The 57,671-nt window shown below is 40.1% G+C and carries 41 protein-coding genes and 4 pseudogenes (1 of these 45 only partly in view); 20 read left to right on the plus strand and 25 right to left on the minus strand.

Annotation, left to right across the window (positions count from 1 at the left end; translation table 11 throughout):
• The first annotated feature begins 232 nt into the window (after positions 1-232).
• From N824_RS00465 to moaCB, 10 genes are all read left to right on the plus strand, one after another.
• Positions 233-706, plus strand: coding sequence for a (2Fe-2S)-binding protein (locus tag N824_RS00465; RefSeq protein ID WP_048903171.1), 474 nt, complete (start codon positions 233-235; stop codon positions 704-706).
• Positions 703-1,317: a hypothetical protein gene (locus N824_RS00470; RefSeq protein ID WP_048903172.1), complete on the plus strand. Its 615-nt coding sequence runs from the start codon at positions 703-705 to the stop codon at positions 1,315-1,317. The genes N824_RS00465 and N824_RS00470 overlap by 4 nt, the downstream gene beginning before the upstream one ends.
• A 15-nt stretch (positions 1,318-1,332) precedes the next feature.
• Positions 1,333-3,489, plus strand: a complete 2,157-nt coding sequence (locus N824_RS00475; RefSeq protein ID WP_048903173.1) for a molybdopterin cofactor-binding domain-containing protein — start codon at positions 1,333-1,335, stop codon at positions 3,487-3,489.
• A 13-nt stretch (positions 3,490-3,502) separates the two neighbouring features.
• Positions 3,503-4,612, plus strand: a complete 1,110-nt coding sequence (locus N824_RS00480) for an XdhC family protein (protein ID WP_048903174.1) — start codon at positions 3,503-3,505, stop codon at positions 4,610-4,612.
• Positions 4,609-5,199: an NTP transferase domain-containing protein gene (locus N824_RS00485; RefSeq protein ID WP_048903175.1), complete on the plus strand. Its 591-nt coding sequence runs from the start codon at positions 4,609-4,611 to the stop codon at positions 5,197-5,199. Before N824_RS00480 ends, N824_RS00485 begins: the two co-directional genes overlap by 4 nt.
• Entirely contained in the window at positions 5,196-6,176 is a 981-nt protein-coding gene (gene moaA, locus N824_RS00490; RefSeq protein ID WP_048903176.1) for a GTP 3',8-cyclase MoaA, read from the plus strand. Before N824_RS00485 ends, moaA begins: the two co-directional genes overlap by 4 nt.
• 6 nt (positions 6,177-6,182) lie before the next feature.
• Positions 6,183-7,361, plus strand: a complete 1,179-nt coding sequence (glp, locus tag N824_RS00495) for a gephyrin-like molybdotransferase Glp (RefSeq protein WP_048903177.1) — start codon at positions 6,183-6,185, stop codon at positions 7,359-7,361.
• A gap of 67 nt (positions 7,362-7,428) precedes the next feature.
• Positions 7,429-7,662: a MoaD/ThiS family protein gene (locus N824_RS00500; protein WP_048903178.1), complete on the plus strand. Its 234-nt coding sequence runs from the start codon at positions 7,429-7,431 to the stop codon at positions 7,660-7,662.
• 10 nt (positions 7,663-7,672) lie between these two features.
• Positions 7,673-8,113, plus strand: coding sequence for a molybdenum cofactor biosynthesis protein MoaE (locus N824_RS00505; protein WP_200869780.1), 441 nt, complete (start codon positions 7,673-7,675; stop codon positions 8,111-8,113).
• Entirely contained in the window at positions 8,076-9,023 is a 948-nt protein-coding gene (moaCB, locus tag N824_RS00510; protein ID WP_235206947.1) for a bifunctional molybdenum cofactor biosynthesis protein MoaC/MoaB, read from the plus strand. The genes N824_RS00505 and moaCB overlap by 38 nt, the downstream gene beginning before the upstream one ends.
• 21 nt (positions 9,024-9,044) lie before the next feature.
• On the opposite strand, the gene ppsA is transcribed toward moaCB, so the two are convergent.
• The 6 genes from ppsA to N824_RS00540 form a co-directional block, all read right to left on the minus strand.
• The gene (gene ppsA / locus N824_RS00515; RefSeq protein WP_048903331.1) at positions 9,045-11,705 is read right to left on the minus strand and encodes a phosphoenolpyruvate synthase; all 2,661 of its coding nucleotides are present in this window, start codon (positions 11,703-11,705) and stop codon (positions 9,045-9,047) included.
• 173 nt (positions 11,706-11,878) lie between these two features.
• Positions 11,879-13,384 (minus strand): arylsulfatase, encoded by a 1,506-nt coding sequence (locus tag N824_RS00520; protein ID WP_235206948.1) that lies wholly within the window; start codon positions 13,382-13,384, stop codon positions 11,879-11,881.
• A gap of 122 nt (positions 13,385-13,506) precedes the next feature.
• Positions 13,507-14,484: a hypothetical protein gene (locus N824_RS00525; protein ID WP_048903181.1), complete on the minus strand. Its 978-nt coding sequence runs from the start codon at positions 14,482-14,484 to the stop codon at positions 13,507-13,509.
• A gap of 18 nt (positions 14,485-14,502) precedes the next feature.
• A complete protein-coding gene (locus N824_RS00530) occupies positions 14,503-15,198 on the minus strand; it encodes a hypothetical protein (protein ID WP_048903182.1) in 696 nt (231 codons plus the stop codon).
• A gap of 18 nt (positions 15,199-15,216) precedes the next feature.
• Positions 15,217-16,683: a RagB/SusD family nutrient uptake outer membrane protein gene (locus N824_RS00535; RefSeq protein WP_048903183.1), complete on the minus strand. Its 1,467-nt coding sequence runs from the start codon at positions 16,681-16,683 to the stop codon at positions 15,217-15,219.
• A gap of 29 nt (positions 16,684-16,712) precedes the next feature.
• On the minus strand, positions 16,713-19,961 hold the full coding sequence (locus tag N824_RS00540) for a SusC/RagA family TonB-linked outer membrane protein (protein WP_048903184.1): 3,249 nt from the start codon (positions 19,959-19,961) through the stop codon (positions 16,713-16,715).
• Between the two features lie 1,243 nt (positions 19,962-21,204).
• Here N824_RS00540 and N824_RS00545 point away from each other — a divergent pair.
• The 7 genes from N824_RS00545 (at position 21,205) to N824_RS00575 (ending at position 30,783) form a co-directional block, all read left to right on the plus strand.
• The gene (locus tag N824_RS00545) at positions 21,205-22,599 is read left to right on the plus strand and encodes a S41 family peptidase (protein WP_048903185.1); all 1,395 of its coding nucleotides are present in this window, start codon (positions 21,205-21,207) and stop codon (positions 22,597-22,599) included.
• A 71-nt stretch (positions 22,600-22,670) separates the two neighbouring features.
• Positions 22,671-23,228, plus strand: coding sequence for an RNA polymerase sigma factor (locus N824_RS00550; RefSeq protein ID WP_048903186.1), 558 nt, complete (start codon positions 22,671-22,673; stop codon positions 23,226-23,228).
• A 92-nt stretch (positions 23,229-23,320) separates the two neighbouring features.
• Entirely contained in the window at positions 23,321-24,310 is a 990-nt protein-coding gene (locus N824_RS00555; protein ID WP_048903187.1) for a FecR family protein, read from the plus strand.
• 123 nt (positions 24,311-24,433) lie between these two features.
• A complete protein-coding gene (locus N824_RS00560; RefSeq protein ID WP_048903188.1) occupies positions 24,434-27,763 on the plus strand; it encodes a TonB-dependent receptor in 3,330 nt (1,109 codons plus the stop codon).
• Between the two features lie 4 nt (positions 27,764-27,767).
• Positions 27,768-28,544, plus strand: coding sequence for a hypothetical protein (locus tag N824_RS00565; protein WP_048903189.1), 777 nt, complete (start codon positions 27,768-27,770; stop codon positions 28,542-28,544).
• A 140-nt stretch (positions 28,545-28,684) separates the two neighbouring features.
• Positions 28,685-30,124 carry a hypothetical protein gene (locus N824_RS00570; RefSeq protein WP_052334025.1) on the plus strand — a complete coding sequence of 480 codons (1,440 nt, stop codon included), beginning with the start codon at positions 28,685-28,687 and terminating at the stop codon, positions 30,122-30,124.
• A gap of 218 nt (positions 30,125-30,342) precedes the next feature.
• Positions 30,343-30,783 carry an SRPBCC domain-containing protein gene (locus N824_RS00575; RefSeq protein WP_048903190.1) on the plus strand — a complete coding sequence of 147 codons (441 nt, stop codon included), beginning with the start codon at positions 30,343-30,345 and terminating at the stop codon, positions 30,781-30,783.
• 3 nt (positions 30,784-30,786) lie between these two features.
• Here the strand turns inward: N824_RS00575 and N824_RS00580 are convergent, their stop codons facing one another.
• The 4 genes and pseudogenes from N824_RS00580 to hxlB form a co-directional block, all read right to left on the minus strand.
• Positions 30,787-32,193 carry a sulfatase-like hydrolase/transferase gene (locus N824_RS00580; protein ID WP_052334026.1) on the minus strand — a complete coding sequence of 469 codons (1,407 nt, stop codon included), beginning with the start codon at positions 32,191-32,193 and terminating at the stop codon, positions 30,787-30,789.
• An 11-nt stretch (positions 32,194-32,204) separates the two neighbouring features.
• Complete coding sequence (locus N824_RS00585) at positions 32,205-32,516, minus strand: antibiotic biosynthesis monooxygenase (RefSeq protein ID WP_048903191.1); 312 nt, start codon at positions 32,514-32,516, stop codon at positions 32,205-32,207.
• A gap of 256 nt (positions 32,517-32,772) precedes the next feature.
• Positions 32,773-33,288 (minus strand): annotated as a pseudogene (locus N824_RS00590) (orotidine 5'-phosphate decarboxylase / HUMPS family protein).
• A gap of 29 nt (positions 33,289-33,317) precedes the next feature.
• The gene (hxlB, locus tag N824_RS00595; RefSeq protein ID WP_048903335.1) at positions 33,318-33,908 is read right to left on the minus strand and encodes a 6-phospho-3-hexuloisomerase; all 591 of its coding nucleotides are present in this window, start codon (positions 33,906-33,908) and stop codon (positions 33,318-33,320) included.
• Between the two features lie 203 nt (positions 33,909-34,111).
• Here hxlB and N824_RS00600 point away from each other — a divergent pair, with 203 nt between their 5' ends.
• On the plus strand, positions 34,112-34,984 hold the full coding sequence (locus N824_RS00600; protein ID WP_048903192.1) for an AraC family transcriptional regulator: 873 nt from the start codon (positions 34,112-34,114) through the stop codon (positions 34,982-34,984).
• A gap of 12 nt (positions 34,985-34,996) precedes the next feature.
• Here N824_RS00600 and N824_RS00605 read toward each other — a convergent pair whose 3' ends face one another.
• The 10 genes and pseudogenes from N824_RS00605 to N824_RS00650 form a co-directional block, all read right to left on the minus strand.
• The gene (locus N824_RS00605; protein WP_084498134.1) at positions 34,997-36,259 is read right to left on the minus strand and encodes a polysaccharide pyruvyl transferase family protein; all 1,263 of its coding nucleotides are present in this window, start codon (positions 36,257-36,259) and stop codon (positions 34,997-34,999) included.
• Between the two features lie 22 nt (positions 36,260-36,281).
• Positions 36,282-37,664, minus strand: a complete 1,383-nt coding sequence (locus N824_RS00610) for an SGNH/GDSL hydrolase family protein (RefSeq protein ID WP_048903193.1) — start codon at positions 37,662-37,664, stop codon at positions 36,282-36,284.
• A gap of 6 nt (positions 37,665-37,670) precedes the next feature.
• Complete coding sequence (locus tag N824_RS00615; protein ID WP_152541954.1) at positions 37,671-39,605, minus strand: heparinase II/III family protein; 1,935 nt, start codon at positions 39,603-39,605, stop codon at positions 37,671-37,673.
• 11 nt (positions 39,606-39,616) lie between these two features.
• Positions 39,617-41,473 (minus strand): RagB/SusD family nutrient uptake outer membrane protein, encoded by a 1,857-nt coding sequence (locus N824_RS00620; protein WP_048903195.1) that lies wholly within the window; start codon positions 41,471-41,473, stop codon positions 39,617-39,619.
• A gap of 18 nt (positions 41,474-41,491) precedes the next feature.
• Positions 41,492-43,582, minus strand: a pseudogene (locus N824_RS00625) (SusC/RagA family TonB-linked outer membrane protein).
• Positions 43,533-44,654 (minus strand): annotated as a pseudogene (locus N824_RS00630) (TonB-dependent receptor plug domain-containing protein). The pseudogenes N824_RS00625 and N824_RS00630 overlap by 50 nt, the downstream one beginning before the upstream one ends.
• Positions 44,655-44,849: 195 nt before the next feature.
• Positions 44,850-45,602 (minus strand): SDR family NAD(P)-dependent oxidoreductase, encoded by a 753-nt coding sequence (locus N824_RS00635; RefSeq protein ID WP_048903197.1) that lies wholly within the window; start codon positions 45,600-45,602, stop codon positions 44,850-44,852.
• 17 nt (positions 45,603-45,619) lie between these two features.
• Entirely contained in the window at positions 45,620-46,882 is a 1,263-nt protein-coding gene (locus N824_RS00640) for an MFS transporter (RefSeq protein WP_048903198.1), read from the minus strand.
• A gap of 16 nt (positions 46,883-46,898) precedes the next feature.
• The gene (gene dgoD, locus N824_RS00645) at positions 46,899-48,065 is read right to left on the minus strand and encodes a galactonate dehydratase (RefSeq protein WP_048903338.1); all 1,167 of its coding nucleotides are present in this window, start codon (positions 48,063-48,065) and stop codon (positions 46,899-46,901) included.
• 163 nt (positions 48,066-48,228) lie between these two features.
• Positions 48,229-48,912 carry a GntR family transcriptional regulator gene (locus N824_RS00650; protein ID WP_048903199.1) on the minus strand — a complete coding sequence of 228 codons (684 nt, stop codon included), beginning with the start codon at positions 48,910-48,912 and terminating at the stop codon, positions 48,229-48,231.
• A gap of 243 nt (positions 48,913-49,155) precedes the next feature.
• Here N824_RS00650 and N824_RS00655 point away from each other — a divergent pair, with 243 nt between their 5' ends.
• A complete protein-coding gene (locus N824_RS00655) occupies positions 49,156-51,513 on the plus strand; it encodes a mechanosensitive ion channel family protein (protein ID WP_235206949.1) in 2,358 nt (785 codons plus the stop codon).
• Here the strand turns inward: N824_RS00655 and N824_RS38150 are convergent.
• Together N824_RS38150 and N824_RS00665 are read right to left on the minus strand one after the other, a co-directional pair.
• Positions 51,461-52,000, minus strand: a pseudogene (locus N824_RS38150) (cytochrome P460 family protein). The gene N824_RS00655 and the pseudogene N824_RS38150 overlap by 53 nt on opposite strands.
• A 6-nt stretch (positions 52,001-52,006) precedes the next feature.
• A complete protein-coding gene (locus N824_RS00665) occupies positions 52,007-52,957 on the minus strand; it encodes a cytochrome P460 family protein (protein WP_048903201.1) in 951 nt (316 codons plus the stop codon).
• 204 nt (positions 52,958-53,161) lie between these two features.
• On the opposite strand from N824_RS00665, the gene N824_RS00670 reads away from it, so the two are divergent.
• Entirely contained in the window at positions 53,162-54,277 is a 1,116-nt protein-coding gene (locus N824_RS00670; RefSeq protein ID WP_048903202.1) for a LytTR family transcriptional regulator DNA-binding domain-containing protein, read from the plus strand.
• A 76-nt stretch (positions 54,278-54,353) separates the two neighbouring features.
• On the opposite strand, the gene N824_RS00675 is transcribed toward N824_RS00670, so the two are convergent.
• The 3 genes from N824_RS00675 to N824_RS00685 form a co-directional block, all read right to left on the minus strand.
• Positions 54,354-55,658, minus strand: coding sequence for a DUF3863 domain-containing protein (locus tag N824_RS00675; protein WP_200869781.1), 1,305 nt, complete (start codon positions 55,656-55,658; stop codon positions 54,354-54,356).
• A gap of 128 nt (positions 55,659-55,786) precedes the next feature.
• Complete coding sequence (locus N824_RS00680; protein WP_048903204.1) at positions 55,787-57,478, minus strand: RagB/SusD family nutrient uptake outer membrane protein; 1,692 nt, start codon at positions 57,476-57,478, stop codon at positions 55,787-55,789.
• A gap of 11 nt (positions 57,479-57,489) precedes the next feature.
• On the minus strand, positions 57,490-57,671 hold the end of the coding sequence (locus N824_RS00685) for a TonB-dependent receptor (protein ID WP_161662235.1). 3,202 nt of this gene lie beyond the right edge of the window; the window shows 182 of its 3,384 coding nt (coding positions 3,203-3,384); its start codon lies off the right edge, out of view — the gene reads right to left on this strand; the stop codon is at positions 57,490-57,492.

Genomic DNA, 57,671 nt, shown 5'->3' on the forward strand with positions numbered 1-57,671 from the left:
TCGATTGTTATCAAATTATCTCAATCAGTAATATTGGTAGTAATACCCGTAATCCATCTACCATCAATGCCTTTAGTTATTTTGATCTTTGAATTAAAGAATTGAAAATGAAAAGTATCATAACCGTGTGGCAAGTTGTTAAGGATAAGGCAGATGATTTTACATTAATAGAAGAATATAAGTAGAAAAAACAGTATTTTAATAGAGAAATATCACCAAAAACCATTAGCATATGATTAACTTAAATATCAATCAAAAATCTTATGAGGTAGATGCAGATCCAGATATGCCCCTTTTGTGGGCCATTCGTGATCTTGTTGGTCTAACCGGAACCAAGTATGGATGCGGTGTTGCTCAATGTGGAGCCTGTGTAGTTCATTTAAATGGAGAAGCTGTGCGGTCATGTGTAACCAAAGTTAGCCGGGCGGAAGGTAAAAAAATCGTCACCATCGAAGGACTGTCAAAAAACAATGACCATCCGCTACAGTTGGCGTGGAATGAAGTTAATGTGCCGCAGTGCGGATATTGTCATTCTGGTCAATTGATGTCGGCAGCTGTACTATTGAGGGAAAATCCAAATCCTACAGATGAGGATATTGATAGTGCCATGTCCGGAAACATCTGTCGTTGCGGTACCTATCCCCGCATTCGAAAAGCTATTCACCTAGCAGCAGAACTGCATAAAAAGGAAGGCGGAACAAAATGAAAAGATCAATAATTATCATGGCAGTTATCCTCTCCATGATTGGAATCATGGCTTTCGGCTTGAGTACATTGAACAACCGTCCCAATGTTACTGGAGAGACTATACAGAAAATAAAAAAGGACAGCATAGCATCAGTAAGAGCCTTTGAACAGGTTTATCAAGTTTTAATGAGCCCACGCTGCATGAACTGTCACCCCTCGGGAGATATCCCTTTACAGGGAGACGACAGTCACCTGCATGAGATGCATCCAAAAAGAGGGCAGGACGGCAAAGGCGTATTTGCGATGAAATGTGCAAATTGCCATCAGCCAAACAACACACCTGGTTTACATACTCCACCGGGAAATCCAGACTGGCATTTGCCCCCTGCAGATATGAAAATGGTATTCCAGGGCAAAACAGCTCATGAACTGGCTAAACAACTGGTAAACCCTAAGCAAAATGGCAATAAGTCTATGAAACAATTATTGGAACATGCCGACGATGGGTTGGTTTTATCGGGATGGAATTCGGGAGAGGGACGCTCACAGCCACCAATGAGCCATGCAGCATTCAAAAAAGCATGGGAAACATGGATCAATACTGGGGCATATGCTCCTAAAAGCAAATAAATTAAATCTACAACTATGAGTACTAATCAAGTTTCCAGAAGAGATTTTCTCAGGGTTTCAGGTCTGGCTGGCACAGCATTATGCCTAGGTTTCTATTTCCCTTCAAGCGCCAAAGAAGCAGAAATCGTGAATACAAGTGGGGTACCAAAATCAGAAGTAGAACTGAACGCCTGGATCCACATAGATACAGATGGCAAAGTCACTATTTTTAACCATCGTGCCGAAATGGGTCAGGGCTCTTTTCAGTCCGTTCCACAAATTATTGCCGAAGAGCTCGAAGTTGACCTGAAAGAGGTAAATATTATTCTCGCCCAAGGTAACAGAGAAAAGTACGGCAGTCAGATTACCGGCGGAAGTTCAACCATACGCGGATCTTATAAGAATTTATTAAAGTTAAGCGCAACTGCCCGGATTATGCTGATCACCATCGCAGCAAAAAAGTGGAATGTGCCCATTACTGCCTGCTATGCCGAATCAGGCCATGTGCTACACAAAGCTTCAGGAAAGAAATTTCACTATGGCGAACTCGTTGTAGATGCTTCGAAACTAGAAGCACCGAAAGAAGTTGTCCTTAAAAAAATCTCCGAATATAAACTGATCCGCAAACCACTACACAGGCAGGATACCCCCCTAAAAACAAATGGTACCGCAATATTTGGTCTGGATAAGAAGTTACCAGGCATGCTTTATGCAACTGTTGAGCGTAATCCGAGGTTACGGGGAATAGTAAAAAGTTTTGATGCCAGTGCAGCTCTGAAAATACCAGGAGTTACAAAGGTTTTTAAAGTTCGCATGGGTGTTTTTAATACTTTTCGTGAGGGTGTAGCCGTTGTTGCAAATTCCACCTGGGCAGCGATGCAGGGGAAAAAAGCATTAAAGGTAGAATGGGATGATTCCGGATTCGAACACATCAACACCACTGAAATTTATAGACGCCAGCAAGAAGATCTCCAAACCAAGGAAGGTTTGTACCTAAAAAAACAAGGAAATCCAGATGATATCCTTAGACAGGAAGGAAAAACCATAGACGTAGTTTACCAGACTCCTTATCAGTCGCATAGCTGCATGGAACCTGTAAATTGTGTCGCTCATTATCAAGGCGACAAGGTGGAGATTTGGGGACCTATCCAAGCTCCGGAATGGGTACAGGATTACATCAGTGGCCAATTGGGCTTGCCTAAAGAAAAAGTCATCGTTAACATGACTTTCCTGGGTGGTGGATTTGGCAGAAAAGCATTTATGGATTATCCTCATGAGGCCACAATGATCTCCAAAGAAATCGGAGCTCCGGTTCAGGTGGTGTGGACAAGAGAGGATGATGCTACCCAAGGACCATATCGTCCGGGCATTTCGTACAGGTGCCAGGGTGCTATTCATAACGGAGAGGTAACTGCACTCAAATTCCGCATGTCAGGTCAGAATAATGACCATTGGAGAGGTGGAAAAACAGATCAGGCGAACCGAAGTACCTCCGAAGGATTTCTTAAACCCTACTTCGACAGCATCAAAAACATCAGCTTTGCCGAAGTACAATTTGAAACACCTGTTCCTACCATGTGGTGGCGGTCTGTATATGCCTCTACCAATGGATTTGCCTATGAAAGTTTTCTGGACGAGGTTGCATTAGCAGCAGGCAAAGATCCTCTGGATCTCAGGAGACAGTATTTACAGGATGAACGATGCCAGCGATTGATTGACAAAATGGAGGAAGTTTCGGGCTGGAAGAAAAGGAAGAAAAATGAAGGTTTTGGCGCTGCCATTACAGAATGCTTTTCCAGTACAGTGGGCCAAATTGTAAAAGTATCCAAAGATGCCAGTGGTAAAATTAAAATAGATCAGGTTTGGGCGGTGATGGACTGTGGATGGTACGTAAATCCTGATATCATCCGAGCCCAGGTAGAAGGAAGTATAATAATGGCATTAGGTGCGGCAACAATTCACGAAATCACATTTAAAGATGGGCTGGTAGAGCAAAGAAACTTCTATGATTATAAAATGCCAAGAATTACGGACATACCACCAATAGAAGTGCACATTATGGAAAATGACGCTGATGCAGGCGGAGTTGGTGAACCGGGTTTACCGGCCTTTGCCCCTGCCCTTACAAATGCCATATTTGATTTAACAGGGAAGCGGATAAGGAAACTTCCATTTGACTTAAGCGCTGTTTAATTACGAGATTCTGATGAAAGAAATTGCTGACATACTTAAGGCCTATCAAAAAGCTTTGAAGGCAAACAAAAAGACAGCACTGGCAACCGTAGTAAAGGTAGAAGGATCTTCCTATCGCAGACCAGGAGCCAGAATGCTGATTACGGAAGATGGGCAACTTACAGGCGCCATTAGTGGGGGCTGTTTGGAAGGTGATGCCTTGAGAAAAGCACTTTCGGCTATTGTGCAACAGGAAAACAAGCTCATCACTTATGATACAACCGATGAAGAGGATGCAAAGATTGGTGTACAACTAGGCTGCAACGGCATTGTCCATATCCTTTTTGAACCGATAGTTGAAGAGGAAGAATTCAATCCAGTTGCCATTTTAGCTGCCTTAAGCGAGAAACGTGAGGATGCGGTTTTGGTCACACTTTTCGCTCTAGATTCAAAAGTGCAACCTGGCACAAGTATGCTTTACCGAAAAGAGAACCTCCAATCTAATATCCCCGTAGAAATAAAACAATCAATAATGGATGATGTGGCTAAGGCATGGGATAATAAAACTTCGGTTTTCAGTAATTATCAAACGCCTGAAGAAAATATAGACGGGTTTTTAGAGTTTATCCGGCCATCCATTTCTTTGGTTATTGCTGGTGCCGGAAACGACGTACAACCGTTGGCAGAGGTAGCTTATCTTTTAGGATGGGAGGTAACGATTGCTGATGGCAGACCCACTCATGCCTCAACAATACGTTTTCCAAATGCAAACCAGGTGTTGGTCAGCAAACCGGAGCAACTTCTATCACAAGTCCACATAGATGAACAAACAGCATTCGTGCTGATGACCCACAACTACAATTATGATCTTGAGCTCCTGAATCTTCTTCTAGACACCAATGCGCCATACGTTGGTATTCTTGGACCTAAAAAGAAACTGATCAGGATGCTCGATGAACTGAACAGGAATACCCCGGAAAACGAATCCCGGGTACATGGACCGATTGGCCTTGATATCGGAGCAGAAACTGCAGAAGAAATCGCCATCTCTATTGTTGCAGAAATTAAATCTGTTTTTTCGGGTGCTTCGACAAATTCCCTGAAAGTAAAAAGGAGCCCAATCCATGTCTATTCTAATTTATGAACACGGGGATCATCATATTGGCAGCAGGGAATTCAAGCCGCCTGGGTCGGCCCAAACAACTCTTAAAGTATAAAGGCAAAACACTGTTGGATTTAGTAACCGAAGAAGCCTTAAAAATACCCTTTATACCAACTGTTGTGGTTCTTGGTGCCTATTCAAAAGAAATATTAAACCATCACACTTACCTGGGAATTGCGTATATTGTCAATCCTAACTGGCAAACAGGAATATCCTCGAGTATTGTTGCAGGGATGTCTGCGATAGGGAATCAATCAAAGGAAATAGAAAACGTAATCATTGCGGTCGCGGATCAGGTTTTCATTACTTCAAAAGTCTTTGAGAAACTCCTTGAAAAGCGTAAGCTGAGTAGTAAAGGCATCATTGCCAGTAGTTATGCTGAAACGGTAGGTACTCCTGTCCTATTCAGTAAAAAATACTTTGAAAAGCTTTTGTCTCTTACCGGCAATACAGGGGCAAAAAGCATTGTAGAATTAAACATGGAGGATACAGAAACTATCCCCTTTGAGTTAGGACATATAGATATAGATACAGAAACGGATTACAATAATTTAATTAAACACCAATGATAACAGATTCTTTTGGACGAGTGCACGATTACCTGCGGATATCACTTACTGATAACTGCAATTTCCGCTGCTTCTACTGTATGCCAGAGGAAGAATATGACTTTACCCCGGCTTCAAGACTAATGCAGACAGAAGAAATTGTGCAGCTTGCAAAAATATTTGTAAAGCAGGGTGTTAAAAAAATCCGGTTAACCGGTGGAGAGCCTTTGGTGCGTAAAGATGCGGCCGCGATCATAACTGCTTTAGGTAAACTTCCGGTGGAATTGGTGATCACGACTAATGGAACACGTATTGCAGAAATGCTCCCTGCACTAATTGCAGGCGGTATTAAAACGGTTAACATTAGTCTAGATACCCTTCAGCCAGAAAAATTCTTATTCATTACACGTAGAGACCTGTTCCATCAGGTACGCAGCAATATAGAACTGCTTTTACATCACAAAATTACTGTTAAAATAAATATCGTAGTGATGAAAGGGCTCAATGATAATGAAATTAAGGATTTTATAGATTGGACAAAGCACAATCCCATCCAAATCAGGTTCATTGAATTTATGCCATTCAGCGGAAACAAATGGACCAGCAATAAAATGTTCTCCCTTGACGAAATACTGGCTACCATAGCTAAAGACTTTACCATGCTTCCGGTTAAAGCCGCACCACATGATACGGCAAAGAGCTTTATGATTCCAGGACATGAAGGTTCTTTTGCCGTTATAAGCACCATGACGGCACCATTTTGCAGTACTTGTAACAGGATGCGGTTGACGGCTGATGGAAAGCTCAAAAATTGCCTCTTCTCTGATGGAGAGACAGACCTACTGGGTCCTTTAAGAAACAATCAAGACATTCTTCCATTGATCCAAGCTTCTATTAGGAGTAAGAAAAAAGAACTTGGCGGACAGCTTATTGAGCATTTCGAAAAACTGGATGCGGATTCCATCAAGAACAGAAGTATGATTACCATAGGAGGATAATTTAAAATGATAAGCGTTAACGAGGCAAAACAACTGATTTCAGATCATACTCAACCGTTGCAAGCCCTAAAATTAAGTCTAAAAAAGGCTTCAGGACACATTTTAGCTGCAGATATCTATGCGCACTATGATATTCCGGCTTTCAAACAATCATCTATGGATGGATATGCTTTGGTTTATCAGGATTCCTCATCGGAATTTGATATGATTGGAGAAATGGCCGCTGGCACCAGCCAATTGTTGTCTATTAACCCCAATCAAACCACCAGAATTTTTACCGGAGCTCCCCTGCCTGAAGGCGCGGACACAGTGGTAATGCAGGAAAAAATCAGCAGACAAGGAAATAAGATCATACTTCAGGATCCAAAGCTGTTGCCCGGAGCAAATGTTCGTCAAATAGGATCGGAGATTAAAGCCGGAGCCCTTGCCATGCAAAAAGGAACCCTTCTAGGCCCCGCTGCTGTAGGATTTCTGGCCGGAATTGGCATTCAGGATGTGGAGGCTTTTCCGATGCCTAAGGTAGCCATCATTTTAACAGGTAAAGAACTTCAGCAACCAGGGATGGAGCTTAATTTTGGTCAGGTGTATGAGTCTAACTCCTATTCTTTAACTGCCGCGATAAAAAATGAAGGAATTACCGAAATCAAAGTAACAGAGGCTGATGACAACCTGGACATACTAACAGATGTGCTTAGGTCAGCCCTGCAGGAACATGATGTTGTCTTGCTTACAGGTGGTGTGAGCGTAGGAGATTACGACTTTGTACTGGAAGCCTCAAAGAAATGCGGGATTGAGCAGATCTTCCATAAAGTAAAACAGAAGCCAGGTAAACCATTATTTTTTGGAAAAAAAAATCAAAAACTGATATTTGGTTTACCGGGAAACCCATCTTCGGTTCTTAACTGCTATTACAATTATGTATTGCCGGCTTTGAAAGCAATTTCGCACAAAGAAAATAGCATAAAAGAAATAAAGGCCGAACTGACGCATGACTATCAAAAACCGGTGGGCCTTACTCATTTCCTTAAAGGAAGTTACGAAAACGGCAAGGCAACACCATTAAATGCTCAGGAGTCGTTTCGGTTAAGCTCTTTTGCACTGGCAAACTGCCTGATATGCCTACCAGAAGAACAGCAGGATTTCAAACAGGGAGATGTTGTAACCATTATGCAATTACCTAACTAAGACCATAGCTGGGTGGTTATCTTGCAATTTATTAGCAAAATCAGCATTTTAAGGGTAAATTAGCATTATGGAAATTCAGATCATCAGTTTTGGAAAAATATCCGAATTTATAGCACATCAGAAGCTCGAAATCTCTGATATCAGCAATACCGATGAGTTAAAAGCTTATCTGGAAACATCATTTCCATTGCTTAGCAATATGAAATATAAGCTTTCCCTGAATAAGGATATTGTTCAGGAGAATACGGCGATTTCAAATCAAGATACAGTAGGCATCATGCCACCTTTTTCAGGAGGATAATACCATAGAAGTGGAAAGAAAAGTAAAAAACATATTCATTAACGGAAGGATCGAACCTACATTCATAGCTGATAGTATTTCCAAACACAGCGCAAAAACAACTATTGGCGGCCACAGTATATTTATGGGACAAGTGCGGAAAGATGAGATCGAAGGAAAGCTTGTGGCAGCAATTGAGTATACAGCTTATCAGGAGCTTGCACTAGAAAAAATGCATCAGATCAGGGAAGATATTTTTCAAAAATACCCACTTCATTGCATGCATGTTTACCACAGCCTGGGCACAATAAAAGCGGGTGAGATCTGTCTTTTTGTATTTACCTCATCTACACGCCGCAAACCGGCAATAGATGCCTGTGCAGAAATCGTGGAAAGATTAAAAGCAGAACTGCCAATTTGGGGTAAAGAAATATTTGAAGACGATACACATCAATGGAAAGAGAATAGCTAATATGGTAAACATTACAAAAAAATCAAGCACACTAAGAATAGCTATTGCAACTGCTACCGTAAAAGTCTCTAAACCGGAAACCATTGCAGCGGTTGAACAAAGAAAAATACCCAAAGGCGATGTTTTCGAATTTGCCCGTGCAGCCGGACTTTTAGGTGTAAAAAAAACGAGCGACCTGATACCCGATTGTCATCCCCTTCCAATAGAATACACCTCTATTACGTACGGAATTGATGGACTAAACATCCATATTACAGTTGAAGTACATACTATTTACAAAACAGGTGTAGAAGTTGAAGCTATGCATGGTGCCTCCATTACCGCCCTCACCATGTATGATATGCTCAAACCCATCGATAAGGGTGTAGAAATTCAAAACATCAGGCTGCTAAAAAAATCTGGTGGTAAATCTGACCTCAAGAATTTACAGTTTCCCGATATTAAGGCAGCTGTAGTAGTCTGCTCTGATTCTATATTTGCAGGTAAGGCTCAGGATGCGTCAGGGAAAACCATTATTGGATTACTGGAGCAGCTTGGCATCGAAACGCTCAAATATGAAATCCTGCCGGATGAAGTTAACAAGATCAAAGAAAAAGCTATTGAACTCTGCGGAGCTGAACATCAGCTCCTGATTTTCACAGGAGGCACCGGGCTTTCTCCCAGAGATGTTACGCCGGAAGCCATTACCCCATTAATTGAACGTAAAATTGATGGAATTATGGAAACCGCGCGAAGATACGGCCAGGAACGGATGCCTTACGCCATGTTATCTCGTAGCGTTGCCGGATTTATAGACGAAACACTTGTACTCACGTTTCCAGGTTCAAAAACTGGAGTAGAGGAATATATGTCTGCCTTGTTTCCACAATTACTGCACCTTTTTAAGATCAATAAGGGACAAAAACATTAGACCTTCTGTCCAAGTTTTTCCCTAAAGTATTTCTATATATCCGTCAGTTCCATTCAGTCTGATGCGCTGACCATCTTTGACCAGCTTTGTAGCATTGTCCACTCCAACAATTGCCGGCAACCCATATTCGCGTGCAATTACTGCTCCATGGGTCATCATTCCACCAACTTCGGTAATAAGACCCTTTATCGATACAAATAAGGGTGTCCAGCTTGGGTCGGTAAAGGTGGTTACCAATATATCGCCGTCTTCCAGGTTTGCATCTTCCATATTTAAGATTACACGTGCCCTACCCTCTATCACTCCTGAAGAAACCGCCAGACCTGCAATAGCATCGGCCGGAAGGTTTTCATGCTTGTATTTACCCGAAACAATTTCACCGTCTGATGTGATTACCCTTGGCGGGTTTAGCTTTTCATATGATTTGAACTCATCTTTTCGCTTGCTGATAAGCTGGTTGTCTGGTTTACGGGTACGTACCATTTCGCGAAATTCTTCAAAAGTGAGATAGTAGACATCTTCTTTATCGGGAATGATGTTGGCTTGTGCAAGTTGTTCGGCTTCTTTCAGCAAAGCCTGCTTATAAATGAAGAAGCGGTTAACTATACCGTATTTTGGATATTCACGATAACCTGCAAAATTACGGAGTAGACTGATCATTTGTTTTGTCTCTCTGATTTTTTGTTCACCATCTGGTAATAGCGCCAATCGGCCTACTAATTCCTCTTCTTTGTTTAAAGCTTCTTGTAGTCCTTGTTCAAATTTTCGCCTGCCGGCTCCAGCTTCAAAGTTTTTAATATTGCCCAGAATTATCGGGACAAGTATAGTGGGTTTTTCGCTCCAACGGGTTTTGGTAATATCGATCTCACCGGCACATCGCATACCATATTTACTGAGATAAGCATCAATAGCGTGCAGGGCGTCTTGTCCACCATTAAACTTAGCAAGTTCGTCAAGGTTATCATCTGCTTTTGCCTGTTGCAAGTATTCAATTATTCCTGGATAATGACGGATTGCATCCGCTACATCCAATAGTGCCAAACCCATCTCCGAAGTGATATTGTTTGATACGGATTGAGAAAGTATGTCTGCCACGTTCTTTTCACCTAACCATTCGCTCATCTTTTCATTGAGCCACGATGAAGCATTCATCGCAGCTATGATCACACCCATATGTTGTGCCTCAAATATTGTCTTCTTTGATTGCTGGATATCTTCCAGAATAAAATCAAACACATCCGTTCCTGATTTCGTTTGGATGTTTTGTTTTAGCGCTTCTACCGAACTCTCATTGTGCTTAATCAGTTCAGCAACAACTGCAGGGTCATTTCCCACTTGCGCCAAAATATCCGCGGATGATATACCTTTAGTACTTCTAACAGGTATTGGTGCTTTTTCATCATTTGGTAACGATTTTATAAAATCTCCCCGCTCTGTAATGGTCAGAAGTGCCTCTTTTATGAGCGGATCATGTTGTCCCATCGCCTCTAATAAATTTTCCCTTGCAGTAGACATAGCAAGGCTATCCGCAACATCTACAAACAACCTTCCACCAGCTTTAAACATAGGCCTGGCAGCTCTTAACTGCCATAGGGACAATCCCAGTGGTTTCATAGGGTCAGTCATCATTTGTTGATGACCAACAGATATATAAACATGGTTCTGCTGATCATTCGCTTCCGGGATCGGATACAAGGTCGTAATGGGCCGGCTCTGCACAATATAAAACGTATCGTCCACCAAACACCACTCGACGTCTTGTGGGTTACCGAAATGCGCTTCGATTTTTCTACCCATACGTTCCAGCTGTAGAATCTGTTCATCCGTCAGCGTCGGGGCATTCTGCTGATCTGGCCCGATTTCCTGCTCCTTCGTGCCTCCCTCTTTTGAGGCATAAATAGCCAGTTTCTTACTGGATATCTTCCTATCGATAATATTGCCCTCAGAAACTTTATAATTATCTGCATTCACAATTCCGGAAACCAATGCCTCGCCCAATCCAAAACTGGCATCAACAGATACTATTCTTCTGTTTGAGGTAACCGGATCTGCTGTGAACATAATTCCTGCCACATCTGGAAAAACCATTTTCTGGACGACAACAGACAGGTAAACCTTCCTGTGATCAAATCCATTCTGCAAACGATAAGTTACAGCCCTATCTGTAAACAGGGAAGCCCAGCACTTGCTGATGTATTTTAAGATTGCATCTTTACCAATAATGTTCAGATAAGTGTCCTGCTGCCCGGCAAATGATGCCGTGGGCAGATCTTCCGCCGTTGCACTGGATCGTACAGCAAAGGCATCCTTCTTATCAAACCTTGTGAGAAACCCAACAATCTCTTCCTCAAAATCTTCAGAAATGGATATTCCTTCGATAACCTTACGTATTTTGCTACTAAGTTTGCTGATTTTACCTCGCTCTTCTACCTTAATATCACTTAATTCATCCAGCAAACTGTTAAGATCCTGATTATTTTCAGTTATTCTTTTATAGGCTTCGGTGGTCACACAAAAACCTTCCGGCACCCTTATTTCTTTGATTCTGGTAAGTTCTCCCAGATTAGCGCCCTTACCTCCTACGGTCATAAGACTTGACCTATCGATGTACTGAAAACCGACTAAATATGTGTTCGTGTTTGCTGGCCTTTTTGCTGAGTTGAGTTTGTTATCTGGTATCATACTGATGGCTTTTTTAGGAATGTCCAAAGCCAAAAATATAAGTTATAACGCATCAAAATACCGTTTTTTAACTATATTTTTCCAAGCGCAATAATGAGAAACGTATCAACGTTATTTATACAAACAGAGCATAATAGCAACCCTGCGCGGTTCTACTTTAAATCGACCCCGGCTTACTTTTTCCCAGATTTATTTTCCAAAAATTCCCATTCCAGCAAATGAGAAACTTGATGTTCTTTCTTAACGATCTCGTCAAAGCGCTTGGTTAATTCAGGATGTTCGGAAGCAATATCTGTTGTTTCGTTACGATCTGTTTTCAGATTAAAGATCTGCCATGGATTATTTAAGTTCTTGCGAAGATTTACTTTTACACCCTTCCAATCCCCCATCCTTATTGCCAGCTGCCCACCCTTTTCAGGGTATTCCCAATAGATATAGTCACGCTGCTTCTGATCTTTATTTTTCCCCAACAAGGTTGGCAGTAAAGATATACCATCTGTGTTATTCGGTTTTGTACCCGTTATCGCGGCAAAAGTAGCCATCATATCGAACTGTACAGATACAAAATCGCTGGTGGTGTTTGCAGGTATCTTTCCAGGCCATCTCGCAATAAATGGTTCTCTGATCCCTCCTTCATATACATCCATCTTTAACCCACGCAAGCCATCAACACTATTAAAAAACTTAGCATTTACACCACCATTGAATGTGGCACCGTTATCGCTTGAAAACATAATGATCGTATTGTCATCTAACCCCAGCTTTTTAATTTCGGCCATAATAATCCCAACCTGATCATCCAGATAAGTGATCATAGCAGCATAGGTTGAATACGGGTACTTAGTTGGCGCATATCCCTGTTGTCCGTAATAAGGATGCTCATTGAACTGTCCAATGTACTTTTTAACATACTCATCAGGCGCCTGCAATGAAACATGCGGAATAGTATAAGGCATGTATAAGAAAAAAGGTTTCGATTTTTGCTCATTAATAAAACTAACAGCCTTTTTAGTCATCATGTCTGGCGAATACACTTTGCCTTTGTAATAATCAAAATCCTTATCGGTCGCTTTTGTAGAATCGAGTGTTTTATGAACGTACATATAAGGATTATCAAGCATAACCTTCTCATCATTTTCCCAAAGGTGAGAGGGATAAAAATTATGGGATTGCTTTTGGTCCAGGTATCCATAATAATAATCAAATCCTTGCTTTAAGGGTGACCCTGTTGTGTTGTTCATTCCTAAACCCCACTTGCCGGTTAGAGCTGTAACATAACCAGCTTCTTTTAACATTTTTGGAATCGTAAATGTTCCTTCGGGCAATGGCATCTGCCCTGCTTCCAAACTATCGGGGAAACCTCCCATTTCATAGTTACCACGAATGTAAGAATGGCCCCCATGTTTGCCAGTCATCAGCATGCAACGGGCGGGTGCACAAACTGGTGTACTGGTATAATGTTGAGTAAATTTCATTCCCTCTTTGGCCAGTTTATCCAAATTAGGAGTCTTAATTTTTTTTTGTCCATATGCACCAATCTCAGCATAGCCCAAATCATCTGCGTAGATATAAATGATATTTGGTTTCTTTCGTTGTGCCTTTCCCTGCGAAAAGACCAGTCCAGGAAATAGCAACATTAGTGCAACTACAGTCTGTTTTATATTGACAATGTTCATCATCTAAATACTTTATGGCTAAAGTAATAAATAATGGAGATGACCGGGTCAAGAAAGGTCGATAGAAGTTTCTTATTAAGGGTGCCAAAGAAGCATTGGCACCCTTATTTGATGTATACTACTAGCTACAAGACATCTCTTGTCGCATTTTTTATTCTAACCGTTACTTCGTAAGTTCCCTCCTGATAGATTCGGAAAGTAAACCGCGGATTAATGCTATAGCCTCGGTCTGGAGTTGGAGTAAGACCAGGGTCGAGTTTAGCAAAGTTGCCTGGAATTCTGTAATAAATAGTATAACCCTGTCCAGGAGGCCCTGCAACAAGTGGAAATGGAACTACTTCAAAGTTACAGGCCATTGTCGAATCAGTTAATACAAGGGGATGGAATCTGGCAAAAGTATCAAAGCTATTCCTGTCTCCACGTTTAATGAACTCATTTTTCTTTGGATTAAATGGAGTTCCATTTTTATCCACTATTTTTAGAATAATCAAGGTACCCTCATTGGAGGTCTTTTTAATTTTAACTTCTGGTTCTCCAATATCTCCAGACGCGCTGGATCCATCCTTAAACCAGGCACCGCCCCCTGCAGATTGTTCTGCTACCGGTCCATCATATAAAGAAAACTGGCCAATGTTTTTAAAATCCTTTGAACCATTCTCATTGGTTGCCCGGATATCAAATTCATAGGTCCCAACAGCCACGTTTGCCGTTGTTCCATAAAAAGTAAATGCTCCGGTATGTGTATTAAACTCAACCGGTGGTGCATTTAATAATTGCCTGTGTTTATTTAGTAATTCAACAGTAGTATCCCTATTCACATCAAACTGGGAGATAAAAATATATCGCTCATAGTTTGTATATAATAGCTCCGCATGTTTTTTTGTAACTGCATCACGAATATCTAACAACTCGTAAGTTACAGGTGCACTGGAGCCATCATTGTCTACCGGCTTAGTTTGAACTGTTATGCCTTTTTGAATTTTTATTGGGCTATCCCGGTATCTGATCTGATTGCTGAGAAAACCATTTTCGACTTTTTTACAAGAGAATATGATCCCCATCGCTACAAAGCCGAATGCTATAAGTTTTATATATCTTTTCATATTATTAGCTTAAAATCATTAATTCTTGATATCACCGAAAAAGGTAAAAGTGTGGTTGTTATTTACCACATGTATCACACCGGTGTTGGTAATGATCCCCGAGGTTTGCACACGTGCCTGTAGCAATTGTTCAGGATCAACCAATGGGAGTTGTGTAGAGTCAGTAGGTATGGTACCTGTTCCATCCTCCTTTTTAACTATTTTAGTGAGGTAAACATATTTTGGTTTAACAGGGAAGATGTTAGGGTCTGTATAATCTGTTGTTGGAATGGCCTGAATTAACCTGAATTCTCCATCATTAGATTTTCTTAATTTCCCAACTTCACTTAGCGCCTCTACTGGGAGTCTGTCTTTAAACAAGTAAGCCCTCAAAGAATCTTTAAGCTCTGGCAGTTTTAAAGAATCGAATGTAAAAACAAGGTTCTCATCATTTAATTTAATACGCAGATGCGCCTGTTTTTCTTTAACATAATTACTTATGGCATAATTAGTTAAAGCAAAAACTGTCCCACTGGCATTTACTTCATCTTTTAAACCCATACGATCTACCATGATGATGAGCGTATCAAACAGCTTTTTGGTTTTTAGGTAATCATATGTGGTCATATCAACCTTAGGATTGTAAAGGCTACCACCGATCACATAATCTTTCTTGCAAGAGTAAATAGTAACCACTGTGACTATTGCAATGCATATCATAATTAATTTTTTCATATCTGATTCATTTAATGATTAAAGCCTTCCTTGCCAGTATGGCGTTTGTGTTAACGTAAAGTCGTCTTTGAACATTCCAGGGTCTATTGGCCACAACCACCCACCCTCTGGAGTACCATTCATGAACTGATCTTTAAAGCGTTCGTTATAGGTAGAAAGTGTTTTTGTTCTTACCATATCGTAGTAAGACTGGCCTTCGAAATATAGTTCACGAAGCCTTTCTTCAAGGATTGTTGTACCCAAAGCTGTGCCTCCCCCGGCATAATCCGCGACCTTAGCTCTTTTTCTGATGGCATTGAGCAATATAACGGCTTCACCATCACGGCCCAGTTTATTCAATGCCTCTGCCCGTAGCAAATAAATATCTGCCAAACGGAATATGATCAGGTTGTTGGATAGCCTGGGATCATTTTTAGCCGAACCATCAGCATAGGTTACATTAGAGAATTTAATGGTTTGACCTTCGGACGACTGTGCCTGGAAGAAGAAAGTTTTATACCTGATGTCAGTAGTATCTTTATAGATCTTATTGATGTACGAGGTATTTACAGGCCATTGAATATCTGCCTTGTTGGCTACATATGGTCTTCTTAGAGTGGGCGCATACCCTCCTCCGTTTAAAGAGATACCTTCACTTTGTCCATAACTGATGTTGATCTCAAAGATGCCCTCAAGAGATTTACCGATAAACACTTTTGAATAGTCTGTAGAGTCACTTAAAGCATACCCTCCATTCTTAATTACATCATCCGAAGCGATTTCGCTTCCGGCATAATCCCCTGTCCAGGCTTTTATATGTGCTTCCAAGGCAAGTGCACTTCCCTTATTTGCCCTTACAGCTCTTTGATTTTCATCGCTGTAACCAAAAACAAGATTAGCTTTGGCAAGTTCAAGATCCTTGATGCATTGAGCAAGCACTTCGGCCGCAGGTGTACGAGGAATATTTTTTGCCTGATTAATATCAAGATCAGGTTCAAGTCTTAACGGAACATCACCCCATATTCTGCTCATGTAGAAATAAGTGAAAGCACGGAGAAAATAAGCTTCGCCTATGATGCGTTTCTTATCATCCTGATTGGTAAATTTCTCGATTGCGATACCGGGAACCTTGTTAATGATCAAATTCACCTGCTGTAACAGTTGGTAATAGGATTGCCAGTTCCAATTCCCGGAACCTACGTTTAAACCAGTAAATTCTCCATTTGAAATGTTATAATTTTGATTGTCCCTGTCAGATCTGATGCTAAATTCACCTGAAGGTGCATCGCCATATACATGCCACGAATAATTGTTTAGCAGCACCCTTCTTAACGAAGAGTATGCTCCGGAAATGGCACTATTTGCATCTTGTCCGTTGGTAAAATAAGCTCCTGTAAAGGTCGAATTGTGGGGTTCAAGATCCAGAATTCTTTTGCAAGCAACAGCGCTGATGACTAGTATCAAAAGCAAAAGCCCTGTAATATGTTTTTTGAAATGTATTTTCATGATTTCATATTTAATAAATGATAAAACTATTAAAGCCCTATTTCCAGACCTATCGTATACTTTTTAGGTATGGCATAACCGCTGCCGTTGTAAATACCAAAGGCATCAACCTGCTCCGCATCCGGTAAATTGGCCGATTGGAAAATATGAAGGTTATCTGCCATAGCGTATACCCTTAGCCTGCTTAATGATAGTCTTTGTAGTACTTTTGGCTTAAATGCATACGCCAACGTGGCTGTTTTTATGCGGATATAGGATCCATTTTCAACCCATCTAGAGCTTACTGCAGCATATTTGTAACGCGTTCCAGAGAATGAACTTAAAGAAGGATAATTCGCATTGTCTCCCGGATTTCGCCAGTAATTAATGCCATTTAAATAAGGAAATGCATTGTTACTTAATGCGTGCAAAGGGTCAGGATCACCATCATCTGTAGGCACTAAATGGGAGAGCTTTCCGACCAGGTAATCATTGTAAATATCCCTACCCAGGGTAAATGTGGCAAATACGGAAAGACTAAAGTTCTTATAGCTGAAGGTATTTACCATTCCTCCTGTCATTTTTGGATTTGGATTCCCCGCAGGCACATAATCTGTTGCGTCAAGAATTCCGTCTCCGTTCTGATCCTTCCATATTGGATCTCCCCCTTTAAACGGATATCCATAAAAGCTAAGCACACTCCCATCAATGGGATTTACAGGAACATCTCCGTCAGTAGCATATATACCTGTTTGCTCAAACACATTATACTGATTGATAGACTGCCCTTGTCGCAAAAGGAATTTATCTAAATAAATATCCCGACCACCATTTGGCAGTGATGTGATCAGGTTTTTATTGAAGGCAAAATTGAAATTGGTTTCCCACTGAAATGCTTTTGATGGATTGAAATAATGAGCAATGAATTGAGTTTCGATACCGCTATTTCTTGTACCAATGGCATTTGAAGTTATGGTTGAGTAACCTGTAGTAATTGGGAGTGCAAGTGTAAATATTCCCTCAGTCGTATTTCTGACATATGCATCTGCCACAAAATTAAATCGGCCATTTAAAAAAGTTAGGTCTACACCAATATTCGCTTGTTTTGAATGCTCCCAGGTAAGTTCACTGTTTGACAAGCCTCCTGAAAAGTTTGGAGACACTGAAGGAACTCCATTATACGTATTCGATTCGTTTTGACCTGTTGATGGGTTTGAGCTACCGGGGAAACTACCCGCCCCAACATTATAGGTGTTGAACGATAGGTAACTATCGCCGCCATCCGGTTGCCTGCCTGTGATACCATAGCTACCACGAATTTTAAATAAGGTTAACCAGGAGCTGGCAGCTTTCATGAAAGGTTCATCACTAACGATCCATCCAGCGGAGAATGACGGAAAGAAACCTACCCTGTTACCTTTACCAAATTTTGATGATGCATCGGCATTTATTACGCCCGAGAACAGATATCGACCCTTAAAATCATAGTTAGCTCTGAAAAAAGCAGTCTGGATACCGCTTTCGATCAAATCTGAATAGGCATAAGAACCCATTTTATTGATCACTTTTACTACGCTAATTTGATCATTAGGTATTCCATCGGCCTCTGCATATGTTGCCCTGTATTGATGGAACTCAGTATTCTGTCCGGCAAGTAAATTTAAATGATGGGTATCGTTAATAGTTGTCGAAAACTGAATGGTATTACTCATTAAATAGTTTGCAGAATTGTCTACGAAGCTTGTTGCATAACCTGTTCCACTTCTGCGAACCGTCCCCGGTGTGAAAGTATCCTTTCTACTATTTGCAGTTTCATAAGATATGATGGTGTTAAATACCCATTTGTCAGAGATTTTCCAATCGATAGTCGGACTTATGCTTAAGCTATTATTGGTATTGGCATCTGTTTGGATATTTGTATTTCCAAAGATGAAATCTCTATTTGCATCAGGAAGAAAAAGATTTGAAGATGGCAGTGGACTGCTGGCATAGTATCCACCATTAAAAGGACTGTTACCTCCGCTTAAATCACTTACAGATCTTGGTCTGTCGAGACGGTTATAGCGAATTTGAACGCCAACCTCCAATTTAGGAGCAAGTTTTACGCCCATTCTGCTGTTGATACTATATCTATCGAAACCTGATTTTTTAATGATACCATCTTCAGAATAATAATTTAGCCCATAGCGATAAGTAAATTGCTCTGTACCGCCGGTAAATGACAGATCATAATTATCTACTTTACCCGTCTGATAAAGTTGGCCTCTATAATCATTCGCATTATTAAAAGCACTATTTAAGCTATCAGTAAGTATTTGAGGAATGTTTTTTAGGTTATCATACGTTCCATAATGGTTGATCAGTTCCATTTTCGCACGTCCTTCTTCTGCTCCTATCAATACCTTATCAAGGTTTGGACGTTCTGTAATACCATGGTACGTAGAGAAATTAATTTGCGTTTTACCGGTTAATCCCTTTTTTGTGGTAATAAGGATAACTCCATTGGCCCCACGAGATCCATAAACTGCTGCAGCGGATGCATCTTTTAAAATATCGATGTTCTCAATATCACTAATAGGGATACCTGCTAAGACGTCTGTACTGGTCCCATTACCAAAATTCAAAGCTGCAATATCCTCTGTGCTCTGCATTACGTTATCCACTACATAAAGGGGTCCGCTAATCGCTCTGGCCAAGCTGGCTTTACCAGAAGCCGAATTAGGATTATTATCAATGTTCCTACTCACGGCGGTATTTCCACGTAATACAACGGTACTTCTTACTCCGGGTTCGCCTGAGAAGTTTTGCACGTTTAATCCCGCAACACGACCTTGCAATAATGTACTCAGGGATGGTGCCGGAACATCGGCAATAGATTTAGGATCTACTGAGGTTATAGCAGCACTAGCCTTTCTTCTGGAAACTTTCTGGTAACCAATAACAACTACATCATTTAGCGTTTTTTGATCAGATTCCAGCTTAATTTCGATATCTGTATCACCAGCTTTTACTACAATTTCTTTTGCCTTATAACCAAGCATACGAAACACGATTGTACCCCCAATGGGTATGTTTATTGAGTAACGCCCCTGATCATCTGTGGAACTTCCATTGTTGGTACTCTTATTTATTACCGACACCCCTGGTAATGGTTGATTGTCAGTTGCATCTTTAACGATTCCGCTAATATGGATTGCTGTGGTGGATTGGGCATAGCCACTAAAAAATATACTCCCTAGTGCTATCTGCAATAACATTACTAAGCCTAGTATTTTATTCTTATATAAAATTGCATTCATGAATTTTAAATTAATACCTGCTCCTTCTATTTATCATCAGGAGTCCAGGAGTTCAGATTGATTGGTTTGGTTTGAAACATTAAAGTTTCTATTGGTTTTTTGGTCTTGAATGTTAGGTTATTCCATAGGCTAAATTGTTTTAGTTAGATTTATTTGTTTAATAGTCGGTTTATTTTTATGTGTTGACAAAATTAAGGTAAAACGATTTAGCTAACTGGCGCTAATTTGGGTTAAGTATCAAAAAATGAGCAAAAAAACTTTGGTTTTTAAATAATCAGAATGAAAGATTGGCAAAAAAGGACACAATTACCAACAATTCAATTATTTTATGAAGCTAAAGTAATACATTTTTGAATTCACTGGTATTTATTTTGCATTTTTTAAATAAAAAAATATAAAATTTATAAAATACATAAAACTATATAACAAAATAACACATAAACACACTTAAATATCGAATATTATATATACAAAAAATATATTCAACCTATTCATCACATCAAAAATCATTATTAAAGAGTCAACAAGAACAAAAAAACAACTCATAATGGTATTTTTTTTGTCTGTAAAGTAAAAAATATTGGAACATTTTAGTTCTATGCGTTTTCAGCTGTTTCAACAATCATTTCAGCAACAAGTTCGGATTGTGACATGAAAACCAAGTGGCTTCCCTTAACTTCTTTAACAGCAGTATTTAAACGCCCTTAAGTATTTCTGTGAATTTCAGGATTGACACTCTTGTCCTCTGATGCAATTAATCCCCATGAAGGCTAATGTCGCCAGGCAGCATCTGTAATTGGGGTTACAAAACCCTTGGCATAAAACGCCCCGAGAGGCGTACATGAAGTTTGCAACCATTGCAAAGCTCTCCATTATCCGGCTGGAATGCGGCGATATAAACAAGCGCTGCCACATTTGGATGATTACCTACTTCGGTAATTACAGCTCCGCCCTATGAATGGCCAGCATGAATAGCGGGCCCTCCTATCACGTGCCGCATGTGTAGCAAGGACATCATCCTCAAGTGAGGTCAATGGATTTTGCACCACTGAAACATTTGTTTATGAGTGATTGAACAATACAAAGCTACGTCATAAACTCCGGCCAGGGAATGGACGGTCTTCCGAAGTATTGTAATTTCTTCCCTTTTTAACTTATTACGATTGGAATAAGTATCATAACCATAATTTAATCCTTGGTTAATCAGGATCATTTACCTTCATCTGCGATTTAAAGTGATGAAATGGCAATCTCTGGCAAGAAACTCAGCATATTCTTTATTAGTTGGCTGCTGCTTGCACTTCAGTTTATTGCTTGTCGGAAATCTGATCCCGAAAAACCAGATTATCCCGCAGGTTCCAATGAAAAAATAAACAGCTGGGTATTAGACAGCATGCGGGTATATTACTACTGGCAAAATACATTACCTTCTAATCCAGACATTTCTAAAGATCCTTTGGATTTTTTTTCATCAATTAAAAGCTCGGAAGACAGATTTTCGAAATTAATTAATCCAATTTTACCAGAAAGTTACTATCCATCACTGGTACATAATTTCGGATTTGATCTAGCGATTTACCGTGACAGTTCAGGAGAAACAAAGACGGTAGTGACTTTAGTTGTACCTGGTACAATACCAGAGCGCGATGGACTGAAAAGAGGAAGTATTATTTTAAGTATTAATCAAACTACTCCATCAGCTGTAAATGCATCTGATCTCATCTCCACAAGCATTAAGCAGCGTAAAATAGTACTAAAACTTGAGCAAGGAGAAGAACTCATCCTAGGAGCCGCAATTGTGGCTGAAAATCCTGTATACAAATATAAGATGATCAGCAGTGCGGGTAAATCTATTGCCTATCTGTTTCTAAATTCTTTTGAAGGGCGCTCCAAATATGATTTGCAGGAGGCCTTTAGTTATTTTAAACAAAATAATGCAACGGAACTCATATTAGACCTTCGGTATAATCCAGGGGGAGATGTTGCCATGAGCGCGGTAATGGCTGCTGCTATTGCACGAGTCCAGCCATCTGATGTATTTATAGAGTATAGAGGCAATAAGAATGCCCCCTTAAGGAGGGAGAATTTTGCCAGTACGATAACCAATATTTCGGCAGGGTACAATTTCCGTTTCGAAGAAATAACCTCTATGCGTTTACAAATAAAGCAGGTATTCATTTTAACCGGAAACCATACCGCTTCGGCAGCTGAATTTTTGATTAAGGGTCTAAGACCATGGTTAAGCGTGATTCAAATCGGACAGAAAACCTTGGGCAAAGACATGGCTTCCTTTCAGATCAAGGAGAACGGGAATGCCCATACTTTGGCCAATTGGAGCATAGAGCCTATGGTGTTTAAATTATTTAATAGCAATAGTGAAGGAAATTATCCAACTGGACTAAACCCGGATATCACCGTAGATGAATTCAGCGAAGCGTTGATCCCTTTTGGTGATCAGGCTGATCCGCTGATAAGAACCGCAATTGGTAGAATTACGGGGAAGCCACTAAAAAGTTCGTCCTTAAGCCAGAGCAACATCCATGTACTATTTGATTCAAGGGACATGATAGATCAGATCAGCAGACCTATTAGTGCCACAAGAGTGCGAGCCCAACCTAAAGGATTAACAAATAGATAATTGTAAGTTAACTTAACTATGAGGTGCCTTAAATACTTTTGTGTACCATCAACCCTTATATTAAATGACCAATGAAAAACTTAGGACACAAAGTTGTGGAGGGCTTCATTAATGGCAATGAAGAATCTTTCAATCAAGTTTTTGACGTATTTAGTCGCTCTATCTGGTCGTTCTTCTATCAAAACACACGATCAAAGGAAATCACCGAAGAACTGGTGAACAACACCTTTATGAGGTTGTGGAAATACAGAAGTAATATAGATCCTGAAAAGGGCATTAAAAATTACCTGAATAAGATTGCACGAAGCATATTTTACAATTGGCTGGAGCAAGTTTCCAGAGATGAGAAAATGAAGGAGCGGTATAGCTCCGATTGTAAGCACAACGAACAAAACCTGCAGGAATGCAATGATCTGGATACCTCCATTGACCTTAAACTCTTAATTGATCATGTACATACGCTTTTGCCTGAAAAAAGAAGAAAAGTCTTTCTCCTTTCCAGATTCAGCGGCATGTCTTATGCCGAAATCGCCTCACATCTTTCAATTGGAAAGGAAACTGTAAAAGATCACTTATCTAAAGCATCACAAACTCTTTCTGTATTAAATAAGACGGGAGACTATATTTAAAATATATTTTGTCCGCAAGCCCCCCTTGCCCACAAGTTGTGCTGTATATGTTCATGTAAAGGCAGTTAATTGAGCTGTCTGAATATTATACAATGGATAACGATAAAAGAAAAGAACTGCTTGAAAAATTTGCGAACAGAACATTAACGCCTAGAGAGCTTGATGAGTTTTGGATGATGATAAAATCCGGAGCACATCAGGAACTTTTAGACGAGGATATTGATTTAGAGCCCGTAAATACCAGAGAATTACCTGCAGACATAGATGAGTCTTTATCAAATATTAAAAGCAGTCTCTCGAGCCAGATTGCACAGAAAAAACACCCGATAAAACTTATTTACAAAATCACCGCAGCTGCTGCAGCGATAATTCTACTCATTGGAGGATTTAAAGGCTATCAGTATTTCAGCTACATTCAGGACACAAAAACTTTTATTACGGTAAATGTTGCTGTTGGTAAAATGCAGAAATTGATTCTGGCGGACAGTTCGGTTGTTACAGTCTCATCAGGATCAACTTTTAGCTATCCTATAGCATTCACAAAAACAGAACGACGTGTTTTTCTTAGAAACGGAAAGGCCCTATTTGAAGTAAAAAAAGATCCCAGGAAACCATTTAGTGTTGAATCAGGAGACTTACAGACTACGGCTTTAGGAACTTCTTTCACCGTTCAATACAATGAGAGTTACCGATGGGAAAAAGTAAGCCTTTATACCGGCAAAGTAGTTATCAAACCCAGGGATAAGGCATCTAAACAAGCGCCCGTATTCCTTACCCCAGGCAAGGCATACGAATACAATTATGGTAGTGGAAACATGAGTAGATTCGATTTGGCTGTTAATGATCCGATTGGCAAACCAGAATTACTTTTTGAGCATACTCCTCTTAATGAAGCCCTATTCAGAATTAGCTCTTATTACAAAATAAGGATTGATTTTAATCCTAAAACCACAGTTTCATTTACAGTAAACGGAGATTTCAGCAATCAAACTGCTGATGAAACATTAAAAAACCTCGCATTTATTCACCAATTAAAATTTAAGAAAACTGACAGTTTAAACTACAGATTAATGAAGAAATAAGCTACTAAAAATTAAATCTCAAAAAGAAAGTGCCGTTCGGTAAAACGGCACTTTACAATGCGGGAGCAACCCGCTACTAAAAATTAAATTTCATACTAATAGTAAAAAATTTGTAACAAAAATATGCATTTTAAGATTCATATCCTAACGGATAAATTCATACAAAAAAAACATAACAGCCTTAAATTCAACCTCTCATTTTTATTTATTCTGTTCGTCACACCTTTATTTTCTCAGGCGTATAAAGATATCAGTATACCAGTAAGCATTCATTTTACAAAAGTAAAGGCCGCTACCCTGCTTAAGGAACTGAATAAGCAAACAAATTACAAATTTTACTATGATGATATGCTGGAACAGGTTGAACTGGAAAGCCTCAATTATACTAAAGCGCCTTTAGGGAAAGTACTGTCGGAAATGACTCCATTAGGATTTGGATTCTCGCTTGTTAATAACTCCATTTCGGTAAGGTATTCCAAAGCTTCTTCCAGTATAAAGCGCATTAAGCAAGGCAAGATCACAGGAAAGGTGATTGACGAAAAGGGGCAGCCTATGCCCGGAGCAGGTATAAAGATAGTGGAGAACGGAAAGGTTATTCAAAGTAGTATTGATGGCACATATTCGATAAGCATTGATCCGGGAACCTACACCTTAGAGGCAAGCTATGTAAGTTATCTGGCGAAACGCATTGGAGGGATACTGGTTGAGGAAGGCAAAGCCACACCACTTAGCATCGCTATGCAACCAGCTAATGAAATGCTGAAACAGGTGGTTGTACAGGGTAGTTATAAAAAAGAATCAATTGCCGGACTTTACGCCCAGCAAAAAAATTCAGCATCATTAACCGATGGCATCTCTGCTGAACAAATAGCTAAAACACCCGACAATAACGTAGGTGCTGTGTTAAAAAGAATTAGTGGTGTTACTACCCTAGATAATAAATATGTGGTAGTACGTGGCTTAACAGAGCGCTACAATCAGGCCATGATAGATGGAATTGTAGTTCCCAATACAGATATGAACAGGCGTAATTTTTCTTTTGACCTGATACCTAATGAACTAGTGGCTAGTGTTGTGGTTAATAAAACAGCAAGTCCAGATGTTTCTTCGGAGTTTGTTGGCGGACAGGTGATTGTAAACACATTAAGCATACCTGATCAGAATTTTCTAACGCTAAGCGTTGGTAGTGGTGGGAATACTCAAACTACCGGAAAAGATTTTTTAACTGCCGGAGGAAGAGCAAATAAAGATTATTTTGCATTTGATGATGGCAGACGCGAGAAGCCTGTCGGCCTTGTTTCCTGGTCAATGGCAAATGGACAGGATGATCCAAGGATTGAACATACTGATCAAAATGGTTACAAAACAGGATATATTGGTGCTATTGACCAAAGCAAAAAGTTCAACAATAACTCTTTTCGTATTTACCAAACTCAGGCTTTACCCAATCAGAATTACCGGTTCACGATAGGGCGTGTATATGATCTTGACCAAAAGAAAGGGTTGAAAATTGGTTTTACAGGGGGATTAACTTATAGAAACACCCAACAAAGCAATGAATTTGAAACTTCAAGAGGGTACCCTTTAAAGTTAGATTATTTCAATTCTCCAGATACTTTAGGCCGTGGCACCGGTTATATTTTCAACACCACCTGGGGTGCTGTCCTAAATGGCGGTATACAAACTGAGAAGTTTAAAATAAATCTCAGGAACATCTTCACCAAGACTATGAATGAGGATTTTTATCAAACTATTTTGCTGGATGAAGGCACTAACCTGAAACAACAGACAAATTTGGTGGACCCGGTATTCAGTGCAATAAATCAACACAAGGTTGATGCTGAACACCTCATCGGAAGTAAGGGTTTTAAGATAAGCTGGAGTGGAGCATATACCCATCTGAACCAAGAACATAAGGATTTACGTAATTTCAAATATTTCCCGGTTAAAAATACTTTCGGAAAACTTTATCAAAGACCAAATGTCACCGCAATAGATGACATTAAAAACAATTACTCCGGTGATTACCGTTTATGGAGCGGAGTTATACAGAATGATTATAACTGGTCTTTAAACCTGAGCCAACCTTTCGATTTTTTACACGACAAAAGCCTTGTGAAAGCAGGTTATACCGGATGGTATAAAAAAAGGAATCAGAATATCAATATGGCTTCAATATATGCAAAGAGCCGAAACACTCCCCCAATTGGCGAACCCGATTATTATGATAGGTATGAGGATTTGTTAACCCCAGATAGGGTTGGCTACGGATTAAACCAGGCTTATTATTGGCTGGACGCAGGCAACGGGGATATAAGTAATGGAGATTCAAAGTATCATGCAGCTTACCTGATGCTTGATCAGCGGTTCTTTCAGAAATTGCGTCTGGTATATGGACTCAGGGCAGAAAACTTTAATCTTAAAAGCGCCCAGGATGCGGAGATTAGAAAAAGGGAGAGACTAGAACAACAATTTCCGGATGCGATTTATACCAGTGCAGTACCAGAGCAGACTGGTGAAAAAAACTGGTACTTCCTTCCTTCTGTCAACCTAATCTATAGCACAAGCCCCAAAACAAATTTAAGAGCTGCCTATACCAAAACAATCATAAGGCCGGATTTCAGGGAGACCATGGTTTATGCTTTCCCAGACCCCTTGCTTCAGGCGCTGATTATGGGTGGAAATATAAAAAGTACAAAAGTTCAGAATATGGACATTCGCTATGAGTTTTATCCTAATCCGGATGAAATTATATCTATTTCCGGATTTTACAAGTATTTAGAAAATCCTGTAGAGCTGGTCAATGAAACGCCGAGTGCAAATCAAACAGTTCTTGTTTATAAAAATCAGCATTCTGCAAAGAACTATGGGCTGGAAATAGAATGGCGCAAATCTCTTGGCATCATTACATCTGCTTTGGATAATTTTAGCCTATATGGAAATGCAGCAGTAATATGGAGCGAGATCAAAACCCTTCAGAAAATTACCAATCCTGACTTTAATCCAGATGAACCGGATGATGCCCCCCCATTTATCGAAGCGATACAATCCATAAAACGACCTTTGATTGGTCAATCGCCCTACATAATTAATGCAGGTTTGGCTTATCAGTCTAAATTTATTGTCGCCAATGTATCATTTAACCGATCAGGTTACCGTTCCTATATCGTTTCCACTCCAGATGCAACCGAATTCCAGCAACCACGAAACTTGCTTGATCTGCAGCTGAGCGGAAAAGTACTCAACCAAAAAGCAGAGATAAAGTTCAATGTAAGCAATTTGCTAAATGCAACAGATTCATTCTATAACAATGCCAATTCCTGGGGAGAGGGTATCAGTCAGACAAAGCCAAGTAAGGGCTCTGATAAATACGAGCCAGAATTTGGAGACAGAATGCGTTATCGCGTTAAGTACGGGCGCACCTATAATTTATCTTTTACTTATAACTTTTAAAAGCATGTCATCATACAAAAAAATAATCCTTTTAACCCTGTCACTAGGCTGTTTCCTACTTGCATGCAAGAAAGAAATTGCACTAACAGCTCAGCGATTTGGAAAAATAAATTTTGGAAATCAAACATCAGTTAACCCATTGATCATCGATTATAACGGCAACACATTTTCGGTCGGACTTGATCTCACTAAAAACATTAAAGTGCCAAGCGGAAAAGGTATACTGAGCTTCAAAGATAATAAGGGCAATGTTTTAACGGACACTACTATTACTATTGAAGAGAACAGCATCAGGAATTTAGTACTGTTCCAACCCTCTCCAGATACAAAAGCAGCATTAATAGAAAATAATCAGGAAAATGAGGTCCGTCCTGAGGGAGGCTTCATGAAAATTAAAATTGCTAATCTCGCACCAAAGTGTCTACCAAAAAATGTAGATATCATTATGAAGATGCTTGACAATAATCTTGGAGATTTTGCTGACCTGGATACCATTGAAAATGTAAGTTCCAACTTTGGAGGATATCTTAATTGCAAAACGTTTACTCCTGTAACTGGCGACGGCTATCTCCTATTCTATATCATCGATCCCATCACAAAACAACCTTTACATGAAGGTTTTGCTGGGGTTGTTGATATTAACGATTATAATAATGGAATCTTTTACAACATCATCACCTTATATATCAATGAGCAGACTGTAGAAGCATCAGGTGCAAATATGACTGGAACTGACGGCAAACCCTATCAGGTGCAGGTAAATGCATTATTTATGAATTAAACTGGCCAACTCTAATTTAAACAAACACTTAACATAAATAACATAACAATTTGAATATTAAATTATTAAAATAAATAAATAATATTAATTTAACACTACACCCCTTAACTTAGCAGTACTAAAAATTAAAATCAAAAAAAATGGTAAAACATTTGAAAAACGCAGGCCTGGTAGCTATGGTAGCCGCCGCCGCTCTTACAGTTTCAAGCTGTAAAAAAGATCAAAACAACGACGGAAGCGGTAACTTCAATCGTTCTTTATCAGCAGGATTTTCGAATCCAACTCAAAGTATTCCGGTAAACACAGGTGGTGTGATCCAGGACAACTTTGACGGAAATGCAACAGACAACATTATTAATCTAACCAGCAGCAAAGTTTGGTTAATTGATGGGGTTAGTTATGTACCTTCTGGTAAAACTTTAAAAATTCCTGCAGGAACAATCCTTTCATCAGGAGTAGACAAAAACTACACCGGTACTCAAACCAATCCTGATACAGGATTACCGGAAACTGTTACCAAACCGATCCACGGTGTTCTGGTAGTAGTCAAAGGTGCTAAAATTGATGCTGTAGGTACTGAGGCTTTGCCAATTGTATTTACTTCTCCGGCAGCTCCTGGTAGTCGTGTTGCAGCAGATTTTGGTGGCATCATTTTATTAGGTAATGCACCAACTAATAAACCAACCAGTACTGTAATCGAAGGATTGCCTACTCCTCCTGCTGGCGTTGATGTTAGTTATGGTGGTTCAACAACTGCCGACAATTCAGGAACATTAAAGTTCGTAAGGATTGAATATCCAGGCTTTAAACTTTTTGCTGACAATGAAATCAATGGTTTAACCTTAGGCGGTGTGGGTTCTGGCACTACTTTAGATCACATCCAGGTAACTTACTCAGCTGATGACAGTTTTGAATTCTTCGGTGGAACTGTAAATGCAACCTACCTTGTAGCTGCCGGTGGCGATGATGACGATTTCGATTTCGATTTTGGATACACTGGTTCTATCCAATATGCTGTTGGGTTAAAAGCCATCAATTCTACACACAGTACTTCAGGCGGAAGTTCTGATGCAAACGGGATTGAATCTGACAATGACAAAACTGGAAGTACTTTAACTCCAAGAACAAAACCTACTTTAAAAAACTTCACCATACTTGGAACAAATGCAAACAATACTGCATTAAAGTTGGGTAATCGTTGGAGAAGAAATTCTGGTCTTGACATTCAGAATTCTGTGATCGCTGGTTTCCCTGCAGGTGTTATCTATGAAGGTGGTGCTTCAGGTACTTATACCAATAATATCCTACATGCTTTTGCCGCAGCAGGTGGCTCAGTAACGCCTGATAATACTGGTGCTTCAGCAAATGCCTATTTAAAATTAGGCTCTGCACTTCCTACTTCTTTCTACGCAGGTCCTACAGCAGCAAATTATACAACCTATAGCTATAGCCCTGATGTATTGATCCCTCAGGCAACTTCTCCGGTAGGAACCCGTGGTGCAATTGCAGCTGGAACAGCTGTTGGTACTACCTGGTTAAAAACCTGGACAGAGTTTAATGCACAGAAAAAAGTTTATTAACCCTCAATTCCCCTTGTTTCCAGAGCAGCCATTAAATGGCTGCTCTTTTTTTAGGTTGAAAAAACCTGCCTTATTAAAAAACCGTATAAAAATGAAGCTGTTTAAATAGTAAAACGAGTCGTAATTAAGCCCTTAAATTGTCGCATTAATACCTCATATGGGCTTACTTTTTTCTATAGTTTTGTTAAACAACACATTAACCCTAAAAAAATATTACTATGAAAACATTACAGTTCACTAAAGAGATCAAAGCACCGGTCCAAAAAGTTTGGAGCACGCTTTGGAATGAGCCAACTTATTCTCAATGGACAGACGCCTTTAATCCTGGTGGTGGTTCCAAAGTAGAAAGTGATTGGAAGGTTGGCGGAAAAACACTCTTCCTGGATGGAAAAGGCAACGGTATGGTTAGTACTATTAAAATAAAAAATGAGCCTTATCACATCGTATTTGAGCATTTGGGTGAAGTAATAGATGGCAAAGAAGATACCACCAGCGAAAGGGTGAAAAGTTGGGCAGGATCCCTGGAAGAATACCATCTTTCTGAAGACAACGGCATTACTAAACTTAAAGCTTCAGTGCAAGTAGGAGAAGAATGGGAAGAGGTTATGAATAACGGCTTTACCAAAGGCCTGGAAGAAGTAAAAAAACTTTCAGAATAGATATTATTCTAGTTTAGGAAGTGACGACCACCATTTCTCCAATTTGGTTTTCAATCCCTGAACAATTTTTGGGTTATCTGCGGCCAGGTCTTTGGATTCATTTTGATCTTTTTGAATATTATACAGTTGTGCATCGCTACCATCGCTGTTCATCAAAAGCTTCCACTGCCCTGACCGTATAGCCAGATTAGGGCTTTTATCGCGACCTTTGGGGAATTTAAATGCGATATCATTACGGCCATATTCCCAATACATATCCATATTTCTGGGAGACGGTTTCCCCAGCAAAGCTGTACTACGGTCTTTACCGTCACCGCGGTAGTAGCCGGGCAGTTTAACCCCCGCTATTTTAGCTAGTGAAGGCAACAGATCAAGTGCGCTTAACACTGAAGTTTCGTCGATTGTACCAGGTGTAATATGGCCTGGCCAACTGATCATAAATGGCATCCGGGTGCCGCCCTCATATAAAGAAAGTTTAGTGCCGCGTAATCCGGCAGCCCGACTACCTCTAAAGCTTGGTAACGGCCCGTTATCGCTGGTAAAAATAACAATGGTGTTTTTATCCAACCCCAGCCTTTTCAGCCCGTCAAGCAGCCTGCCAATCTGGATATCGTATTCTTTTAATACCAATTTAAATGCAGCCTCTTCTTCGAGATTCATCGGATATTGGCCTGTATATTCTTTTTCTTTTCGAGGTACCCATGGAGTATGTACATCATCAGGCCATAAATTAATAAAACAAGGTTGCCCTTTATGTTTCTGCATAAATTCCAATGTTTTATCTACAAAGTATTTAGTACGATCCCATCGTTTTATACTATCTTTCTCAGACCATATCCAGTTTGTAGCAGTAATCAGGGGATCGGGATCAGGGCTTTCGTAGGTACTAACGTGTTCATCAAACCCATATTTCTCAAATCCAGGCGCATTGGTAACATCACGACCGCCACCCAAATGCCATTTGCCGAAATGTCCTGTAGCATATCCGGCGTTTTTAAAAATTTTAGCAATAGTGGGTGCTTCAGGGTCTAGAAAATCTGCTTGCTGCGCATTACGGTTATGTTTGCGATTATCTAAGTAAGTTGAAAAATTCCATCTTCCGGGATAATTACCAGTTATAAAACCAGCCCTTGATGGGGAGCAGATAGGCGCAGCACTGTAAAATTGATTGAATTTCCTACCGTTAGCTGCAATCCTGTCAATATTGGGTGTCGGCACAAAATTACCACCAAAACTACTCACATCGCTGTACCCCATATCATCAGTAAGTATATAAATTATATTTGGCCTGTTAGCCGGCAGATTAGGTTTTGCTTTGGAAACAGGAACTACCCACCCCAGTAAAGGCACTACTATAAATGCAATTATTCCGAAAGCTTGTAATTTCCTTTTCTTTTGATTTAACAACATATATTAAGCCTTTAATGTGCTGGTAGCGGATTAGCAACCACAACTTGAAAGTGTTCTACTATTGGAAATGGATCGTAGTAATGATGTAAAAGCTCTTTCCAATTGTTATATACTTCAGACTGCCTGAATCCAATTGCATGGTCTTCGAGATTCTCCCATTCAACAAGCAATAAGTATTTGTTATCTTGTTCAATACATTTCTGCAAACTGTGTCTGATGTATCCCGTTATTGAACTTATATATTGACCCGCTTCAATAAAATCTGATTCAAATTGATCATTTCGTCCTTCCTTAATATACAGGGCAGCAACTTCTAATATCATATTGAGTTTTTAGTAATGATTAACAATATAGAAAATTATAAATTGAAAATGAATTAAGAAGGTCTTTCAATAGTAATTGAAAGACCTTCTTAATTCATTTTCAAAGACGTCTACATTCTTAAATACAAACTCAAATGGCTATAACGCATCAATTGCCTCACGCAATTCCTTCGCTGCTGCTGCCGGATCTTCGGCTCCATAAATTGCTGCACCTGCAACTATCACTTTTGCTCCCGCTTGGACAACAGCGACCACATTACTSNAWGWTYRSAMSASCKKCTACAGAAACAGGAACACCAACTCTTGCAGCTTCGTCGATCAATACCTGAATTGAATAACCAGCTGTCCACTGTTCGTCTAAACCCGCATGTAGTTCTACAAATTCCACTCCCAGTTTACTTACTTCCTGAGCGCGTCCCACTCGATCGGGATAACCAATCGTGTCTACAACAACCCCTTTGCCATGGGCCTTTGCTGCTTTAACAGCGCCAATGATTGTAGCATCTCCCGCTGCTCCCATTACTGTAACTAAGTCTGCACCAGCCGTAAAGGCGATATCAGCTTCCAACTCACCTGCATCTGCAGTTTTAAGGTCTGCAAAAACCAATTTATCCGGATGCGCGTTTTTCATGGCTGTGATAACTGCCGACCCCATGTTCTTAATCAGGGGTGTTCCCAGTTCAATAATATCTACATAGGGTGCTACTTTAGCTGCCAATGCCAATGCCTCTTCTGTTGTTAATAAATCTATTGCTACTTGTAATTTTGCCATAATGATAATATATAATTGATTAATCGTATTTATTCAAGATTTGCATGCCTTTTCCAAAGCTCTGCGGCTGGTATGCGATTAAATTTGCACAATGACTGAAATATTGAATCCATTAACAACAGCAAGAATTGCTCAAATAAACTTCCTGCATATTGCCCCGATCGACTGCTCTCAAGATCTTGCTTTCCTGCTGCAGGTATCAAAATCAATTGATCTGCAAGACCAGAAAGTAACGAGTGCTCTTGTGTTGAGATCGCGACAACAATGGCTTCCACCTCCTTTGCCTTCTGTGCTGCCCTTACAGTTGTACTAGTTGTACCGGATCCGGAAGCCGCAATTAACAGATCTCCTTTTATTATGGCAGGCGTAATGGTTTCGCCCACAAAGTAAACTTTAAGACCCAGGTGCATCAACCGCATTGCAGCCGACCGCATCGCAAAACCAGAACGCCCGGCTGCAATAATAAAAATATGATTAGCAGACCCAATATAATTAACCAGAGTGGCCACTTCATTAAAATCCATTTGTTTTAACAACCAGGTATTTTCAACTAAAATCATCTCCAGATTCGCACGGATATCATTAGCAATCTGTTTCTCACTTATGTTTTCAATCTCCATTTTTCTTATTTTTTTATCCTCGGTAAAAGTAATGAGGGCTAATCGGTCCAACCTTACACAATCAGCGCATTATGTGGGACAATCAGGAAATTAAAGGGGCAAAAAGTCATAAATAAGCCACAAAAAAAGAAGGGCTTCCGAATAGTCCACCATAATTTCCCAATCGTCCAATACAACAAACTCATAGTCCCTATCTTTATACCATGATAAATGCAGCACTGCAACCCGGACTTGAAAAATCGTTGATTTATATACGGAATTTGGGTAATTGTCCTCCGAGTTATCTTAATGACCCAGGACGGAAGGATTTCTTTGAGATTGTTTGGCTAAAAAATGAAGAGGCCCTACACGCACTAAAAGACACAGAACTGGAGGCAAAAGCTGACTGGATTTACCTGATCCCCCCATATAGGGTTCATCAATTGAATAAAGCGGGAAAAAATGGTGAGCTGATTTCTTTTAAAAGAAGTATGCTGGAAGAAGAGGATAAAGAATTTCTTCTTGATCTTTTCAAAATATTTAATGTACAGGGTGAATTTTCCTGCCTTAGGCTAAATGAAACATCAGCCACTGAACTTTCAGGAATATTCCAATTACTGGATAAAGAATATGCCAGCAATAATATTGTTATGGTAAGGGCATTGCTCAAAGTTTTTTTGCTCAAACTAATCCAGGTAAAAGAGCATGAATTCACTGGTCAGGATATCCACCAAAAAAGGGTGTATGAATTTTTAATGCTGTTGGAAAGTAATTATCAGCAAGTTCGAAACACGGATTTTTATGCCGGCAAATTAGGGATTAGTTCTAAACGCCTCAACCAAATCCTTAAGGACAAACTAAGTAAGACAGGAATGCAACTGATTCATGACAGACTTATTTTAGAGGCAAAACGCAGTATCATTCATAGCGAAAACACCATTAAAGAGATTGCTTATGAGTTGGGTTTTTCTGACCGTCCATACTTTAGCAGATTCTTTAAAAAGCAAACCGGGCAAACACCAGAAGAATTTCAGAAACAAGCCAAAACTCATATAAAGATAAAATTCAACACTTTAGTTGGCGATATAGAAGGCTAACTTGCATATAGGCTATATCTTATGTATGGAGTCTTTTTGCCTGCTGACCACAAATTCTTTTGCTTTTGACAATTTCTTTAATGCTTTGGAATAATTGGAGTGAATTCCCATCAGGGCATCTCCTATCTGATTACCACTCGTAAAATCTATTTCAAAAAGCCATTCTGCAAGACCGATATCAGCCCACATTTGCCCTTTTCGGGTATCTGTTGGCTGCCTCAGATGAATAGCAGGAACATTTGATGAAAAGGCTATAATTGGGGAGTGCATTTCAAAACTGATCAGTGCTCTTGCCTTGGCATAAACTGATTGTGCTTCATCGGGGATCCAATAGGTATCTCTCCATACCACCTGTTTTTTAACATCTTCCGGCAGTGGGTCTACCAGCATTTCTTTGGCCAATTCTACCTGATAAGTGACTTCCGGACAGGCCAATATTTTTAAACCCGTTTCCCGTACCCATCTGATCATCACATCACGAAGTTTCGCATGATCGGTGTCTTTATAATACTGCGAAATCATGTATTTCTTTGAGTCCTCTTCTGTTGGTTCTACGTTCTTCATTTTCCAATAAGGGGTATACCTCAGTCGTGGTATGACACAAATAAATTCCCCACTTTTCAACCCTTTCGAATCCAGGTAATCAGCAGCAAGTTTATCATTGCGTAAATTGATTGCAAAAGTTGCATCCGGGGCAAACTCGGTTATCGGACATTTAGACTGTAGTGATTTCAGGTAATCCAATGAAKCMGNATCTYWGCNWTAAATAAATGAAGCTTTATTAATTAAATCTAAAGATTTGACATCTGCATCTACCAGTGAAATACCGTACATGCCAAAGGGCTTACCAGTTCGTTTGTGCCATGCTGCAAGATCAGCAGGAACTACAATCCATGGTCCGGAGCCATGTACCATAATGTCGCATGTTTCAAATGCTTGTTGCAGGGCTGGTGTTGTCGGTTTACCTGATGCATCGATCTTTCCGGGGGCAAGTTTTAATTTACTAAAACTCTTCTTTAGCAATGCATCAACGCCATTATCCAGACTATTTGGCCATAATGTTATCTCTGACTCAGGCAAATAGGTTTTAAACAGTTCCATTATTCCAAAAGTGTGGCCAATATCACCAATGTTTACCGTTTGCCAGGATGAGCGTAGTAATATCCTGGAATTTGCTTTAATATGGCCACTTTCAATAGCTCCCATAAGGCTGGAAATAACAGGAAGTGCAGCCATAACCACAGCATTCTCAATAAATTTTCTTCTTTGCATCATCAATCAAGCTTTCTTTTATTTACTACTGTTTAACAATTTCAAAAACATGTACTTGTGGCTGATTTACCTGATAAATAGTTTCGGCAAGTACAGACAATTGTCTGAGGGCTTCTGTTTCCGAACGCTTTTTCAGCAAGTAATTCTTAAATTGTTTCTGGTGATATTCATAATGCCCGCCACTTTTTAAAGTTTCCAGTCGGTTTTTAAGATATCCAGCCACCAGAGTTGTATCTGATAAATCTTTAAGTTCAGAAAGATGCATAAATTCAACAAAGCGGAGATTACGAATTACTGCCTCCACATCCCTATATTTTATGCAGGTATTCATTACTGTTAGAGCTTGCCGGTATTGGGGTGTATTTTTGTATAAGGCAAGGTTAATCCCTACAGAGAGATCCTTGGCAGTAACTCCTGCAATAAAAGTATCATCAATAAAAAGATGGTAGTTCCCCGGCAATATTTTTTTTACCTGCAATAATTCTGTATTAAATTCTTCATTAAAGGAAATCCATTTGAGGACATTGGCAGCAGGCTCCTTAATCGGAAAGGGCAGGCTTTTCTCCAGACATTCAAAAGTTAATAAGCTGTCTGTATTTGATTGTTTTCTTATTTCTGCATTAAAACTACCCTCTTGCGATGCTTTTAAATCATCTCCTATAATCAGCTTAGATACATATTGGGGCGAATTTGTGTCCTTCAGGAACTGATAGGCCATTACAAAATGTCCTGCCGACTGGGGGTGCACCCGATCTTTGCCGATGATGGTAAAAGCAGGGTCCTTTAACTGCTCTTCTCTATTGATGTGGAGCAATATTGATTGAAAATCGACCAGGCTGGTATGATACTTTTCAGACAAAAATTGCATATGTTCTGCGCAACGTTGTAAAGCATCGTTTACACCATATAGGTTTTCTGTTTCCATAACTGCGGTCTGGTCATAAATAGATGGTTTAAGCAGCGTAACAGCCTCTACATTCTTTTTTAAAATTTTTACCGCGGCCTCAGTGTTGCTCCTATATGCTGCCAATGCCTGTTGCTTTAGGAGTTCATTAGAATTTGCTTTACCATAAAGTTCCCGTTTTACATCATTCATGCCTATCATCATTACCGCATGAGTTGGTCGATGGATGAGCACATCTTTATCCATTCTTTTTAAAATTCCCGTTGCAACATCGCCGGATATTCCGCAATTGTAAAAGCGTATTTTTTCAGCCGGGAACCGTGTGGCATAATAGATCCAAAGGTCATTGTAGTATTCCCCGTTGTTGGTAATGCTATTTCCTATAAAACATACCCTGCTTCCGTCTGGAAAAAAGCTTTTGTTGTTTTGCTGGGCAAATCCAAATGATGTAGAAATGAACAGGATAATAAATACTGCCCTTAACCTCGGTGAAAATAACGGCATACTTTTTTACTTATAAGGTTTAAAAATCATCAAAACAGTTCCCTCCTTTACTGGTTTTTTAAAACGCAAGGCCAGTCTGGTATACGGCTTTCCGCCCTCAGAAAGTTCCTCACTTTTAATTTCAAACGCTTCATTAGTTACTATGGTAATGAATAACTTATCTTTTTTACCGGTAATTTCGATTTGATTGGCATCGATCTGCTTCCAACGTCCTCTGGTAATCAGGGCGGTTTCATAACTCTGATCCTCACTAAATGCAAAATGGTCTGCTACGCTAAAAAAACCATCATGTTTGCGGTTATAGATAAATTCACGTTCCAGTTTTTTGAGTTCTTTTACCGGGTAGGCACAGGCAATATCCATAACCAGTTTATCCTGTTCATTAGTGAAGCTGGTGCCCAGGACATTCCCTTTTGCTGCAGCCCCTGGTATTTGCTGCTGACCGGCGATGAGCGGCACCGGATGCCCATAAGAAGCAATGGTTTTGTAAGAATACCTTTCTGGTCCAAATGTTTTTGATGTATATGGGACAATCCCCGGATCACCCATTAAAACCTCATCTCCTACTACAATAGAGAAAGATCCAACATCGTTATGATTATGATGTTCATTATTGTTGCCCCCTTTTATTGCCACCCCCATATCCATCTCGGACACTGCACCTGGGCGAACAGTGAGTACACCCGCCTGATCAAAATAAGATCGCAGGTCAGATTCTGATTCTTTGACCGGAAGTTCCTTCGCAGATACCTTTTCCGGAAAAACAGAAAGGATACTAGTTGCCAGGTCCACGGGACGATCTGGAAAAACCACATTCTTAAACTCTGAAATATCAACCCCCAAGTTCCTGTTTACATAAAAGAGAATAAAGGGCGAGGGCTGGGTATATGGCCGACAATCGCCAATTGATGGAAAAACACCATGGATAATTACAGTTTTGGGAAGAAATTCGGCCATCAGTTTCACTTTTGGATCGGCAAACAGGTCAATTTTTCCACTTGTACTTTTATAAACTGTTTCACGTAACAGAGCAAAATGTCCAAAACCGTAGTTATAATAGCCCAGTCCTTCTGTACAATATCCGTCGGGCAGAAAGCCCTGAATTCCATTTTTGTGATAGCGCTCCGCAATGGCGATAAATTTTGCTCTTTCAGTCTTATCCTCGATCATTGTCTCAGCAGCCCCAACTGTCCCGGAAAGGCATACTGCATTAAAGTTATTGGTGGTTGTTAAAAAGAAATTTTCATTATTTCCTGTTGCAACTGAATTCAATACAGGATTAAATACCCGCTTCTGCACAGCCTTGATCGCTTCTTCTTTAACTTTTTGATCGATCTTATCATCCAGCAGATATAGCGTCTGTGCAATGTGCTGTGCATAACTTACCGCCGATAACTCTACCAAGTATTTTTTACCCTCAAAATTTACCCTGTTGTAATCATGTGTGGGGTTTACCCACGATTTTTGACGACACAGCTCGAGCAATGCATTTTCTGCGGCTTTTGTATATTTTCCTTTATCCGTAAGGCATTCTGCAAATACATACCAGGTTAGCCATAAGAGGCGTTTTTGCAGCATATTTTTACCTGGAATAGAAGTTCCTTTAGTCCAGTATGCCAAATAATCGTCGTCACTCCAGGCCGGAAATGACAAATTCAGTGAGCTGTCGGCACTACTGATTACGCTGTTATACTTCCCGCTTTTAAAAAGCATATCCCAGGCTTTCCTGTTTTTGTAATTATCTCCGAATCCGGAAGGCTTATCGGGTAGCATAGCCGCAATTTGTTCAACTCTTTGCATATCCAGCGGCTGAACCTGTACAATAGGCTTTGAGTTATCATAAATGGCATTTTTAAGGCTTTGGGCGTTTACTTTACTTGCTCCCATTGGGAACAAGCAGATAATTAGCCCTGTGATAATTACTCTATAAACACATCTCATAGCTTTAAAAATTAATACCCCGAGTTCTGTATGAGTAAATTATTCAGTTGAATATCATGAATAGGAATTGGCATAAAAATGTTTCGGGCCGAAACCTTGGTAGCGGCAGTAGTAATGTTAGTTGCAGTCCCTGCATTTGCATTGGCATATGCCAGAAAGCTCTTCATGTCCTCTACAAATTTACCCCAGCGGATCAGATCATTCCTCCTTAATCCTTCAAAACACAACTCTCTTGATCTTTCTTCTTTTATTGCGGCTAAAAGCTCCGATTTACTTGAAATTTGCAATGCAGAAAGGTCGGCGTCGTCAGATTCGGTAATTGTTGCCACAGCACTAGCCCCTGTTCCACCACCACCGGTAAGGGTAACTGTTGGTGTTGAAGTATAATAAGGACCTCCTACCGTTAATGTTCCCGGTGAAGTAATGATAATCCCGGTAACTGAACCGCCAGAGATAGTTGCCTCAGCGGTAGCTCCACTGCCACCACCTCCGTTAATTGTTACTTCCGGTGCACTGGTATAACCTGAGCCACCACTGGTTACAGCAATGTGTTTAATTACATTTCCATATAATATGCCGTAGGCTCTTTTACGAACCACATTCACATATTGATAAGCATTAGCAGGGCCGTTAACCTCATTTTCTGCTTCAGCAAGCATAAGCAAAACGTCTGAATAACGCAGGAAAGCAAAATTCTGTGAGGTATAGTTCTTATCTTTAGGATTAACCACTTCATACTCTCTGCGCCACTTTCCGGCATTCATAAGCCAGGTGTTGGTCACGTTGGTCTTTTTAGCTACTGCTCCAGTTCCCCAGGTATAATTGGCGCAATTCCAATCTCTTCTCCAATCAAAAGAAGTTTTATTTGGTGTGATTGTACTTAAAGGATTGATTTCATAAGAATTATATAATTTTCTGGTCGCATTTACCGAACCGGAACTGAATCCCTTATTCGCATCGTTGCAGGTAATCCCGCAAAAGCGCCCGGTATAAGTGTTTCCCAGGTTAACACCTCCGGTATTGTTACCCCAGAACTCCAATTCCCACATGCTTTCTTTTACATCATACTGCTCCCTGGCATATTTAATAAAGACGTCTCTATAATCGGCGTTCAGGGCATGTTCAGGCGCATTCCCTGTAGGATTAACAACCTTATTAGCCCACAACAGTGCATCTTTATATTTTTCTGTATCCTTTAACGGAAAGCCTGCCATATAAAGGTATACCCTGGCCAGCATCCCCTGAACTGCGGTTCGTGTAACCTTTCCCCCTAAACCCAGAACAGTAGCCGTTTGCATTTGCAATAGAGCCTCCGCATCAATCATATCCTTTGTTATCTGCGCATAGACATCTTTCATTGGTGTCCTTGCAACATTAACCTCTGTTACTGATTTAGTTGGGGTAAGAATCAATGGAACATCGCCGTAATTGCTCACCAGCATAAAATATTGAAAGCCGCGCAGAAACAATGTTTGTCCCTTGATCACATCTTTCGCGGTTTGATCCATAGTTACATTGTCTACTTTCGAAAGCAATAAATTGGCCCTTTCAATACCCATATACAGGCCTTTCCAGAACAATTCATTTTTGGGGTCTGCTGCATCATACTGATAGGACGTTGTAAGTTCCACTGTTCTACCATAAGATTCATCAGTATTGGTATTGAACATATATAAATAATTATTCCCATAAACTTCCTGAGTGCCCAATGAATTGTATATGCCATTGAGGGCACTTTGTAACTGCTCTGGGGTTTTGTAATAAGCGTCTGGATTAATAAAATCCGTAGGGTTGGTATCCAGCACTTTCTGGCAGGAAGTAGCTGCTGCCACCAGCATGGTGAGGTAAAAATATTTTATCAGTTTCATACTTTTATAATAGATCAGTTAGAATGATAGGTTTAAGCCGAATATGAGTGTACTTGCAAGGGGATAAGCAGAAAAATCGAATCCGGGGGTAAGTGTTGAATTTCGGACAGACACTTCGGGATCCGGGCCTGAATAATTTGTCCACGTTGCGATATTCTGGGCAGAAGCGTAAATCCTTAAGCTTTTAAACTGAGCTTTTTCGAATATTCTTGCAGGAAAATTATAGCCCAGTGATATCGTTTTTAACCGGAGGTAAGAACCATCTTCAACTACCCTGCTTGAGTAATAAAATGGCCCCTGCCCTCCAGTACGAAACAAAGTATTGCTTGGATTATCTGGCTGCCATCTATTGGCATAGCTTGCGTACTGGTTAAAAAACCTGGATTGTTTTCCATTGCCATCAAATAGCATACGGTTAGCGTTGATGATATCGTTTCCGTAAGACCATTGAAGAAATACATTCAGATCAAACCCTTTGTACGAAAAATTATTTGATAAACCACCTGTATGCTTAGGTAGACCACGCCCAACTACCGTAAAGTCGTTTGCATTAACATTTCCATCGCCATCAAGATCTTTATACTTGATATCGCCAGGTTGCACCGTTGGATTTCCATTTCTAGGAATATTATCTTTAAGCGTATAAACGCCTTGAGGGCTCTTATCAAAATCTTCATATTGATAAACTCCATCCCAAATTGCACCATAAAATTGACCTACTGGTTGTCCAAGAAGGGCTATGTAGGGAGAAAGTGCATTCCATTTTTGATCAAAACTTACCGGACTTTTTAAAGAAGTTTGGTTCTCAGAAAGTGCGAGCACTTTGTTTCTATTGAAACTGATGTTAAAACTTGAACTCCAGTTAAATTCCTTTCCATGAATATTAACCGTGTTCAATGAGATTTCAAGACCTTGATTTTGCATTTTCCCTACGTTTTTATAAGCATCGGATAATCCGGTGGTATAAGGCAAAAGCGCCTGCAATAACAGATCATGTGTTGTTTTTCTGTAAATGTCAAGAGTTAGATTTACACGTTGTTTAAAGAGGCTTAAATCGTAGCCAATATTGACTTGTTTTGTAGTTTCCCATTTTAAGTTGGCATTTCCAAAAGCACTTAAGATAGCCCCTTTAGAAGGAGAGCCATTGCCGTAGGAATAACCTGCTGAATTTGGTTGCGTGATCTGATCGAGATAAGAAAAGTCGGCAACCCTGTTGTTACCTGTCTCGCCATAACTTATACGGAGTTTAGCATCAGACACAAATGTTAATTTCTTCATAAACTCCTCAGCGCTCATGCGCCATGATAATGCACCAGAAGGAAAGTACCCCCAGCGCTTCCCCTGGGCAAATTTTGAAGACCCATCGGAACGGAAAGACGCAGTAAAGTAGTATTTTGATTTATAGCTATAATTTATGCGCCCGAGGTACGATAAAAGGCCCCACCTGGAACTTAATGAAGTACCGATCAGGGAAGGAGATTCATCTAAACCATCAAGACCTAATGATTCATTAGGCACATTGAGGGCGGCAAAGCCGTTTCTTCCCGTCTTATTTCCTTGCATGGTATACCCTGCCAGTATGGTAAAATCATGCACTTTATTAAAAACCCTTTTATAACTTAAGGTATTTTCATTCAGCCAAATGGTAGAGGGATTGTAATAAACTGATCCGTTCACACCACTTGAATTGCGCGGATTACCTAGCTGGGTCTGGGAGTTATTAAAGGCCTCATCTCTCTGCATGTTATTTGTAATGCCGCCTGTAACTCTTAGGGTTAGGGAAGGAATAATTTTGTATTCGGCATAGCCATTCGCAATTAATCCTGTAGTTAGACGGCGCCGAAGTTCATTTTTAGCAGAAATCACGGGATTAACCCTATAATCAGCAATTACATTATAGTCAAAGCCCGGATCAAACAATTCATCATCAAGATTATTGTCGTTTCCACTTACAGGACGATAGCCCCATACTGCATAAAGCAGATTAGTACTGGCAGATTGTATGGGTGAAGCAGCATTAACTATACTTCCGTTAGATGCACTGTAACTATAATTTAGGTTAACTCCAATTTTTAATTTTTRRTWTNASATTTWSAKMAANGCNSYSATKCNGNKYCMTGRTNANNTCTSAAWWMGGRGNYKRRWMYSAYAMMAYMCNTKRYYMMWGMTRWKRYCKGANGAKSGAATAACGTGTTTTATCAGACCCGCCCCTTATTGAGATATCATGACTCTGCATGGGGGCATTTCTGTAAATCTGATCCTGAAAATTAATCCCCTTTACATTTTTATAGTCGTCAAGTGTTTTCCCATCGGCAAAATAGGTTGTGTTCGTATTTGCCGGATCAAGCTCTAACTGATATTTTACAAATTCATAGGGACTCATTAAATCGATGGTTTTTGTATTTTTCTGAAAACCATAGTAACCATTATAAGCAATCACCGGCTCACCTATATTTCCTCTTTTGGTGGTAATTATGATCACTCCATTTGCTCCTCTTGCTCCATAGATGGCTGTGGCCGATGCATCTTTTAAAATATCAATAGAGGCAATATCAGCCGGATTTATGGAATTATTGTTTGCATCTTCTAATGGAAAACCATCTACAACATATAATGGTGAAGTGTCTTGTGTGATTGAGCCTGCTCCCCTTATCACAATATTATTGATTGACCCGGGCTGTCCGTCGGCGCCTGAAACCTGAACACCAGCAACTCTTCCGGCCAGAGCCTCGTCAAATGATTTTACCGGTGCCTTCTCAAATTCATCCATTTTTACCTGGCCCACAGATCCGGTGAGGTCTTTTCGTGCGGTTGCACCATAGCCAATCACTACAATCTCATTCAATGCATTGTCAAGACTTTTAAGGGCAAGGTTGATAACGTTCTTGCCGTTTAAAGGAATATCCCTTGATTGGTAACCAACGTATCTGAAGGACAAGGTGGCATTTGCATTTGAAACTGTAATTACAAATTTCCCATCAGCATCGGTAGTGGCTCCGGTTTTAGTGCCTTTTTCAAATACGGTGACACCGAAAAGCGGTTCATTGTCAGACGAGGTTACTTTACCTGCAATGTTTTTGCTTTGTGCATTTCCAGCCGATGGCAAAGCCATTACCAATATCCAGGTAAAAATTACGCTGAAAGTAATGGTCCCACAAAGATTTAGTGGTTTGGTTAACATATTATATTTGGTTAGTGTAAAATCAATCCTATGTCTGATCCGGCAAGAATTACAGACTCATATACAAACTTAATATAATTATATATTGTATACAATATATAATTATATTAATACAAATACTGCAATAAAACGACTAAAAAAAGATGACTATATCAATAATCAAATAGATATAACACCATTTAGATAAAAAAAGTCTCAACGGAAATAAAGCCCCCCATTAATATCAATGGTTGCTCCCGTAATATAATTACCACCTTCACCTGCAAGGAAAGCTACTGCCAAGCCAATATCACGTGGCTGTCCTATCCCCAAAGGTACACTCTCAGCAATTCTTGCAATCCCTTCATTTCCATGCGTTTGGGTAAGTAAATCGGTTTCAATGATACCCGGGGCAATGCAATTTACCCTGATTCCTAATGGGGCACCCGTTCTGGCAAGTGTTTTTGTTAGTCCTAAAATTGCACTTTTACTGGCTGAATAATGTACATGGCCATATAGAGCTCCCTGCTGCCCAACCACTGAACTAATATTAATGACCCTCCCATCCTGCTGTTCTCGCATGATTTGCATAGCATACTTGGCGCATAAAAAACAACTGGTGAGGTTGGTTCCTAAAACATGTTCCCAATCATCAAGACTGGTGTCAAAAATATCTTGGGTTTGAGATGTTCCTGCATTATTGACCAGGATATCTAGTTTACCCGTGCTGTGTTTAACAAATGAAAAGAGTGCTTCCACATCTTTTTCTATACTTACATCCGCAGCTTTAAAGAATACCTGGCGGTTAAAAGCCCTTACGCTGTTCACTATTTCTTCCAGGTCCTTACTTTCAGCCAGGTCATTAAGTATAATATCTGCCCCCTTTTCTGCCAGGGTTAGGGCTATACTTTTGCCAATGCCCCTTAAAGAACCGGTTATCAATGCAGTTTTCCCAGTTAATTCACTCATGATGGTACCATTTAAATTTATGTTGCCTCTGCATCCACATGTATTTCTTTAGCCAGGGTAAATCTTAACGCAATAAAAATAAAAATGCTCCCCAGCAAATAAACAAGGGATAGCGCTGATAGACCACTAGACAATCCTAATGTAGGTTTTATCGTCCCTAAGATCCATGGTGCAAAAGCGCCTATTAAAAAAGCAAACATAATCATTGCGCCTGAAACAGATGCCCTTACTCCGGGGGCAGTGACCAAAAATAGTGATGCGTAAATATTAGCGTCGTAAATGCCTCTGAAAAAGCCAAAAAGCCCCATACCCGCATACACCCAAATCAACTCATTTGTTGAGCCCAGCAGATAAATAAAAGGACTGCCAACCAGCAATCCAAATGCCTGCAATTTTAATCTTGAAGCAACGTTCCTCTTCGCCAGGTAGTCTGAAAAGCGCCCGCCGGCCAGCACCCCAAAAAATGCAAAAACATGATGATAAAACATGGAGGAAAAGCCGGCGTTTGCTAGAGAGAGCTTGTATTTTTCATGTAAAAATGTTGGCGCCCAGGTTAGGTAACCCACATTCACGAATATCATACAGGCAAATGCCATAGTCAGCAATACTGCTGTTTTCTTTTGAAATAGTCCTTTTAAGCCGTCAAACACGGTCACCTTTTTCTTGATTACCAGCGAATCAGTATCAGGTAAAATATCTTTTTTAAACCTTACAACAAGTACAATGGAGAGTACAATTCCTATTCCTCCGAAAATGTAAAAAGCCACACTCCACCCAAACCTTTCTGCTATCAATGCGCCAATCAGTCCGCTCATGATAATTCCAGCATAAAGCGCTGTCTGATGTATGGCCATAGCAAAACCTGTTTTATCCTTATAGGTGTCTCCTATAAGTGCGTTGGCGGCCGGGGCATAAAAAGATTCGCTGCTCCCCACAATTCCCCTCAGTATTACCAGATGGATCAGTCCTGCACTGAATCCGGTAAAAAAGGTAGCAACACTCCATAACAGCAGACTAAAAATGATCACTTTTTTCTTACTGAAAACATCACCAATATATCCGCTTAAAGGCACACATAATCCTATCGCCCAAATAAATACTGAAGCGATCATACCCAATTCAGCATCTGTAAGCTGCAGACTTATTTTAATTTGCGGCAGGATCACATTAAATACCTGTCGGTCTGCCTGATTAAAGAAAAAGACCAGCCATAGCAGAATAATCAACTCCCAATTAAAGGATTTGGATTTTAAGCTATGAGGAGCGTTATATCTGATCATTTTTCATTCTAAAAAATCATTTAACAAAATAGCCGACGGCATCTTGCGGTCTTATTTCAGTAAGCTTACCATTGTAATGCCTTAAGTCTCTTGGCTCATATGCATATTCTTTGATCGCTTCTTCATTAATGTCTATTCCAAGACCGGGCATATCGTTAATTTGCATCATTCCATTTGTAAATTCAATTTTTTCAGTACTTATTTTGTTTCGGTAAGGTACATCACTACTCATCGTTTCCATAAAATGAAAATTAGGCGTAGAAGCTGCGATATGCAACGTTGCTGCATTTGCTACCGGTCCGCTAGGATTATGAGGGCAAAGAGGGATATAATAACACTCCGCCATCGCAGCAATCTTTTTTAGTTCAGAGATACCTCCGGCATGACTAACATCAGGCTGAATGAAATCTGCGCAATCCTGGTTTAGAAAACTTCGATAATCCCATCTGCTGTACAGACGCTCACCTGCTGCAATCGGAACTTTAGTTTTTTTTCTTAACTGCGCCAATCCTTCCATATGGTCTGGTGGAATAGGTTCTTCAAACCAGGTAATGTCAAAATCTTCCAGGGCATGAGCCACCCTAATGGCTGTTGGCATGTTAAATCGTCCGTGCCCCTCAATTAAAATATCTATTTCTTTTCCAACAGCGTCTGTAACAGCATCAATGCACTTCAAAGCATAAGCAAATTCTTTTTTGGTCAGGTTCATATAGGCCGAACCAAAAGGATCCCATTTAAGACCTTTAAATCCCTTTTTAACGGCTTCCTTAGCCTTTTCAGCAAATTCTTCGGGCGTTTTAGCCGGGGCAAACCATCCATTTGCATAACATGGAACGGCATCTCTTACTTTTCCGCCCAGTAACTGATAGACCGGTACTCCCAAATCTTTACCTTTGATATCCCATAATGCCATATCAACTGCAGCAAGTGCACTCATTAAAACTACCCCACCCCGCCAATAGGCATCGCGGTAGCAATCGTGCCAAATTGCTTCTATATGATGAGGGTCTTTACCTATTAAATACCTTTTAAGTTCATTTACAGCCTGCACAACAGTTAATTCCCTCATTTCCAGCGTTGCCTCACCTACTCCGTAAAGACCAGAATCTGTGATTACTTTCACAAATACCCAGTTTGTTCGGTAGGAATGGCAAATAAAGGTCTTAATTTCAGTGATCTTCATAATAAATGTACTTATAGTTTCTGTTGGCGGCGTTTCATAATAATTCAAATTTAATATATTGTATACAATATACAATATATAAACACACAATTATAAATACTACAAAATAGCTGGCGTTTCATTAACAACATCTTAACTACTTTACCTTAAAAATGAATAAATACTATTTTAATTTATCTCCTATCTGGCGTAGGAGGTCTGCTTTGGCATTAACACAATGCCTGGCGGCCGCAGCTTCCACCTCCACTGGGTTTCTGTTTTCCAAAGCGCTGATTATTGCACGGTGTTCTTCTATAACCTCGTTTGTTCGCTCTACACCAAAGCCATAAGTAAGGCGTAGTGTATTAATCAGCTGCCAGTGTTTTTCCAGTATTTGCAAACCTTCGGCATTATTGGCCAATTCATAAATTGCAGAATGGAACCTTTTATTGAATTGTAAACAGCCGGTATAATCCTTCTTTGATGCTGCTGTTTCATAACCTTTTTGCAGTTGATTGAGCAGCTTCAGATCCTTTTCCTTTAGGTTTTCTATACACTTTACCGTAAGATAAACTTCAATTAGCTGTCTGATCTCATAAATATTCTCTAAAAATTGCTGATCAACTTTTCTGACATGGGCTCCTTTATTTGGTTCAATGATCAGCAATCCTTCACCCTGCAATTGTTGCAACGCTTCTCTTATCGGCATCTGGCTTACTTTATACCGCTCAACCAACTCAGCAATCTTAAGCCTTTCTCCCGAAATAAAATAACCAGAAAGAATATCTTCTCTTAATTTTTCCCGTACCCTGGAATAAGTTGGATCAGCTAACTGGCTTAATGAATCGGATTGTATTTTATCTTTCAATGGTGCAGATTTTAAATGATGATCAAATATACAATATATATTATATACAATATGCCGACTAGTTACGGCTATACTTTGCTTAAATATTTTTTTAGAAAAGTCATTGGTAATGATGCAGAAAACAATGAGGATTTGGTATGGAATTCTTTTTTCTAACCTATTATCACAATTGTATTAACTATTTTTGACAATCCAAAACATTTTTATATTCTGGATACATCTTCAATACTTCCTATGGATCAAATGACAATAAAAAATCCTTTTTCAATAGCAATTCGCAGTACAATATCTTTGGTAATGGTCTTGTGCTTTTCCACCCCTACTTTTGCACAGAAAAATAAGCCGATGGATAAAGGTCAGGACATTTCTATCCTTTCTGACTCTGCAACCTTGACAAAGGGCGATTATCTGATTCATCTGGAGAAAGTATTCGAAACGGTAAACAAAGTTCCCGTTACCGTTGGTTCTTTTAAGAAACTAAATCCCATAGCGGCACATTTAACACAAGATGAGGCTGCTCTTGCCTTACTCAAAAATAGACTTACACAAAGTGAAAGAATGCTGAATTTGCAAAACCTGCAAATGGATCAGACCTTACTTAAAGAACTTCAGACAAACAACAAAGATTGCCTGTCGGATCTGGATGAATACGAAAAAGAGTTAAGGGAATTAAAAACGGAAATTCTTAACCTACGCAAAGACACCGTGCTGATTAAACTTTTTACGCTGCCTTCTATGCGCATTATGTTTAAAGATCAATTTGCAGAGCTACAGAAGAAACGTGTGGTAATGGATAGTTTGCTAAAGACAACCACATCGTCAATTAATAACCTGCAGGCGCGAACATCGGCCAATCTGATAAACATTAAGGAGTTAATGTATCTTACCGATAACCAGCTTGATGCAGTAAGTATAAAAGCTTTCGGGAAAGAGCGACGTTACCTTTGGGAGTCAGCAAGTGGTAAGACCAGGGGGGTTGGATTCCGTAAGTTTATCAATGGGGAACAGGAAATATCAGGTTATTATTTTGTATACACCCGCAGCAGCCGCTTTTTACTGCTCCTTACTTGCGCTACTTTCTTTTTCTGGGTATTTTTCAATTTCAGAAGTATGAAACAACGCGACAGGTTGGAAGCAGTTGACGATTTCTCTTTACTCAGTCCTCAACCCTATCTAATTACCTTTATCATGCTCTTTACACTGGCGCCAATTTTTGACCTCATGGCTCCAGCACTTTATATCGAATCGGTGCAAATCTTACTTGCAATTTTGCTGACAGCATTTTTCCGTAAAAAACTATCATCAAAATTATTTTACCCATGGTGCATATTTGCACTACTCCTTCTTGCACCTGTTTTTCTGCGTCTTTTGGGCATGCCACCAAGATATCAACGCTGGCTCCTTCTTTTCCTTAGTCTTAGTTCTACCGTCTATGGCATTACTATTTTGAAGAAACTAGATGAGCAGGCAAAAAAATATAGGATGATACTGATTACAGGATTCATCTATACCATATTTGCAGTCATTGCCACTTTATGCAATATTTTTGGCCGCTTCACACTTACCCAAATTTTTTATTCAACAGGTGTAAACTCCTTGTTAAATGCCATATCCTTAACTATCCTTGCGAAAGTATTAGTGGAAGCTTTTTTGCTTCAAATGAAAAGCAGCAGAATCCGTAAAGGCTATCCTGAGTATTTCGATTGGCACCCGGTTATCGCGGGCCTTAAAAGGTTAACCGGTGTTGGTGCCACAATTATCTGGTTTGTAATATTTACCACCAATCTTAATATTTTTAACGGTCTATATGAGTCCTTAATGGACATCCTTAATGAAAAAAGAACTATAGGGAACTTCTCTTTTACCTTTGGCGGAATTGTACTCTTTTTAGGTATCATTTGGATCGCAAACTTTTTACAGAAGTACATTGCTTACTTCTTTGGAGATACCGGAGACGATGGAATCGAAGACAATAAAGGGGAGCGCTCGAAATTACTGATTACCCGATTGGTACTACTTATTGGAGGATTCCTTATTGCTGTTGCAGCATCTGGATTGCCAATTGACAAAATCACCGTAATCCTTGGCGCCCTTGGTGTAGGTATCGGACTGGGCTTACAGAATATCGTAAGCAATTTCGTATCAGGGATCATCCTGATTTTTGATAAAACTATCCGCATCGGGGATGTTGTAGAGCTAAGCAATAAAAAAGGAAGGGTTAAAGAAATCGGAGTCCGCGCGAGTACGCTGCTTAGTGACGAAGGTGCTGAGATTATTATCCCCAACGGAGCCATTTTATCGAACAACATCATCAATTGGACCCTTAGCAATAACCAAATGCGTATAGACATTTCTTTAACTATTGCTAAACCTTTCAATTCGACTGAGGTAGTACACCAGATCAGGGATATTATTACCAAGAATGACAACGTCTTTGTAAACAAGGAACCCGTAATTATGATCAGCCCTGTAAGTAAGGTAAACAGCAGCATAAAAATATATTTCTGGTGCAAGGATATTTCAAATGCAGATCTTACAAGAAATATAATCATAGCACAAATATTTGAGACCTTTGAAGAGAAAGAAATAGAAATTTTATAGTTTCTATCTGACCYAKGGNMRRTAYGGCTGGTTGAATGGATAGTACTTGCGACAGCCGTTGAATGTGATCAGAAGCCGGTACCAACCTTAAGGGGCTCCCCTTATAGAGTTCATATACCATTTCGCCACTTGGGCCAATCGAAACACGCTCAACCGAAAATACTTTCCCTGGCACACGTGCCCCAAACCAGTGGGGATCTGCTTTTTGTTTCCATGTAACATTGTACAGAACCGTTCCAGCCGGATAGGTATTCTCTTGGGTGCTTGTATGGTGTACGGCTATTTTATTTCCATAAAGTGTAGACGTGGTACCGTTATCAGGACGAATACTTGTTGTGAGAGCGGTTAGTAGTAAGGGATTTTCGGGTAGCCCCTGAACAGATCCAACTGAGGCTTCATCATTCAAACTGTCGTTACGTTCCGAACTGCAGCCTAATGTTAACGCCAAACCGAATAAGATCATTCCTATAATTGATTTCCTTTTCATGATCATTTAATTTTTAAAATTGAACAGGTCTATTGGCCTGGTAAATACATAATCATTATCTCGCTGAGGTTGATGACAGGAAACGCACTCTGTATCAAAATCCAAAGTCTTTCCGTAAGGCAGCAAATCGTCGCCTTTCCATCTTCCCCAGCCCCATCCTTTTGTTTTGGCATATTTACGGGCATCTTTTATCATGAACTCGACCTGTACAAATTTCCCGACAGAAATACTTCCATCAGCATTTTGTTGCTGTTTCCAGGCAGTCTTCGCAAAAATACTCCCATCCGGCCATGGATCTGTTTTTTTTGACTGCAGGGCCTTTACTGCGGTTTCATTTGCAAAGATGATACGTACTGTCCCATTGTCGAAACGGTCTGTGGTACTTATTGCCTTCCAATTTCGATAGTCGGGAATATAAGCTATCCCGTTGGGAGATGGTTTAACTTTCCGCTCTCGCACAATACCCACAGCCACAATTTCTTTGGGGTTGTTTGGCGCAGCTTTCCCTTGTTTAGCGTCGTAGGAAATGGAAAGCAGATAACGTTTTAATGTCTTAATCCCATTTTCACCGATATTAGCCTGGGGATGAACGGCAGTATAGCTTGGCAGTGGCATCTCGCCCGACAAGATCTTATTGAGCGCATAGTAAAGCATAGCACTTTGCTGCGCGGTAGCCAGCGAATCCCAATTCGAAAAATCGAGCGCTTTTCTTCCGTTTCTGATATGCGAAGCAGCCAGAAAATTCACAGGAGTAATCTTGTCATACCAGTGTAGCCTGGTTTCATTGGAATGACAGTCAAAGCAAGCAGTCTGCAAGATTCCATTTACTTCTCTGGGTACACCACCCAACTGCCTGGCCACGCCATGTGCAGAGCCTGTGGTCTCTTTTGGCCTTATAAATTGCAGGGATACTAAGCCAATTGCAACACAAATAATAATTTTCCATTTACGTTTCATATACTACTTATATTAGATAATGATGAAACAAAACTACTCTCCACGAGCTGATTGAACCACTGTTTTCCTGTTAAAGGGAACTATTAGCCGGTGAAGCCGATTTTTTCTCTTTGAATAAGTCCATATTTTTAGGACATTCGGCTTACACAAATTTATAGTTTCTGCTGGCTTCTCTTGCACGTGAACTTTAATCAAGCATCCCAAATGAATAAGACCCGACTGCATATCTACGTTTTCATAACCGTTACTGCCACTGTGTTGCTGATCAGTTTTTTCTCTTTCCGCTATCTTTACCAGGTCGCCAGTGACAAACTTTGGACCAGCAAAATGGAATCTGGGAAACGGGAAAGCAGGGAGATTGGCAGATTACTGGAACAACAGCTACTCACTGGAATTGAAAAACCACAAGTGATCCGGAACCTGCAGCAGAGCATCGAGAATACCGACGTGCAGAGCGAATTTATCTGTATGTATGATAAGAACGGCATCGAACTTTGCCATCCCAATCCGGCGCTTATAGGGCAAAAAATAGAACAAAACAATTCCCGACTTGACATGGGCGAAGGAAAGAATTCTATTTCCTTTAGTGAGGTCATCAGTTCTCAGAAAAAGCTCGGAGGTGTCAGAAACTTCCCCGAAGACCAGCACAGAAGCTCAGAAATCGTAAATGTGTATCCAGTAAAAGGCAGTGACTGGATTGTGGCTTCCCACGCAAATATCGACGTAATGCACCAGGAACTTTCCGATCTATACAAGCAGTTTAGCATTGGCTTTCTACTTAGTACTCTGATCATTATTACGTGTTGCCTACTGCTGATCAGAAGGATATACAGCAGGCACGAACAGGCTTTCGAAGAGGAGATTACAGGCCTCAATGAAAAGATCAACAGCCTGAGTACGCTCAACCTGCAGCTCAACACCTTACAGGAAAAACTGCAGGATCAGATACTGGTTCAGCAACCTGAACGAGAAAAGGACAACGGCCGGAAAAGGATCATCACCTACCATAAAGATGAACTTATACACCTGGATGTTTCCGAGATTGCCTATTTCTTTTTAGACGGGAGTACCGTTCTTATATTTACCTTCGACAACAAGCAGTTCTCGACCAATAATAGTCTGGACGAACTCATGAAGCAGTTGGACAACGATATCTTCTACCGAGCAAACAGACAGTTCATTATCAACATGAGATCGATCAAAACTATTTTTGTATACGGTAAAAATCAATTGCGAATAGTTACTGATCCTAAGACCAGCGAACCGGTCATCATCAGCAAGAACAAAGTTGCAGAATTCAAAAAATGGTTAGATAGGTAGGCTTCTTTTCAGAAGTGTTTACATATCAACACTTCTGAAAATTTAGCTTTCTGTCTTATCACCCTGTATGTTTAAATTACAACCCTTTTAATAAATTGGGGTATTTCTTTTTTATAATCAAATTTGATTTTCCTGGCAGCTTACTCAACGGAACGGGTTTATCCTGCGGACGGGTTTGTTTTTGATTAATATCACCCATTAAGCTCCACTTTCTGGTCATTTCAGTTGGTTCCCTTGCATTCAAATCGTAACGGGTAAAGTCAATTACTAGCTTCGGGCTATTAAGTTTCCAGTCCCTGAGCAATGCCAGCCTAAAATCCTTGTTCATAAACCAACTAATCTCAAGATTGGCATCCGAACCACCGATTCCTGAACCTTTTTCCACAAAGCGATAGTTGAAATCGTTGCTTTTGTAATGGGATCTCCATAGTAAACCAAACTCTCCCTGGGTAATCACTTTTGTATCCGGCCAGCGTTTTTTTACACTGCTTAGCCAATCCTTCAACCGGGTAGCATCATAAGGAAGGGATAATTCCCAGCAATTAGTAACCCAACCAAACCCATTCAATTCAAAGCCCTTATCAAAATGGATAGCAGTAGCATGAAGCATTTCTTTCAAGCCGATCTCGTTTCCGTGCTTACCCAATGTTTCTATAGGTCCAACTCCCATACGGCTGTTAAAACCGTCTGCAAAACCTTGTCGTCTGGCGGCTAAAAAATCCACAGTCCACCCGTCCAGGTTAACAACGTCAATAAAATCGCTCTTACGTTGTGCAGGTCTGCAAAAATGCTCTTTTGAAGGATAAAAGGGATAACTAACAGAACCATCACCATCCTGGTTATCAATTGCAAACTGACTCCAGATGTTGCCCTGGCAAACATGTATATTTTCTTTTTCAGCCAGGTATTGTTGGTTTTTTGCAGAAAGGAAACCCGCTACTATACTAAGCGGGCGGTAGCTGTTGCCTACCATCCGGCTTACAAGTGCAAGTCCATCATGCAGGTCTTTATTTACTTGCTCAGTAGTATTATAAGCATTTGCAAAATATGCTCCGGGGATAAACGTTATCTCGTCACCATATTTATGATGATAGCTAACCACGAGTTTCCGGATTTCTTTATAATTCTCTGTGCTGTCATTCAGCGCCAGCCAGCTAAATGCCCAGGTCATCTTCGCTCCAGGAAAACCCTCTTCAACAGCTTTTCTGAAGGCAATAACTTTTTCAGGCGTATGTAAAGCCCGCTCATCCTCGCCAACACTCCGGTCCCTTGATACTTCAATCTGATTTACCCTTATTATAGTATTAAAGGTTAAAAATCGATGGCCCATAAGCCCTCCAGAAGCTGATTTCTTTACTTGTTGTCCAAATGCCAAAGACATTAGGCAGATAACCAAGAAGTTTAATAAACTCACTTTTTTGAACATATAATTTATTTTTTAATTCATTTAATCATTATTGTATAAAAAGCCAGCCGACAATAGTCGGCCAGCTCGAGCGTAAAGTCATCCTACCAGCCAGGATTTTGTTCTAATTTGTGGCCATTAGCCTGATAAAAGGCAACCTCTTTAGTCGGAAGCGGTTGAAGGTAATCCTTATTTGGATCGAACTTTCGGCTTTTTTCAGCAATCAGAAAACCATTTGCATCTACCTTACTCAGGTAGCTCGGATCACTGTATGGTGTTTTGCCAGCCCATTCAGAACCAGTAATTTTAATTCCTTTAACATCCTGTGGCAATTCAGTCTCGGCAGTTTTCCATCTGCGCAAGTCATCGTACCTGAATCCTTCCAAAGTGAGTTCAACAGTTCTTTCCCTCCTGATCTCATTTCTCATATTAAGGTTATTTGCAGCCACAAAAGTGTTGGTCAAATGCGGCATACCTGCACGATCTCTGAGCTTATTAATCGAAAGATCAAGATCACCGTCACTTATTGCTCCTGATTTTTCAAAAACTGCTTCCGCATAAATAAGCAACACTTCTGCATAGCGGATAAGGTGGCGATCAAAGTCAAATATACTGGCATCTCCATTTTGTCCCGAATTATTGGCTAATGGATCTTCCGACATATATTTATAGAGTATATATCCCGTATTGAAATTACGTTGCGGCTTATCAGGCCAGTTGGCAATTTTAGTTACAGGAAAGAAAACCCTGTTGGTCAACGTTCCCGGAATGATCATCGTCATGGTCATCCTTGGGTCCCTATCCTGAAATTCAGAAACAAAAGTGCCATAGCCTTTGAAAACCGTTCCTGGAGCTGTGATAGGCAATCCGTTCTTATCTAAATAAAGATCCACCATCTTTCTGGTCGGGTTATAACCGTTCCCATCATACTGATAGGGAATGTCATGTCCCAGGATATTTCGGGCATATCTCCTGTCCAAAATCGATTCCCTGGAGTCGTCGCCATCTTCCAAAAATAAGTAACGATAACTTTGCATACCCTTGTCTGTATACAGGCCATATGTACCACTGTTCATGATCTCCCTTGACGCAGCAATCGCAGCATCAATATATTTTGTGGCATTGCCATCAGCCCTGAATTTCCCCCATGTTCCCTCAAACAGTGCCACACGTGCAGTTAAAGCAATCGTTGCGCCTTGGGTAATCCTACCGACATCAACAGAAGCGAGTGCCGATTGCATAGGCAGATCAGCTTTGGCCTCCTGTAAATCTTTAAGAATGAAATCAACAGTTTCCGTTCTGTTTGACCTGGGAGTAAATAAAGCCGGATCATCAGTTGCCAATACTTTTGTAATTAATGGCACTCCACCATATAGCCTTAGTAACTTCCAGTAGTACCATGCCCTGAAGAATTTGGCTTCTGCCACATATCTTTTTATTTCTGCATCCGTACTGCCCGATCCTTTTTCAATGATGTTGTTCGATGACCGAATATAGCCATAGCTGTCGGTCCAAAGATCCACTGACTCTGCAGGCTGCAGGTTTCCGTTGCTTACAGAGTTTGGGAAATTAAAAGCAATATCTGATTCGGTATCCTCAAAACCGAAGCGGTCAAGTCCATTATACAGATTATTTGCAGCAAGCTTAAAATCTGCGCCTGTTTTCCAGAAAGTAGCATCGGTGATGCTGTCTTCCGAAACCAGGTTGAGGTCCTTTTTACAACCGTTTAAAAGCGCGGCAAGGATAAACATGCCCGCAATTAATAATTTCCTATGATTAATATATTTAAGTTTCATAAAGCTTGCGTTTAAAATTTAACAGTAAGACCCAGCGAATACACCTTATTGAAAGGATAAGTTCCCTCATTCCTGAAGCCATCTTCCGGATCAAAGTTCCCTCCAAATGTTCCTTTGGAAATGGTAAAGAGATCCTGACCACTGAAGAATATCCTGGCAGTTTTCATTTTTAAACTGTTGGCAACACTGGCTG

Origin of the sequence: Pedobacter sp. V48 (assembly GCF_000523515.1) — a bacterium.
Classification (GTDB): Bacteria; Bacteroidota; Bacteroidia; order Sphingobacteriales; family Sphingobacteriaceae; genus Pedobacter.

Excerpts from the sequence above, each read along its gene's own strand:
- N824_RS00610 (WP_048903193.1), bottom strand. The coding sequence starts at position 37,664 with ATGCCGTTATTTTCACCGAGGTTAAGGGCAGTATTTATTATCCTGTTC.
- ppsA (WP_048903331.1), bottom strand. The coding sequence starts at position 11,705 with ATGATACCAGATAACAAACTCAACTCAGCAAAAAGGCCAGCAAACACG.
- N824_RS00655 (WP_235206949.1), top strand. The coding sequence starts at position 49,156 with ATGACAATAAAAAATCCTTTTTCAATAGCAATTCGCAGTACAATATCT.
- N824_RS00560 (WP_048903188.1), top strand. The coding sequence starts at position 24,434 with ATGCATTTTAAGATTCATATCCTAACGGATAAATTCATACAAAAAAAA.
- N824_RS00535 (WP_048903183.1), bottom strand. The coding sequence starts at position 16,683 with ATGAAAATACATTTCAAAAAACATATTACAGGGCTTTTGCTTTTGATA.
- N824_RS00500 (WP_048903178.1), top strand. The coding sequence starts at position 7,429 with ATGGAAATTCAGATCATCAGTTTTGGAAAAATATCCGAATTTATAGCA.
- N824_RS00580 (WP_052334026.1), bottom strand. The coding sequence starts at position 32,193 with ATGTTGTTAAATCAAAAGAAAAGGAAATTACAAGCTTTCGGAATAATT.
- N824_RS00465 (WP_048903171.1), top strand. The coding sequence starts at position 233 with ATGATTAACTTAAATATCAATCAAAAATCTTATGAGGTAGATGCAGAT.
- N824_RS00585 (WP_048903191.1), bottom strand. The coding sequence starts at position 32,516 with ATGATATTAGAAGTTGCTGCCCTGTATATTAAGGAAGGACGAAATGAT.
- N824_RS00665 (WP_048903201.1), bottom strand. The coding sequence starts at position 52,957 with ATGAAACGTAAATGGAAAATTATTATTTGTGTTGCAATTGGCTTAGTA.
- N824_RS00475 (WP_048903173.1), top strand. The coding sequence starts at position 1,333 with ATGAGTACTAATCAAGTTTCCAGAAGAGATTTTCTCAGGGTTTCAGGT.
- N824_RS00545 (WP_048903185.1), top strand. The coding sequence starts at position 21,205 with ATGGCAATCTCTGGCAAGAAACTCAGCATATTCTTTATTAGTTGGCTG.
- N824_RS00480 (WP_048903174.1), top strand. The coding sequence starts at position 3,503 with ATGAAAGAAATTGCTGACATACTTAAGGCCTATCAAAAAGCTTTGAAG.
- N824_RS00530 (WP_048903182.1), bottom strand. The coding sequence starts at position 15,198 with ATGAAAAAATTAATTATGATATGCATTGCAATAGTCACAGTGGTTACT.
- N824_RS00540 (WP_048903184.1), bottom strand. The coding sequence starts at position 19,961 with ATGAATGCAATTTTATATAAGAATAAAATACTAGGCTTAGTAATGTTA.
- N824_RS00550 (WP_048903186.1), top strand. The coding sequence starts at position 22,671 with ATGAAAAACTTAGGACACAAAGTTGTGGAGGGCTTCATTAATGGCAAT.
- N824_RS00575 (WP_048903190.1), top strand. The coding sequence starts at position 30,343 with ATGAAAACATTACAGTTCACTAAAGAGATCAAAGCACCGGTCCAAAAA.
- moaA (WP_048903176.1), top strand. The coding sequence starts at position 5,196 with ATGATAACAGATTCTTTTGGACGAGTGCACGATTACCTGCGGATATCA.
- N824_RS00600 (WP_048903192.1), top strand. The coding sequence starts at position 34,112 with ATGATAAATGCAGCACTGCAACCCGGACTTGAAAAATCGTTGATTTAT.
- hxlB (WP_048903335.1), bottom strand. The coding sequence starts at position 33,908 with ATGGAGATTGAAAACATAAGTGAGAAACAGATTGCTAATGATATCCGT.
- N824_RS00615 (WP_152541954.1), bottom strand. The coding sequence starts at position 39,605 with ATGAGATGTGTTTATAGAGTAATTATCACAGGGCTAATTATCTGCTTG.
- N824_RS00470 (WP_048903172.1), top strand. The coding sequence starts at position 703 with ATGAAAAGATCAATAATTATCATGGCAGTTATCCTCTCCATGATTGGA.
- dgoD (WP_048903338.1), bottom strand. The coding sequence starts at position 48,065 with ATGAAGATCACTGAAATTAAGACCTTTATTTGCCATTCCTACCGAACA.
- N824_RS00675 (WP_200869781.1), bottom strand. The coding sequence starts at position 55,658 with ATGTCTTTGGCATTTGGACAACAAGTAAAGAAATCAGCTTCTGGAGGG.
- N824_RS00555 (WP_048903187.1), top strand. The coding sequence starts at position 23,321 with ATGGATAACGATAAAAGAAAAGAACTGCTTGAAAAATTTGCGAACAGA.
- N824_RS00525 (WP_048903181.1), bottom strand. The coding sequence starts at position 14,484 with ATGAAAAGATATATAAAACTTATAGCATTCGGCTTTGTAGCGATGGGG.
- N824_RS00570 (WP_052334025.1), top strand. The coding sequence starts at position 28,685 with ATGGTAAAACATTTGAAAAACGCAGGCCTGGTAGCTATGGTAGCCGCC.
- N824_RS00485 (WP_048903175.1), top strand. The coding sequence starts at position 4,609 with ATGAACACGGGGATCATCATATTGGCAGCAGGGAATTCAAGCCGCCTG.
- N824_RS00520 (WP_235206948.1), bottom strand. The coding sequence starts at position 13,384 with ATGATGAACATTGTCAATATAAAACAGACTGTAGTTGCACTAATGTTG.
- N824_RS00620 (WP_048903195.1), bottom strand. The coding sequence starts at position 41,473 with ATGAAACTGATAAAATATTTTTACCTCACCATGCTGGTGGCAGCAGCT.
- N824_RS00635 (WP_048903197.1), bottom strand. The coding sequence starts at position 45,602 with ATGAGTGAATTAACTGGGAAAACTGCATTGATAACCGGTTCTTTAAGG.
- N824_RS00680 (WP_048903204.1), bottom strand. The coding sequence starts at position 57,478 with ATGAAACTTAAATATATTAATCATAGGAAATTATTAATTGCGGGCATG.
- glp (WP_048903177.1), top strand. The coding sequence starts at position 6,183 with ATGATAAGCGTTAACGAGGCAAAACAACTGATTTCAGATCATACTCAA.
- N824_RS00640 (WP_048903198.1), bottom strand. The coding sequence starts at position 46,882 with ATGATCAGATATAACGCTCCTCATAGCTTAAAATCCAAATCCTTTAAT.
- N824_RS00670 (WP_048903202.1), top strand. The coding sequence starts at position 53,162 with ATGAATAAGACCCGACTGCATATCTACGTTTTCATAACCGTTACTGCC.
- N824_RS00565 (WP_048903189.1), top strand. The coding sequence starts at position 27,768 with ATGTCATCATACAAAAAAATAATCCTTTTAACCCTGTCACTAGGCTGT.